This is a genomic window from Methylobacterium sp. NPDC080182 (assembly GCF_050281105.1).
In the GTDB taxonomy this organism is placed as follows: domain Bacteria; phylum Pseudomonadota; class Alphaproteobacteria; order Rhizobiales; family Beijerinckiaceae; genus Methylobacterium.
Window position 1 is genome coordinate 1 of the sequence record NZ_JBNNWO010000028.1, and the last position, 53080, is coordinate 53080.

The window sequence follows — 53080 nt, forward strand, 5'->3', positions numbered from 1 at the left end:
ATACCCGCCTGGGTCATGCTCAAGGTCCTAGGATTACTCCTATGACCTCAGCCTCAACGGGCCAGCTCACAAGGCGCCCTTCGCCGGATGCGTACGAACCGTCCCAATCCACGCTCACCTAATCGAACAAGGCTTCTTGGCGTTCGTGGAGACGTGTGAGGCCGGGCCACTGTTCTATGACCCCAAGCGACACGGCCAGCGATCATCGACTTCACCGGCCGAGCTACAGGGGCACAAGGTCGGCAAGTGGGTTCGCGAGACCGCCAAGCTGGATCCGGGCGTCGATCCGAATCACGGATGGCGACACACGTGGAAGACGCGCGCACTTGGGGCCGGCATCGAGGAACGGTTAAGAGACGCAATCACCGGCCATAGCGTGGCATCAGTGGGCCGGCGATACGAGACACCGACCCTCAAGATGCTGGCCGACGCTATGGGCCGCTTCCCTCGCTACCGTATCGAGCCCATGACAGCGAACAAATGAACGAACCGAAGCCGCCAGCATCATTTAACGATCAAGGGTCGGACCGAAGCCGTGGCGGATCGTACCTGAATGCCTCGAAGGATTGCCGCAGGCTAATCAGGTCGTGTGCTTCCTTGTCCTGACGCTTCCGCTTTATCCCTATCAGCCCCGTGCTTCCTCGACCACCGCGTGTCGATGATCCGGTCAATGCGGCCACCGATCCCGATTAGGAGCAGCAGTAGGATCAGACCGATTGCGACAGGGAGATAGGCGCCAAGCCCACACGCTATCCCAAGCGCGGCCGTTACCCAGATGGCAGCGGCCGTGGTCATACCGTGGACGTGCGATTTTCCCGCGCCCTTGACGATTACACCCGCGCCCAAGAAGCCGATGCCAGTGATGACGCCCTGAATGGCCCGGCTGGCGTTCGCGTCGGTATCGGCAGCCGAGAATCCCGAACCTGCCATCGTTACGAGCGCCGATCCAAGACCGACCAACCCCAAAGTGCGGACACCGACGGGCTTGGCGTGCATCTCCCGATCAAAGCCGACCACCATGCCGGCGACCACAGAAGCCCCGAGACGAAGGCACAGATCAGCCGCGGTCATCATCATCGTCAGCCAACTGCTGATCAGCCCTCAAGCTTCGAGAACGGCGCATCGCTGTCACCGCTCATCAGACGTGGGGATAGTTGGCGGAACGACCAGGGCGCGTCCGGCACAGCTCTGTCGAACCGTAGGACCACGTCGAAGCGGTCAGAGTCCCACTTGGTCGGAACGCCGGAGATGGTCTGAGAGCCCTTGAGAGCCGGGATCAGGTCCGTGACAATCGCCTTATGCTCCCAGAAGACGATCACGACCCCGGTGAGCCTTCGAATCTCATCTGCCAGTTCGTGCTCCTGCGAGACCCCATAGTCCGCTCTGAGGGGCAGTTGCAGGCGTTCGGCCAAGGGCGTCGCGGTCTCAAACGGACGGTGGCTGAACTTAGCCTTCTTGAACACGGGCTCGGGCTTGGCCGCGTAGATGACGTTCGGCCTCGGGTAGTCGGCGCTGCATAGGCCCGATCCGAACAATGCCGCCCATGCTCCGGCCCTTTGCCATCCGCGGATCACAAGAGACTTATCGTCCGCGGTCCCGTCGGCCGTGGTGCCTTCGCCGGGGAAACTACCGCCGGGCTTCTCAGCGTGACGGATAAACATGACGGTCAGTGCGGACATCGGGGTTCGGTTACTCAATGATTGGCGACTTGATGAACGACCAGCGCTTGATAGCGGTTTGGCCGATCGGTTCAAGCATTAGGTCAGCGACCCGACTATATCAAACAAGGCAGACCCTTATATTGCCGTCAAGATAACTACAAAACACTAGATGTTATAAGTGAGCTTCACCGCGTCCATGCATCTCTTACGGGTGATCGCGCTTCTGCCGGGCTTTGAGGACCACTCTTCACGAGAGTGAAATATAGCCCAAATTTTCGAGAAGATAGATAATTCGTCATCAGGCACCCAATCGGCACGACGCCTCCAATCAATAGCCCATCTTTTACATAGCTCAAGGAAAAGTTGCCTGTTAAACAAAACAACCAAAGTATTCAGTACCGCAGCCATGTCTTGTAAGTGACGATATCGAACGACAATACGAACCGCACCACGATATCGTGGTATATCAAGCTTCACAGCATTTTTTCCTGGCAATATGCCGTCGCTATGGACAATCCCATGCCTGAACTGGCAGACTTTATCATATTCTTCGAGCGGGACCTTGAACACTGCGTCGTCGAGGGAAAATCCCAGGTAATCCTTCGCTGCCTTCTTCAGTTCCTGAGCATTTGAGAATGAACTGTTATCGAAGGCGCTTTGACTGTACCGATCTTGACCGTGCCATAGCAGCCCTCCGAGATTGATATTTTTATCGGCGGCGACAGATTTGGATAACGGGCAGAGCTCCATAGATGCGGCTAGCACACTTCTGAAATAACTCTCGGCCGCTGAAACCAATCCAAGACATAAAAGGCGTCCATGGTAGTCACTGGCATCTAAAACACGCTCTGCTCCATCAGCCAAAATCGACTTCATTCTGATAAGGAATGCGTCGATCGGACAAATCAGGGTCTCCTCTACCAAATAATCCGAAAGGTTAGTGAGCCGCGCCCCTGGGGGCAGCTCATTCACAAAATCAGAAATAGCCATCTTATGCCACGTACTCTTCGGCGTAGCTCGCAATCCGGGCGGCTCGGACCGGTCCAATATACCTGATACTGCGCAACTTGCTTCGATCAGTATCGATGAGGATGTCCTTAATCGTTCTAATTCTTGAGTTCTTTTTTATGCGCGTTACAATTCGTCGACTCAACGGCAACACCGAAATGTCTTGGTTCGTAAGCTCCTCGTATAGTGATGCAGTTTTTAATGGGGCGCCGCAGTTCTGACAGAACCGTGCGTGCTCGTTCGCCCTCTCAGCTCCACATTGTTGGCAATGGGGCAAGGTCAGACGGAATAAGGTTGGATATTGCGTCGGACTTACAAGCGAGGCGGGCGAGAGCCTTGGCCAAGCTTGGTGTGTTTGCGCACCAAAAGCTGCAACAAACGAAACAATACTTTTTGCTCTTCTGCCTATTATGGCGTTTTCCGTAATCAGATCGCCAAAATGAACCATATAAATGTCAAAAGTTCCCTTGACGCCCCTACTGTTTTCACCGGCCGGCATGAGCAGCCCAGCATACTGGAAGAAGCTCAGGACTTTGTCCATTTCAGGAGGTATCGGTCGCTTCAGGCCAATGGATAAAGCTTGGTTTTCTTCATCTCTGAACTTATTGTAGTTCTTGAGATAACTCATCATTTGCTGATAGAGATCATTACCAGTGCCGACAAATTCGCGGTAGGCGGGAATTTTGTTCGCTAGCGAGTCGTATACGTTGTGAGCCGATTCGCGACTTTGCTTCGCGATGTCTAACAATCGTCGCCGATCAACATTCGAAGCGTCGGGCTGGGATTCTTGCTCATGGTAAATTGTCCTCAGCATATTGAGGAACGATCGCGGTATGCCAAAAGAGGCGTATGCTAGAAAGGGAATAGCTGACGGAGTGTTGATCAGAGTGCTCGGCAAAACGCCGCGAAATCTTTTTTCAGCTAGATCTGTCATAAACTCTATGTAACCAAGACGATCAGGTCGAATCCAAACGTCAATCTGTTCGGCATCATGTCCAACGTGAAAGGTCGGAGAGTGTGTTGTGATGCCCGGGTATATGGCAGCCTTAGGAGAGATTTCTCTGCTCTTGATCTGACGGAAAAACTCAAAAAAATCTTCCTGTTGGCGTGGAGAAAATGCATGCGCAGCGTCATCCAGCAACAGCACACAACGCGCCATGCCATTGGCTTCGAGAACTTCCACGATATTTTCCGAAAGTTCCTCTATGGAAAACGAAGAGACATCCCTCTTTGTGTCTACGACACCGCTTTCTAGAGATCGAATTGCGGAAAGTACGGACTTTTTCGAAGCAAGAGAGGCTGGGACAACAAAGTCACCGAATTCCTCGATACTTCTCCAAAGTCCTTCATATATTTTGAGATTAAGCCATTGCCGAAACCAAAAGGTTGCGTTTGGCGTATTGACGTAAAGTGGCTCTAGTTTAAGTGATAGCTTAAAGTTAACATATATCGGTATGCTTCTGATTTGACGGTCTCTAATTAGCGAATAGTACGCTTTAAGCATGAGAGTTGTTTTACCACAACCTCTTGGTCCTACTAACAACTTAGCGCCACCAGTCGTCAGTCTTCTAATGATACTTTGCTCATCAGGGTGCTCGGCCGTTAAAGCAAGAAAATCTGTTTCGGCGATGTATTCCGCCTGCTCTATGAAGTCAGCATCAATAGGATACTCACGGAAATAGGCGTCCTCTTCATCAATAGCGATTTCGGAAGGCATATTCTTCACCGATTGGATCAAGGTGCTTATCAACAGCTAGCACGAAGTTGGCACAGCTCAACCGCTTTGTTTTTTGTGGGTAAACCCGAGCGAGACAGCGGCGCGAGACGGTTCGGACCATCAAGTGGCGTCTCATATGGGTTGCTGTCGGGATTGCGAGACGCTAAGGTGGGCGGGTCTAGAACCATCCGAGACAGATACTCCGCCTATGGCTATCTACGGTTACGCTCGCGTGAGTGCATCATCTCAGAGTTTGGTGATTCAGCAAGAGGCGTTGGAAGCCTCAGGTTGTGACGTGATCCGATCCGAGAAGGTGACGGCCACGAAGCTGGAAGGCCGGAGCGAACTGGAAACAATTATACAGTTCGCGAGGGCCGGGGATTCCATAACTGTTACACGGATCGACCGGCTCGCGAGATCGGTGGCGGACCTTGCCTCTATCGTGAAGCGGTTGGAGGCAAAGGGCGTTTCCCTGAGAGTCCTTGAGCAACCGGTCGATACGTCCACGGCAGCCGGACGGTGCTTCCTACAGATGCTTGGGGTGTTCGCCGAGTTTGAGACAGCGATCCGGCGAGAGCGTCAGCTTGAGGGTATCGCGAAGGCCAAGGTCGAGGGCGTCTACAAAGGCAGGAAGCCCACCATCGACGCTGAACGGATCAGGGCACTGGCCGCACAGGGTATGGGTGCCACGGCCATCGCTAAGGAACTGAATGTCGGTAGGGCATCGATCTACCGGCTGCTGCAAAGGTCGGATCAGTCCCCGCGCTCGGAAGGTTCGGGGATCGGAAGGGCTGATTGAGGGGCGGCGTATCCGTATAGCCCTATGCGAGCACAAGGCCCTTCTGAATGTCCGAGACGATCCGCAACCGTGCCCTTGGCGCCTTCATTGGTCTTGCAGTCGGTGATGCCCTCGGGACCACGCTTGAGTTTGAGGCCAGGGATGCCAAGCCACCGGTCTATGACATGGCGGGAGGCGGCCCGTTCGATCTACTTCCGGGACAGTGGACCGACGACACGTCCATGGCACTCTGTTTGGCCGACTCCCTCATAGCCTGCGGTGGCCTGAACGAACGGGATCTCATGGAGCGGTTCTGCCGGTGGTATCAGGCCGGTGAGAACTCCTGCACGGGTGGGTGCTTCGATATCGGCGTGACGACCCGGGAGGCCCTGGAACAGTTCCGACGCACCGGTGACCCATTGGGCGGTCCGACGGATGCCAGGACCGCGGGAAATGGTTCGATCATGCGCCTCGCTCCTGTGGCGCTCCGCTACTGGAACGATGCCGAGTGTCTGAGTGAGGCGAGTCAGCGCCAGAGCTACGCGACGCACGGTGCTGACGAAGCCGTGGACGCCTGCGATGCCCTGGGGTCGGTGCTGGCCTCACTGATTGCCGGAAAACCACTCAGGGACGTTCTCTCGGCATCCTATGGGCCATTCTGTCCTGGGGTTCAGACGGTCATGAACGGTTCGTATCAAGGCAAGGCACGATCCGCGATCCGATCCTCCGGCTACGTAATCCATACCCTTGAAGCGGCCCTTTGGTGCGTCTCCGAGACCACGACGTTCAGGGATGCCGTGCTTCTGGCCGTGAACCTGGGCGACGATGCCGATACGGTAGGAGCGGTGACAGGGCAGATTGCGGGTGCAGCCTACGGTGTTTCGGCTGTCCCTGAGGAATGGTTCAACCGATTGGCCTGGAATGATCGTCTAGTCGAGAATGCACAACAGTTATACGAGGCGAGCCTTAAGGTGTGACGATCTCAAAGTCGATACCGGAATGGTCGTAGGTCGCATCCCACTCCCCACCATCCTGTAAGCGGAAGCCGAAGCACAGGGCATGGTCCAGCCCATCAGACGATTCCATCCAGTCGTAGAATGAGCTCGTGTCGGCAAAGGCCCGGTCGAACCTCATCTGAAACTCCGCATGAGCTGAGATGGTGGGGAGAGGACCATTCTCGAAGCTGACCGACGATAGTTCGATGGCCCTAGCCTGGATGGCGCCCCTAGGGTTCAGAAGGTCATTATCGTAATGCTCAGGCTCCGGTTCGATCCTGGCGTACAGTAAGGGCTCGACGGTGCTTCGAACGAACTGCCACTGATCCCGCGGCCAAGATCCACGCCTTCCCAGATCCTTCCAAAGCTGTTCGCAATGGATGAGACCAGGCGGAAGGATGGGCGTTGGGTCCTCAGTAAGGTCCTGTGAACCGTTTTTGAGCCGGGCTATGATCGTGTAGGCACGCATAGGAAAAACGATGTCAAATCCTGGTAAACTTGCCTATCGAAATCACAAAATTGACCTCCTTCTGAGCGCCGAATACAAAGCCGCCATACAGTTCTCAACGTTGAAATCTCTACCGGATCGGCATCCCAAGGCTATTGGGTGCAGAGCGACATCAGCTTGGTCATGGATGACCCGTCTATCTTCTGCATAGAGCCGTTCACCTGTAGCCGGCGCAGAATCTCGTGCAGCGAGGGGCCTAACGCACCCTGAGTGCAAGGGATGGAATGCCCTTCAAATAGTGGTGGGACGCGGAACCGAAACCGATTTGGGTACTGGTGGTCTGGCCAGATGCGAGTCGTATCATCCCGAAAGAGCTTTGACGTTACCACAAGGCCCGTAATAGACTGGAAGGTACCCACATATTTTGTGGATGAGAGTCGCCCGCCAGATGCCTTGACTCGCGGATCGGCAGTGAAGTTGTGGACCGCCACTACTATGTCGCCGGGTTTTATCTCCGAAATTGACGCCAAACCTCGCGTGATTTTTCGATCGCTCTCAGGAAATCCCCAAGTTCCAGCTTCAATCGCCCGCTTGAAATTACTACTGCCGTAGCCTGTTCTCGGCACGTAGTACAAGAATATCTGAGGCTCCTTGCTGCGGCGTGCCTGTCGATCGATGTCCGAAAGGGTTTCGGCGGCGAGTTCGCGGCCGTGCTTCTCCACCCAATCTAGAAAGTCTGTTCGGTCGATCTCGATCTGCTCAACGAGGAAGCTTGCGTCTGCCCGCAGCACCACTAGGAAGCCATTGTTGTCGATAAGGACCTTGATGTCATGCCCGTGCCGCTCGAAGTTCGTAGTTACCCACTCGATCTCGGCGGGCACCACCGTGCCATCGCCGAGAACGTTCTCTGAAATATCGGGGTATCTTCCAAAGCTCGGGTTACGTCGTGCGCTTACTAAGTTCAGACCATTCTTGAAACTGTACTTATGGCACCGGTCCTCCCAATAGCGAATCAGAATCGTCTCGTCGAACCATTTTGCCATACCCGCTCCGCAGCGCCCTATGTCGAGTTCTAGAAGCCGGTCGGAGGTGCCGTCCAGAGTCTCGGGAATAGTGAACTCGGCAACCCACAGGTTGCCGCAGCCAAGGGCAAGCGCGGGCGCCAAGGCCGATCCAAAGCGACTTCGAGGGCACTTGGATCGTCCGTGGTGCGTAAGGTGTCGTTAGATCATGCGGCCAGATCGTCCGGCCAATCATCCTTCCGAGGGTGGATCGAAAATCCCATAAGAGTTTCATATTGGATACGCGTCTCTCTGATCTAACAGGATCAGAGAGACGCGCAAGGACGAGCGCCTCGAAGATCGTCGTCATATACTTCGGCATGATCTGACACTCCTCATCGAGACAATACTCCACGCTGCCAGCCGACTCGTCCAGTTCATATGATTGGCGTCTGTATCCCTTCGCTTTTTCAACAGCATTTAGGTAATAGCGCCGGTCCGCTTCGTTCGCCGCCCTGAACAGCATCATGCGTAGGATGTACGTAGAATCGCTACTTGAGTGGTATGGCCGCTTATGGAAATATTCCGAGACGAGGCTGTAATCTGGGCTTATCACTGGTTTAATGTCCTTAATGCCTTATATTTTTGCGAAATGAGAGAGGGAGCCACTCAGGCTGGCGGTATTTTTTCTGGCGCCCTCACAATAGAATACTCGTTTGTCTACAAAACTAAGCAGCGTTATCCGTATGCAATCTGCTCCTGTATAGTTTTAGATCATTCATCAAGCGGTCGGCCTGTTTCAGTCTATCTATAGGCGAATGGGCAGTTCTCGCAGCACACCTCAACTGCTCCCACATCAGGTCTAGAGGAAGGTGCAAATCGCGTAGACCCTGATAAAGATCAAACATGGCATGATCGCCTTTGCCGGATAATGAGCCTGTCAAGAACCATTCATTCATTGCTTCTTCGATACCGGTTATCTGATGCTCCGTGAGGGCCCGAAACTCCTCCAGATAACTGTTGTTGTATGTGATGTCCTGTGGTTCCGGTTCCTCAATGGTCGGAAGGGAGGTGAGCCACTGATTCACGTCCAGCGGTGTCCTTCCGGGCCCTGAATGATGATGGAAGAAACTTTGTCCGGATGGTGAGCGGCAGGGAAGATGAAAGAGCGAGTAGGGCCCTCTCTTACTCATATCGATGCCGTGCCTCTTATGGTTGCCCCCTATGCTGAAACGGTCGCTCTCGCTGGCGCTTCCACTCCCGTTTGGCTTCGCCGGTCCCTTGTCTTTCCCTTGATACCCTGCACCCTCGATAGTCTGGATGAGCGCCCCAACGATTGCCATATATTCGGGGATGAACATCGGCCGCGTCGTTGGAATATATGCTCGATAACGGAGTTTTGTCTCTGAGTTGCTATAGGTCGAGTACGTCACTATTTGTAAATCACTGAAAATTTCGGCTAGCTCTGCGGGGTTCAGTTCGCTGTTGTCGAAGTCCAGCATGATACCGGAAGCGAAGACGACATTGAGTTTGCCTCGCTTTCCCTTGCCGACCCATAGCGGATTGTAAAACGCCGGGGACACCAGTGGAACGTCGTCTTTCTTTGAATACGACTTGTTGCTCTGTCTCTTGAGCCAACTGATATAAGAGTTCTCCTTCTTAGCTATGACCTTACCACTGCTCCTTTCAAGTGCCTCAAACCAAGTGGATCTATAATATGCGACGAAATTATCTATATATAAGGCACTATCGTCGCCATCTGACTTATGGAAGAAAGCGACATTCTCTATCATGTCCATGCCGATTCGGTTTACAAACTCGCCGATCTGTCTGGCCTTGTTCTTCTTGACAGTGCGCGACTGGTTCTTCCGATCGTTGTCGTTCTTGAACAATGCTGGCCTTCCACGGTTACCGGCCGGAGGCTGATTGAGCGCCAGCGAAATACATGATGATCCCTCAAAGATGCGTGACAACCACTCTGCATGGGTCCGAGAGGGAACCACCCATATCCGTTCACGACTCATATCACCGTCGCGCATCGAAGTTCGACTGATTGCTTGATAAATATTGTGACAAGCGAATGAGATTACCTGTTTGTCGCGTGAAAACTTATACCTCTCAGCAAGAAACCTACCGGCCACTGGCGAGTAGTTCATTGCTGGAACGATGATGGCGTGGTCAATGTGTCGATACTTGTTCAGTCCGTGCGAGCGACCCGATATCATACAACTGTTATACGACTTCGATAGCAAGCTTGTGTTCTTGATGTCGTTATTCTCCAAACTGATATGTTTTCGATCAGCCGTGATTTCTTTCGCGGCCGATATGAATCCGTCGTACCAATCCATGTTCTTATTGCGAGCCGTCTTGGAGTAGTTTCGCTCAAGTCCCCAATAGATCTTGGTTTGATCGTAACCGGTATGTTTGTTGAACCTGAGACGTGCGGCAAGAGCGATATCTTCCTCCCACTTCACGCCTTCCTGTTCCCAGAGATGATAGTGTAGACTCTCTTGAAATCGTGCAGAGAAGACAGTGGAGCCACCAAAGGCCGAGACAAGGCGGGGATGCAGGACTGATATGCAGTACAGCTTCCGCTTCATCCCCTTACGATGAATGAGCTTGTTGTAATCCGCCTCAATCGTGTAGCAATCAAAATGGATGTTTAAGATCTTCTCCGCTGTACCCTTGATAAGCTCCCTGTAGGCATCCTTGTTCCGGTTTTCTACAATCGCTGTCAGGGCCGTATCATTGGTCGACACCAGACGTGCGTAGGGAGAGCCGTCCGCTACTGACTTGAGATTGTTGGTAAATAGCTGATGACTGTCGTGAATGTTCAGTTCAGTGGGATGAAAGACATCTAGTGTTTCGTCGATGTAGCAATGCCACTCGCTCAGGTCCAAATCAGAGGACAGGTTACAAAGGGTGGCATGGCAGATTGCTAGCACTCGGCCTGCGCCTCGCGATGCATCCAGCAGAGCCCTCTCAACGTCGATTCGGATAGAGCCCTTGCTTTCAATCCGCTCTCGTTTCGAATGGTAGACTTCTAGAGGTATCGCGGGGAACAGGGTATTGAAGCGGCTCTGATATTCGTCACAGGCATCCGTTGACGGGCCGACTATCAGTGACTTGAACCCATTCAGGTATCGTCTTCCGGCTTCCTCAAGTATTACACCAGTCTTGTTACTGGATGTTGGGCCGGACACAAATCGTAATAACATACTTCACTCGGTAGATAAGCGCACAAAATGACGGCCCCGCCTTGATCGGAGCATGATGATTGAGCGACAATGTGGGAAATGGGCCCCGATTGACTTCGGAGCCGTGAACATAGCTGCTGTTGATTTGCAGATTTAGTGATCGTAATCTAATACCAGCAAGTTGTCAACTGCACATTAGGCATTATCTTGTAAGATCTAGATTTTTGTCTTGAATAACTGTTGTTTCTAAGTCAGTCAAAAATCGTGAGACGCTACAGATATGACTGTTATAGGCGCTTGCTTTGTAGAGCCTTGCTGCGGGGATCGTGAGGCAATCTTGGTCTGTCCATCCGGCGTCTGACCCGTGCACCCCAGATCGGACGATAGCCATAGGTTTCCCTTGACGATCACATAGAACTCTTACACAATACGGTCAAAAGGTTGCACTTCTCCAATCGCACTAGCTTCAAACTAATAGTAGGTGTAGGGTCGAGTCCTCTTGGCCGCACCACATTGTTTCGGTTGCCCGGACCTGCGGCAACCCGGATGTGGTGCATGACAGGGCGGTGCGCCGCCGATCACGATACACCATTATCTGAGCCGACGCGCCGGGTCGCGACGCGCGTGCCGTTCGCACGCCGGGCGCAGGCGCCTGCGCCCGGCCAGGGGTTGCGCGAGGACCGCGCGCATCATTCCGCGCCGGGACGTCGCGGGATCGGCGGAGGCCGGCCACCGTCCCGATCAGGGAGCCGACGGAGCACCGGAAGCCCGCAGCAGGGCGGCCTCCCTGTACTCGCGCGGGGTCAGGCCGTGGCGGTCCTTGAACCGGCGGGAGAAGTGCGCCTGGCTGGTGAACCCGCAGCCGTAGGCGAGCATCCCGATCGACAGGTGCAGGCAGGCTGGGTCGGACAGCCGCTTGGCCGCCGCCGCCAGTCGGCGCTCCCAGATCCAGTCGGAAATGTGCTGGCCGCGCTCGTGGAACAGCTCCTGGAGCCGGCGCAGCGAGACCCCCGTGGCGGCCGCGAGCTGGGGCGGGTCCAGTCCCGGATCGTCCAGATGGGCCTCGACATGCGCCTTCGCGCGCTGAACGACGACGCTGCCGTGGACGGGGCGAGGCACATCCTGCGCGAGCCGCTCGGCGAGGCTCGCCACGATCAGGTCGACCGCGATCGCCGACATGCGCTCGGCGGCGTCGGGCGTGAGCTGGTGCCGCACCCGGATCAGGTCGTGGATGAAGCCGGTCGCCAGCGTGGCCGAGGCGAGGTCCGCCCCGACCGACAGGCCGGTGTAGAGCCGTGTCGAGCCGAGCACGCCTTCCAGGCGCTCCCGCGGCAGCTCCAGGAACAGGGCCTGGCTGTCCCTGTGGGTCGTCAGCACGGAGGGGCGATGGTCGAGCACGACCATGTCGCCCGGCCGCTGCACGGCCTCCCGGCCGTCCTGAACGCTCGTCGACAGGCCCGCGAGCTTGAACAGCACCACGACCATCCCGGCCCTGTCGTGGCGCCGGGCCGCGCTGGGCGTCGTCTCGCATCGCAGGGCGCTCTGCGTCAGGCGCGAGAGGTACAGCGCGCCGATCTCCGCGACGTCGAGCCTGCCCCGGAACGGCCCGTCGTCGAGGCGCTCGACCTCGATCGGCACGAGCCGCTCCCCGAGAAGGTCTCGCCAGAGCTTGAAGCCGCTCCGGGGGTGGAGACCCTCCGTCGAAAACACTGTCTGCATAGGCAATATCTGAAGTCGCGGCCGCGCCGTTCGGCCGCGCAGCGATCGTTGAATACCGATCGCTGCGTATCTTTAGATACACTTTCACGCTCGGACGATCCAACAATACCGTCAATTCCGAAACAATTATATCTCGACGGACAGATCAGAGGCGATCCTCGGTCACAACGACGATAAACGCCCGCCCCGACCACATCGGGAAGACGGGATCGACACGTATCGGCAGCCGAGCCGCGTCTTCGGGCGATCCCGAGTGCACGGGGCACGGCACCGTCGGACGAGCGCCCGCTGTTCACCGGCGCGACGGCGGCGCTCAGCCTGAGCGGACCGCAACCCGGCCCTGCATTGACTTCGCAGCCGCACACACGCATATCGGCGATGCAGCGTCAGCGGCCGCCACGGCCCGCTTGAGGGGGCTGCGTGACGGATCGGGCGCCACCCGGCGTGATCCGGCCCCCCTCTTCATAACGTGCATGCACCCGGGCCGCCCCATCACGCGGGCTGCCCCCTGCCAACGGACCGGCTCATACACGGCACAGCTCGCGAGCGACGCGAGGCGCCCGGCCGGCCTGCTGCATCGGATACATCCTTGACCCAATTCACCGATTTCGGCCTCGCCCAGCCCGTGCTGCGGGCGCTCAGCGAGGCCGGCTACGTCGCGCCGACCCCGATCCAGGCCCAGGCGATCCCGCCGGCCATGGCGGGCCGCGACCTCTGCGGCATCGCCCAGACCGGCACCGGCAAGACCGCGGCCTTCGCGCTGCCGATCCTGCACCGCCTCTCGCTCTCGGACCGCCGCGCGCCGCGCCGCGGCTGTCGGGTGCTGGTGCTCTCGCCGACCCGCGAGCTCGCCAACCAGATCGCCGAGTCGTTCACCGATTACGGCCGGCACCTGTCCTACACCACGACGGTGGTGTTCGGCGGCGTCACCATCAGCCGCCAGGAGCGGGCGCTGGCGCCGGGCGTCGACGTCCTCGTCGCCACCCCCGGCCGGCTGATCGACCTCGTCGACCGCCGCTCGCTGACCCTGGAGGGCGTCGAGATCCTCGTCCTCGACGAGGCTGACCAGATGCTCGATCTCGGCTTCATCCACGCCCTCAAGCGCATCGTGAAGATGCTGCCGCAGAAGCGCCAGAGCCTGTTCTTCTCGGCCACCATGCCCAAGAACATCGCGGGCTTGGCGTCCCAGTACCTCACCGATCCGGTCCAGGTCGCGGTGACGCCGGTCGCCACCACGGCCGAGCGGGTCGAGCAGGAGGTGATCTTCGTCCATACCGGCGCCAAGCAGGCGCTGCTGGGGCACATCCTGCGCGATCCGGCGATCGAGCGCGTGCTCGTCTTCACCCGGACCAAGCACGGGGCGGACCGGGTCGTGCGCGGCCTCGACAAGGTCGGCATCGCGGCCGCCGCGATCCACGGCAACAAGAGCCAGCCCCAGCGCGAGCGGGCGCTGGCCGCCTTCAAGGACGGCTCCTGCCGGGTCCTGGTCGCCACCGACATCGCGGCCCGCGGCATCGACGTCGAGGGCGTGAGCCACGTGGTCAACTTCGACCTGCCGAACGTGCCGGAGAGCTACGTCCACCGGATCGGCCGCACGGCCCGCGCCGGCGCCGACGGCCTCGCCATCTCGTTCTGCAACGACGAGGAGAAGGCCTACCTGCGCGACATCGAGCGCGTGACCCGGCAGAAGGTCCCGGTGGCGGGCTTCCCCGAGGGCTTCACCCCGCCGTCCCGCCAGGAGGCCGCCGAGATCGCCCGCGAGGAGGAGCGCCGGCCCGAGCGTCCGCAGCAGCGCCCCGGCGGCGGCCGCCAGGGCCAGCGGCCCCGGCAGCAGCAGGGCCGTCCCCAGCAGGGCCGGCCCGAGGGCGGCCGCGGCTTCGGCGGTCCCGGCCAGGGCGCGCCCCGGCAGGGCCGACCCCAGGACGGCCGCGGCGACAACCGCGGTGACAATCGCGGCCACGCCCCGCAGGGCCGCGACGCCCGCGCGGACCGGCCCGCCCGCCCGCAGGGCGAGCGCCCGAATCAGGGTCGCCCGAGCCGCGAAGCCCGGCCCCAGCGCGCCGATGCCCGTCCGCGCAGCGGCGGTGGCGGCGGCGAGGGTCGCAGCATCGGCTGGCTGGAGCGGGCGCCCCGTTCCTGAGCGAAGATGGCCTGAGTGACGATCGAGCCGCCCGGGACGGATCCGTCCCGGGCGGTTTCGTTTCCGGTGACCGCGCCGGCCGAGCGGCGAAACCGCAACCGGATGACGGCTCAACCCTCCGTGTGAATTCGGCGCGGCGATCGGGAGCGGATCGCCGCGCGCGGAGCCGTTCAGTTCGCCCGTGAGACCTCGACGAGGTTGTCGGAGAACGAGGGCGCGTGGCCCATATCGGTGAAGGCGCCGGACGAGATGCTGTTCACCGTGCCCTCGTTGAGCTGCCGCCAGTAGCCCAGCGTCGCCACCACGATCCCGGCCTTCACGTCGTCGGTGATGCGGGCCACGCCTTTGAAGGCGCCGCGGTCGTTGGCGACCTGGACCCGGTCGCCGTCCCGGATGCCGCGCGCGTCGGCGTCGGCTTGGCTGATCATCACGAACTGCTCGCCCTGGCCCTTCTGTTTGTCCTCCATGTTGGCGTAGCAGGAGTTCAGGAAGTAGTGGCTCTTGGGCGAGACGATGTTGAGCGGGTAGCGCTTGGCGAGTTCGGGATCGTTCGTGTGCGACTCGCGCGGGCCGAGGTAGTCCGGCAGCGGGTCGAGCGCCTCGCCCGGCTGGAAGCCCTCGTACATCTGCCGGAACGGCGGGGCGACGAAGTTCGTGGCGCCCTCCACCTTGAGCATGCACTTGCCGGTCGGTGTCGGGAAGTTGCCCTCCCGGTGCGGCGCCCGGTCGTCCGGCGTGCCCACCTTCAGCCGGGCGAAGCCGTGCTCGCGCATGTACTGGAGGTCGATGCCCTCGCAGGCCGGCGACGACCAGTCGACGTAGTGCTCAAGGCACTCGCTGTCGCTCCACTTGAAGTTCTCCTCCTCGAAGCCGAGCCGGGCGGCCAGCCGGCGGAAGATCTCGTTGTTGGGGATCGCCTCGCCCGGCGCCTCGGCGCACTTGGTGTTGTAGGTCAGGTAGAGGTGCCCCCAGGAGAGGATCATGTCCTCCATCTCGGCGCCCATCGTGGCCGGCAGCAGGATGTCGGCGTAGGAGGCCGTGTCCGAGATGAAGTGCTCGGCCGAGACCATGAACAGGTCCTCGCGCATCAGCCCCTCGACGATCTTGTCGGTCTCGGGCGCCTGCGTCACGGGGTTCGAGTTCCAGCACATCATCGACATGATCGGTGGGTCGAGCTGCATCTCGCCGGTGAGCGCCCGGCCGATCTGAAGGTTCGAGACGACCCGGGTGCCCTCCGGGATCAGGTCCGGGCGGCAGATGACGTCGAACTTGTACGGATGCTCCCAGACGCCGAACTGCGTGATGCCGCCGCCGACATGGCGCCACGCGCCGGTCAGCGCCGGGATGCAGGTCACCGCCCGGATGGTCTGGCCGCCGCCGTAGTGCCGCTCCAGCGCCACGCCGATGCGGATGCCCACCGGCTGCTCGGTTGCCATCTCGCGGGCGAGCTTCCGGATGTCGTCGGCGGAGACGCCGGTGATCGCCGCGGCCCATTCGGGCGTGCGCGTGCTGGCCCGCTCCTTCAGCTCCGCGAAGCCGACCGTGTAGTTGTCGACGTAGTCCTGGTCGACGAGGCCCTGTTCGATGATCGAGTTGATCAGCGCCATGGCGAGCGCGCCGTCGGTGCCGGGCTTCGGCGCGATGTGCCAGTCGGCGGCCTTGGCGGTGCGGGACGCGTAGGCGTCGATCACGACGACCTTGGCGCCCTGCTTCTGGGCGTCCTTCACGATCGCCCAGTGGTGCAGGTTGGTGCTGACCGAGTTGCAGGCCCAGATCACGATGTACTTGGAGTGGATGTAGCTGTCCGGGTCGAGGCCCGCGGTCGGGCCGACGGTGAGGAGCCAGGCCGTGCACGAGCCCTCGCCGCAGAAGGTGCGCTCGGTGACGGTGGCGCCCATGCGGTTGAAGAACGCGTCGCCACCGTTCAGCCCGTGCACGAGGCCCTGGTTGCCGAGGTAGCTGTAGGGCGCGATGGCCTGCGGCCCGTACTGGTCGATGATCGCCTTCCAGCGGGTGACGATGGTGTCCAGCGCCTCGTCCCAGGTGATCCGCTCGAACTGCTTCGAGCCCTTCGGGCCGACCCGCTTCATCGGGTAGAGCAGCCGGTCCGGGTGGTAGTGGCGCTTCTCGTAGTCCTTCAGCTTCACGCAGAGACCGCCGCGGGTCATCGGGTGGTCCGGGTTGCCGCGCACGCTCAGGAGCTCGCCGCCCTTCACCTCGAACAGCATCGAGCACGTGTCGGGGCAATCGTGCGGGCAGCCTCCGTAGAAGACCTCCGAGTAGGCCTCGGGCTGGACGATCTCGTTCATACTCTCTTCCTCACCGGCCGCGGGCGTCCCGTTATTGTTCAGGCGTCCCGGATCCCGATCGGCGAAGCGTACAATGAGAGGAAGAAAAATTCTAACTCGAATCCCGGCGGCCGATCGCGCACGCGCGCCGCTCGGTGTCCCGTCCGCCCCGCGGCGCCCTCACCGCCCCGCCTTCCCTTGCGCGGGCGCGCCCCCATCTGAGGGATGGACGAAGCGGGGGCCTGCGAAATGCGGTTCGAACTCTACCGGGACGCCAAGGGCGAGTGGCGCTGGCGCCTGCGGGCGCGCAACGGCGAGGTGATCGCCGATTCGGGCGAAGGCTATGTCCGCCGCGAGGATTGCGAGCACGGCATCGCGCTGGTGCGTCAGAGCGCCGAGGCGCGCATCGAGGACATGACGACGAAGATCGCCTGACCCCGCGCGTCTCAACCTGCGATCAACCCTGTCCGAAACGTCGCAGCGGTTAAGCTGCAACGCTTCCGCTCGCCCACGCGTTGCAGCGGTTCGGACCGAGCGGAGCCCGTCGCCCTGCGCGGTTCGTCGACCAGGACGAATGACACAAAGGGAGTCGAGACCGTGCTGAGGAAATTCCTGCTCGCGGCCCTGCTGGCGCTGGGCTTCGCGGCCGCGGCGCCGGAGGGCGCGTCCGCCGCGCCCATCGGCCCGGGGCTGGCTCTGCCCGCCGAAGCCGCGCCGGCGGTGGCCGAGAAGGCCCAGTACTACTACCGTCGCCGGTTCTACGGCCCGCGGCCCTACTGGCGCCGCCCGTACTACGGCCGCCGGTTCTACTACGGCCCGCGGCCCTACTACCGTCGTCCCTACTGGCGCCGTCGGTTCTACTACTGATCGGCTCTCCGACCTGACCGGCCCGGCGGCTCCAGCGAGCCGCCGGGCTTTTTCACACCCCGATTCGGGGTGCGCGACCGCGAGCCTTGCTTTATCGTGCCGGTAACGGGACCGCCGACGGCAGATCGGCGCGCCCGAGAGGAAGCCCGATGAACGATATTGCGCAACGCGCCGAGCCCGCGGCGGCGACGCCGGACCTCTGGCAATCCATCCCGCTCGAATGCATCCTGAGCGCGGTCGCCGTTCTGCTGGCGGCGGGGCTCAAGCTCGCCGGCGTGATGTCCTGACGGCGTGCGGGGGGCGGATGGACGGCATGCAGCACGTCGCACTCTCACCGGCCGGAGGCGCGCCGCCCGCTGAGGTCGATCTGCCCAAGGGCGATCTCACGGTGCGCACCATCGCCATGCCGGCCGACACCAACGCCAACGGCGACATCTTCGGCGGCTGGGTGCTGTCGCAGATGGACCAGGCCGGCGGCATCGCGGGCGTCGACCGGGCGCAGGGCCGGGTGGTCACCGTGGCGCTGGAATCGATGACCTTCATCCGGCCGGTCCGGGTCGGCGACGTGCTGTGCGTCTACACCCGGGTGTCGCATGTCGGCCGGACCTCGATGAAGATCGAGGTCGAGGCCTGGGCACGGCGGTTCTGCACCCAGGTCCGCGAGCGGGTCACGCAGGCCACCTTCACCTTCGTGGCCATCGACGAGGACGGCCGGCCGCGGCAGATCCCGCCGGCCGTGCCGTCCCCGTCCGCGACGACTACTTGATCACCCCGCAGGCGACGCGGTCGCCGGCACCGCCGATCGGCTGGGTGTTGTGGTCGTCCTCGTTGGCGTGGATGATCAGCGCCGCGCCGTCCCCGTCCTTCAGGCCGCCCTCGCCGTTCAGCGGCGTCTCGCTGGAGACCTCGGCATTGGCCGAGCCGTCCTGCGCCGCGTAGAGGTTCGGCAGGTCGCCCTCGTCGGGGCCCTCCGCGTTGAGCAGCCCGTGCTTGCTCTGGTCGTGGTTCACGTGCGCCTTGGAGTTCATGAACTTCGGGTCCGAGCAGTCGCCCACGGCGTGGAAATGCATCCCGTGCCAGCCGGGCGGCAGGCCACCGGGCTGGATCGTCACGCGCAGGACCAGGGCATTTGCCCCGTCGCGGATCGCCAGCGTGCCGATCGGGTCGCCCTTCGCGTTCTTGATCGGCGCCGTGTAGGTCTCTGCCGGTTTGGCCGCCTCCTTGGGAGGCTCCTGTGCCAGGGCGCCGCCGGCGGCGGCGGTCCCGAACAGTGCGAGCAGCGGCAGGGTGCGGGTCATGCGGTGGCTCTCCTTTACGGCCCGGTCTAGTTAGGGAGCGCGCCGGCCTTCGACAGGGCGGCGGCCCGAAACCTCCGCCGCAGACCTGCCGGAACCGCACGAAGCCCCGATGACCCGAGACCGGACCAGCCCGGACCGCGCGGCCCCCGCGGACGATCCCGCGGAGAACCCTGCGCCGCGGCGCGCCGACCTGTATCTCGTGGCGCACGGCCATTTCGAGAGCCGGGCCCGGGCCCAGGCGGCGATCCGTGCCGGGCTCGTGCGGGTCGACGGGCGCCCGCTCGCGCGCGCCTCGGACCCGATCGCCCCGGGCGCGCGGGTCGAGGCGGAAGCCGAGCATCCCTACGCGTCCCGCGGCGGCCTCAAGCTCGCCGCCGCCCTGGACGCATTCGGCGTCGATCCGGCCGGCCGCGTCGCCCTCGACGTCGGCGCCTCGACGGGTGGCTTCACCGACGTGCTGCTCGCCCGCGGGGCGCGCCACGTCCACGCCCTCGACGTGGGCCGGGGGCAGCTCCATCCGCGCCTCGCCGGGGACCCGCGCGTGACCAACCGCGAGAGCACCGACATCCGCGACCTCGGCGCGGACGCCCTCGTGCCGCCCCCCGACCTCGCGAGCGTGGACGTGAGCTTCATCGGCCTGCGCCTCGTGCTGCCGGTCCTCCCGAGCCTGCTGAGGCCGGGCTCGGCGGTCGTCGCGCTGATCAAGCCGCAATTCGAGGCCGGCCGAGCCCGGATCGGCCGCGGCGGCCTCGTGCGCGATCCGGCGGTCCACGCCGAGGTCTGCGCGGCCGTCCGCGGGACCCTGGAGGGGCTCGGCGCGTCGATCCTGGGCCTGATCGACTCGCCGGTGCCGGGCGGCGACGGCAATGCCGAGTTCCTGATCGGCGCGAGGTTGCGGTGAGCGAGACAACAGATAGCGAGACGGTCAAGATCCGGGGGCTCGGCGCCCGCGGCGACGGGATCGCCGAGGACGGCACCCCGGTGCCCTACACGCTGCCCGGGGAGCGCGCGGAGATCCGCCGCGAGGCGCGCCGCGCCGCGCTGCTCGGCGTCGCGCAGGCCTCGCCCGACCGGGTGGAGCCGTTCTGTCCCTACTACATGCGCTGCGGCGGCTGCCGCACCCAGCACCTCGCGCGGGAAGCGGAACTCGCCTGGAAGCGCGACCTCGTCGCCCAGGCCCTGTCCCAGGCGCGCCTCGACGTGACGCCCGGGCCGGCCGTCGACGCCCACGGGGCGGGCCGCCGCCGCCTTACCCTGCACGTGCGCGAGATCGGCGGCCGGGCCGAGGCCGGGCTGATGGCGGCGCGCAGCCACGCGCTGGTGCCGATCGACCATTGCCCGATCACCGTGCCGGCGCTCCACCCGGCCCCGGAGGTCGCGCGCCGCCTCGCCGCCCCGCTGGGCCACGGGCGCAAGCCCCTCGACGTCGCCGTGACGGCCACCGACCAGGGCCTGGACGTCGACCTGCGCGGTCACGGACCGGTCAGCGCCGGCGTCGGCGCCGCGCTGGTGCGGATCGCCGGCGAACTCGGCCTCGCTCGGCTCTCCCTGCACGGCGAGCGCCTGATGGAGGCCGAGCCGGTCTCGGTCACGGCGGACGGCCCCGCCGCGGCGACGCGCCTCTACCCGGCCCCCGGCGGCTTCCTGCAGGCGACCGCGGCCGGTCAGGCGACGCTCTGCGACCTGACCCTGGCGGCCCTCGGCCCCCGCATCCGGCGCGTCGCCGACCTGTTCGCGGGCTGCGGGCCGCTGACGCTGGCGATCGCCCGGACGGCCGCGGTCCACGCCGTCGAATCCGATGCCGCGGCCCTCGCGGGCCTCGAGCGGGCCGCGCGCGCCGCCGCGGGCCTGCGCAAGATCAGCAGCGAGCGCCGCGACCTGTTCCGCCGGCCCCTGCTCCCCCCCGAACTCGACGCCTTCGACGCGGTGGTGTTCGACCCGCCCCGGGCCGGCGCGGAGGCCCAGGCCCGCCAGCTTGCCGCCGCCCGCGTGCCCCTGGTGATCGGCATCGCCTGCGACGCCGGAACCTTCGCGCGGGACGCGGCGACGCTGGTCGCCGGCGGGTACCGGCTGGAGACCGTCACGCCGGTCGACCAGTTCCGCCATTCGGGCCATGTCGAGATGGTCGGGGTGTTCCGGCGCGAGACCGCGCGGCGGCGCTAGGCCACGCAACCGGCGGCCACGTTTCCCGTTCTCCCGGCGACGGGAGACCTTCCATGATCCGCGGATTCCTCGGTACCGCGACGCTCGGTGCGCTGAGCCTCGCCCTCATCACCCCGCTCGCGGCGCAGACGCGAGCGCCCGACCAGACCGGCACGGGCGGCGGCCCGGTCTCGACCATCACGGCGCCGAACACCAACAGCCTCGGCGTCACCAAGCCGCCCGGCACGTCCCTCGGCCCCGGCGAGGTGCCGACCCCGGAGCAGCGGCGGCGCGAGCGCGCTCTGACCGACAAGATCGAAGGCAGCATCTGCGACGGCTGCAACTGAGATCGGGTCGGGGTCGGCCAGGGCGGAACCCGATAACCGGCCTCCGACCCGCCGCATCGTGAACGCGCACACGACGCCCCGCGCGCGTCACCCGCCGAGGGGGATCGCGATGTCACGGAAGCGTCAGAAAACAGCGCCACATCCGCGGCACAGCTTGCATCGACCGTCGCGGTGCCGGATGCGGGCTGCGGCCCCGCGCTGTCCCGTGACCGATCCGCATCCGAGACCCGTACGTGATCTTCATCCACCAGCCCGCCGTCGGCGCCGGAGCCACGCTGCTTGAGCGCCGCGTCATCGATCTCCAGGACACGATCCCCGAGGACACGGTCTGGCTCGATCTGATCCGCCCGAGCCGCGAGGAGGAACTGAAGGTCGAGTCGTTCGCGGGCATCGAGGTGCCGACCCGCGAGGAGATGAAGGACATCGAGCCCTCGGAGCTGCTCTACGTCGAGGACGGCGCCCGTTACATGACCGGCCGGGTGCTCTCGAAGGTCAGCGACGCCGAGGAGCCGGGGCTGGCCGGCATCACCTTCATCCTGCGCGGCAACCGGCTGGTGACGGTGCGCCACGAGGAGCCGCAGGCCTTCCGCATGTACACGCAGCGCGCCGGGCGCTCGATGGGCAACGGCGGCGCCTCGACACCCTCGGGCGAATCGATCCTGGCCGGGCTGATCGAGGCGGTGATCGACCGCGCCGCCGACGTGCTGCAGCTCCAGGGCGAGCGCATCGACCGCCTGTCGGGCAAGATCTTCGAAGTGCAGGAGGACCCCTCCGCCCGCAACACCGCGCTGCAGGACACGCTGCGGGCGCTGGGCCGGCACGGCGATCTCATCTCCAAGCAGCGCGAGAGCCTCGTCTCCATGGAGCGGATCCTGCTCTCGCTGTCGGCGACTTACCGGACCAACAAGGCCCCGCGCGACCTGCGAGAGGACGTGCGCTCGACCCTGCGGGATCTTCAGTCCCTCGAGGAGCACGCCACCTTCCTGTCGACGAAGATCCAGTTCCTGCTCGACGCGACCTTGGGGCTCGTCAACCTGGAGCAGAACAACATCATCAAGCTGTTCTCGGTCATGGCGGTGGTCTTCATGCCGCCGACCCTGATCGCGTCGATCTACGGCATGAATTTTAAGTCCATACCGGAACTAGATTTCGCCTTCGGATATCCGATGGCGCTGATCATGATGGTCGTGGCGGCGGTATTTCCCTACTTCTTCTTCCGGTGGAAGAAGTGGCTCTGACAACAAACGCCGGTATAGAGCCGACAGAATCTTAAGACCTCCACGGGAGCATGGTTGGGCCTGAAGGCGCGGCGCGGCCGCGTAGACGGAACCTCCCATGCGCTTCTCCCTCAAGACGATCCTCGCCGGTGCCATCGGCCTGCTCGCCCTCGCCGCCGTGGGCCAGGGGATCGCCAGCGTCGTGAGCCTGTCGGAGATCGAGCGGAACGCCGCGGCCATCTCGCAGCAGGCCCTACCCGTGCAGAACCAGGCCGAGGCCATCGGGACGGCCGTGCGGGACGCGCGCCTGCGCCTCTACCGCCTCGCGGTGGCCTCGCCCGACGCCGCGGCCCTGGACAAGAACCAGACGGCCCTGACCGACGCCCTCGGCGAGCTGTCCGGCCTCCGGCAAGCCTATCAGGACCGCCTGACGAGCCCGCAGGCCCGGGCGATCTACGAGCGCTTCACCAACGCGTGGAACGCCTACCAGAACATCCAGCTGCAGGTGGTCGAGCTGATGATCGCGGGCGACCAGCCGGGCGCCCTCGCACTCGTGCTGGATCCCGCGACGGGGGCGCAGAACGACGCCGCGGTGGCCAGCCTGACCGAGTCGATCGCGGCGGCGCGGGGCCAGACCGAGGCCAACGTCACCCAGACCGTGCAGGCGGCGACGCGGGCCAAGCTGATCGCGCTGCTCGCCACGGTGGTCGGCCTCGCGGTCGCGGCGGCCGCGATGCTGTTCGCCCTGTTCGGGATCGCGCGCCCCATCGAGCGCATGACCGGCGCGATGGGCCGCCTCGCCGAGGGCGACGAGACCGTGCCGGTCCCGCATACGGGGCGCCGCGACGAGATCGGCGCGATGGCGGCGGCCGTGCAGGTCTTCAAGGACAACCTGATCCACACCCGTGCCCTGGAGCGGGAGACCGCCCTGGCGCGGGACGGCGCCGAGGCGCAGCGCCGGCGCGCGGTCCACGCCATGGCCGAGTCCTTCGAGGCCGCGGTCGGCGGCGTGCTGGCCCGGGTGGCGGACGCCGCCCTCGGCCTGCGGGCCGACGCCGAGGCGATGAGCGGCACGGCCACGCACACCGCGGAGCGCTCAGCCACGGTGGCGTGCGCCGCCCAGGAGGCCGCCCAGCATGTCGGCACGGTCGCGGCGGCCGCGGAGGAACTCGGCGCCTCGGTGCAGGAGATCGGCCGCCAGGTCGACGGGTCCGCCGAACTCGCCCGGAGCGCGGTGGTCCAGGCCGGCGACACGGCCGGCCTCGTGCAGGAACTGAGCACCGCCGCGGGCCGGATCGGCGACGTCGTGCGCCTCATCACCGACATCGCCGGCCAGACGAACCTGCTGGCGCTGAACGCCACGATCGAGGCGGCCCGCGCCGGCGATGCGGGGCGCGGTTTCGCGGTGGTCGCCAGCGAGGTGAAGCAGCTCGCCGCCCAGACCGCCCGGGCCACCGAGGAGATCGCCGGTCAGGTCGGCCGTATCCAGGGCGCGACTGGGCAGACCGTGGACGCGATCGACGGGATCACGGCGCGCATCCGCGAGATCGACGGGGTGGCGACCTCGATCGCGGCCGCCGTCGAGCAGCAGGGCGCGGCGACCCGGGAGATCGCCCGGAACGTGGCCGAGGCGGCGTCCGGGACCGGCGCGGTCACCGGGACGATCGACGCGGTGGCGCGGGCGGCCGACGACACGGGCACGGCCGCCACGCGGATGCTGGCCTCGGCGTCGAGTCTCTCGGAGGAGGCCGCCGAGCTGCGCCGGGAGATCGACGCCTTCCTGCACACCGTGCGCGCGGCCTGAGGCTCGGCCTCAGGCTCAGCCGGGGCTCGACAGCTTCATCAGGACGAGCCCGGAGCCGATCAGGCCGGCCGCGAAGATCCGGCTGGCGCTCGCCTGCTCCCCCAGCACGGCGATGCCGACCAGGAAGGCGCCGACCGCGCCGATTCCGGTCCAGATCGTGTAGGCGGTGCCCAGGGGCAGCGTGCGCATGGCCAGCGCTAGGAAGCCGACGCTGCCGGCCATCGACACGGCCATGATGGCGGTCGGCCAGAGGCGCGTGAAGCCCTCCGACTGCTTCATCGCGAAGGCCCAGACGACCTCCAGCACGCCCGCGGTGACGAGATAGATCCAGGCCACGGCGGCCCTCCCGAAAGGGCCGGGCCGTCCCGGACTTGTGCCCCGCGTGGCGGGGGGAGGACGTGGCCTCGCGGCGGGTCAGCTAGCGATGATCGGCCGAGCCCGCAAGCGCAGCGGCCGCGGATCCCTCAGGCCACCGCGGCGAGGTGCTTGACCTCGGCCTTGGCCACCACCTTGCCGACCGGCGGCGCCTTGCAGATCTCCGCCTCGGGCGCCAGGACCGGCGGCTGCACCCAGCGGCCGGCATCGAGGTCGGCGATCCGGCCGTTGATCTCGCGGATGACGTAGCGCGAGAACGGGTAGACGTGGAGGTAGATCACCATGTTGGTGACCACGGCCTCCAGGGCGGCCGGGTTGCGGCGGGCGGTCTCCAGGAACACGCTCCAGAAGTGCTTGGCGAGTTCCGGACGCCGCACGGTCATCCGCCAGCACACCCGCAGCAGCGAGTAGAGATCGTGGGCGATGTGGCCCCAGTTGAGCTTCTGGGCGGCGAATTTCGGCCGCTTCACCCGCCGGGCGACCACCCGGACCCGGTCGAAGAAGTTCGGCGGGTCGTAGATCTCCTGGAGGACGTCGCGGTAGTCGGCCAGCACGTCGCGCTGCGGCCGCAGGGTCACGAAGTTGATGCCCTGCGTGCACTGGTCGCCCTGGTCGGCGGTGGTCGCCGCGTAGTTCTCGTAGAGGCGGCCTTCCTTGCGCAGGCGGCGCGAGAGCTGCGTGTTCGGCAGCGCGAAGAGCAGGCCGACCATGGCGATCGGGATGCCGGTCTGGCCGATGCACAGCGACATCGCCTTGCTGATGCTGTCCTTCTCGGTGTCGAAGCCGACGATGAAGCCGGCCGTGACGAACATGCCGTGCTCGTAGAGCTTGTGAACGCTGTCGGCGATGGACCGCTTGGTGTTCTGCTTCTTCTGGGTCTGGATCAGCGTCGCCTCGTCGGGCGTCTCGATCCCGGTGAACAGGGCGAAGAAGTTCGCGTCCCGCATCATCCCGAGCAGCTCGTCGTCGTCCGCGAGGTTCAGCGAGGCCTCGGTGGAGAACTTGAACGGGTAGCCGTGCGCCTCCTGCCACTGGATCAGGTGCGGCAGGAACAGTTTGATCGCCCTCTTGTTGCCGATCAGGTTGTCGTCGACGAAGTCGACATGGCCGCGGTAGCCGAGGCCGTAGAGCCGGTCGAGCTCGGCCAGCATCTGCGGCGTGGTCTTGGTCCGCGGGGCGCGGCCGTAGAGCTCGATGATGTCGCAGAACTCGCAGGTGAACGGGCAGCCGCGCGAGAACTGGACGCCGATGTAGAGGTAGTGGCTGAAGGTCAGCAGGTCGAAGCGCGGGATCGGGCTCTTGGTGACGTCGGCCTTGAACTTCTCGGCCGTGAGCCGGCCGCGGCGCTCGCCGGCCTCCCAGGCGGCCACGAACTTGTCGAGAATGCCCTCGGCCTCGCCCAGCACCAGGAAGTCGGCCTTGTCGTAGACCTCCGGCGTCGAGGTCGGGGCCGGGCCGCCGACGCAGACCGGGGTTCCGAGCGCCACGCAGCGGTCGATGACCACGAGGCAGTCCGGCTCCTGGGGCAGCATGCCGCCGGTCATCACGAGGTCGGCGGCCTGGATCTGCGCGTCCGTCAGTTCCTCGCAGTTGCGATTGACCAGCGTCACCTGCCAGGCCGGCGGCAGCATCGCGGCCAGCGTGATGAGGCCCAGCGGCGGCGCCGGCGCGCGGGCGCCCTGCAGCTCCATGGCCTCTTTGAAGTTCCACATCGAGTTTTCGTAGAACTTCGGGAACACCATCAGCACGCGCGGGGCCGTGTTCGCTTCCGACATGCCAGTTTCCCTCGTTCACACGCACGGTCCCGGCCCGACCGGAGATCGGGGCGGGTACAGGATCGCTCCCCTGACCTGCGGGCGAATTAAGGCCGTTTTTCGCTCCCGCAGCAATCGGAGCCGCCGATCCCGACAGGACGCGCGTCCGGGCCCCGCGAATCAACCCCGCCGACAGGTCCCGGGGCGAATCCGGCCCGTTTGCCGCGGGGCTGCGCCATTCGGGCGACAGGTCCCGCCAAAACCGTCCCGGCCCGTCCCGGCCCGTCCCGGCCCGTCACGGCCTGTCACGGCCCGACGCGGAACCGCTCCGGCCGCGTCCCGTCGGCGTCGGTGAAGCCGTAGATCCGCGCGAGGTCGCCGGCATGCAGCACGGCGCCCGCCCGGGCGGCGATGTCGGGGTCGGCGGCGAGCGCCGCGAGCGCCCGGCCGGCGTAGAGCGGGCTCTCGGTGGCGTGCTGCTCCTGGCCGAGATCGCGCGCCCGCTCGGTGGCGACGAAGCCCGGCGAGAGGCCGAGAGCGGTGACGCCGTGGGGCGCGAGTTCCCGGGCGAAGGCCAGGGTCAGCCGGTTGGTCGCGGCCTTGGCGGAATCGTAGAACACGTCGCCGAGGTAATCCTCGGTCCCGAAGGAGACGAGCGCCAGCAGCCCGGCCCGCGCCGCCACCATGGCGGGGGCGACCGCCCGGGCGAGCAGAAGGGCCGGCAGCGGCCCGGCCTCGAGGAGGCCGATGTACGGCTCCGCCGAGCGGCGCCAGAACGGCGTGCCCCAGCCGGCCCCGTCCGGGTAGCGCTCGCCGTCGTAGCCCTCGTTGCCGCTCCACACGCTGCAGGCCGCGACGTCGATGCGCCCGAACCGGCGCAGAGCCCAGTGCACCAGCGCGTCGGTGGCGCGCTCGGAGCGGTGGTCGCAGAGGTAGTGGTGACCGCGGCCGCCGGCGGCGTCGACCGCGCGGGCCGTATCCTCGATCGCCTCCGCGCGCATCTCGGTGCGCGGGCCGGTCTCGCTGGAGCGGGCCGTGACGATCACCGTGGCCCCCGCCTCTCCCAGCGCCCGGGCGAGCCCCCGGCCGACGCCCCGCGACGCGCCCGCCACGAGGCAGATCTTCTGGGAGAGGTCGGGCGCGCTCACGCCGAGGCGGGCTTGGCGCGGTTGAGGAAGGCGGCGAGCCGCTCCTGGGATTCGGGCGAGCGCAGCTGCGCGTCGAAGGCTCGGGCCTCCGCCTCCAGGGCCGCCTCGACCTGCGCCTGGTCGCCCCGGATCAGCGCCCGGGAAGCCGTCAGCGCCCCGCGCGGCAGGGCGGCGAGGCGCGCCGCCTGCGCGATGGCCTGCTCGACCAGCATGTCGGCGGGCAGCACCGCGTTGACGAGGCCGAGCGCCTGCGCCTCGTCGGCCTCCAGCGGCCGGGACAGGAGCAGCAGCTCGGTCGCCCGGAGCCGGCCGACCCGCAGGGGCAGCAGGTAGCTCGACGCCGCCTCCGGCACGAGGCCGAGCTCGACGAAGGGCATGCGCAGGCGCGCCGCCGGGCTCGCGTAGACGAGGTCGCAGTGCAGGCAGAGGGTCGCGCCGATGCCGACCGCGATCCCGTCGACCGCCGCCACCATCGGGGTGCGGGTCCGGGCGAGCTGGCGGATGAAGGCCAGCGCCGGCGAGGAACTGAATCCATCACCGGCATGCCCCATGAAATCGGCGAGGTCGTTACCGGCGCTGAACATGCCGGGCTGCCCGGCGAAGACCACGGCGCCGACCGCGTCCGACGCGTCGGCCTCCGTCAGGCCCGCGCGCATCGCGTCGTACATGGCGCCCGTGAGGGCGTTCTTCTTCTCGGGGCGGTTCAGGGTGATCAGGCGGACGCCGCCCGCGAGGTCGTCGATCGTGACGGGTTCGGCCATGATCCGCTCCTCAAACCGCCAGCGCCAGGGCGGCGTCGTCCGTGAAGGCGCCGCCCTCGACCACCGCCTGCTCCAGGCCGGAGGCGGCCACCAGGAGGTTCTCGGCGTAGAACCGGGCGAGGGCGATGCGGGCCGCGTGCGCCGGGTCCGTCTCGCCGGCCTTCCGGGCGGCGCTCGCGGCGAGCGCCGCCCGGGCGAGGCAGGCGGCGCCCAGCGTCAGGCCGAACAGGCGCAGGTACGGCGTCGCGCCGGCGAGCGCCGCCTCGGGGCGGTTCGAGCTCAGCGCGGCGAGCTGGTGGCTCGTCGCCCGGTCGAGGCTGCCGATCCCGTCGCGCAGCCGCGCCGCCATGTGGCCGAAGGCGGGGTCGCCGGCCTTGAGCAGCCCCTCCGCGGCCCGGCGCATCCAGGCGATCTGCGACTGCGCGGTGCCCCCGCCGTTCAGCGGCAGCTTGCGGGCGGTGAGGTCGATGGCCTGGATGCCGTTGGTCCCCTCGTAGATGCCGAGGATGCGGGCGTCGCGCATGAGCTGCGCCGCGCCGGTCTCCTCCACGAAGCCCATGCCGCCGTGGACCTGCACGCCGAGCGAGGTCACCTCGTTGGCGAGGTCCGTCGCGAACGCCTTCGCGACCGGGGTCAGCAGCGAGGCGCGGTCCAGGGCCGCCTGCCCCTCCGGCCCCTTCGACGCGTCGAGGGCCGCGGCGGTGAGGTAGCAGATGGCGCGGGCGGCGGCCGTCGAGGCCTTCATGGTGAGCAGCATGCGCTGCACGTCCGGATGGGCGGCGATCGGGCTGGTCGCCTCGGCGGCGCCCACCGCCTTGCCCTGGCGGCGCTCCTGCGCGTAGGCGAGCGCCCGCTGGGTCGCGGCCTCGGCGATTCCGACGCCCTGCAGGCCGACATTGAGCCGCGCCGCGTTCATCATCGTGAACATGCAGGCCAGCCCCTTGTTCTCCTGGCCGATCAGCCAGCCGGTGGCGCCGCCGCCGTCGCCGAACGCCATCGAGCAGGTCGGCGAGGCGTGGATGCCGAGCTTGTGCTCGATGCCGGAGCAGCGCAGGTCGTTGCGGGTGCCGTCCGGCAGCACCTTCGGCACCAGGAACAGGGAGATGCCCCGCGTGCCGGCGGGCGCGTCGGGCAGCCGGGCCAGGACGAGGTGAACGATGTTGTCGGCGAGGTCGTGCTCGCCGTAGGTGATGTAGATCTTGTTGCCGGTGATCCGGTAGGTGCCGTCGCCCGCCGGCACGGCCCGGGTGCGCAGCAGGGCGAGGTCGGAGCCCGCCTGCGGCTCGGTCAGGTTCATGGTGGCGGGCCACGCGCCCGAGACCAGCTTCTCGAGGTAGCGCGCCTTCAGGTCGTCCGAGCCGTGGGCCGCGAGCGCCTCGATGCCGCCCTGGGTCAGGAGCGGGCAGAGGCCGAAGGCGAGGTTGGCGCCGTTCCACATCTCGGTGCAGGCGGCCTCGATCAGCTTCGGCAGGCCCTGCCCGCCGTGGTCGGCCTCGGCCGAGAGCCCGTTCCAGCCGCCCTCCGTGAAGGTGCGGTAGGCCTCGCGCCAGCCGGGCGGCGTGGTGACCTCCCCGTCCGCGAAGGGAGTGCCGTGCCGGTCGCCGACCCGGTTGAGCGGCGCGATCACGCCGGCTGCGATCCGCCCGGCCTCGGTCAGGATCGCCTCGGCATCGTCGGGATCGACCGCGTCGAGCCCGGCCACGTGCCGCAGCGTGAAGAGCATCTCGGGGACCGGGGCGCGGTAACTCATACGATCCTCCCGTGTGGCGGCCCGCCCGCGCGTTCGATCCGGGGCGGGTTTGACCGCGCCCGCGCACCGGCGCTAGGGCGGGGCGAGGATAGGCGCGCGGGGCTCGCACCGCCATGACCTCGGAGACGGCTTCCCGCATGAACGATCCCGGGTCAACGGTCCCGGCCGCGACCCGGCGGCTCCCCGCCGACGCGGCCGGCCTCGCCGAGGCCGCCGCGCTCCTGCGGGCGGGCTGCCTCGTCGCCTTCCCCACCGAGACCGTCTACGGGCTCGGGGCGGACGCCACCGACCCCGCCGCGGTGACGGGCATCTTCGCCGCCAAGGCGCGGCCGCACTTCAACCCGCTGATCTCGCACCTGCCCGACGCGGCGGCGGCCCTGGCGGAGGGGGTCTTCGACGCGCAGGCACGCCGCCTCGCGGAGACCTTCTGGCCCGGCCCCCTCACCCTGGTGGTCCCGGCGCACGCGGGCACGCGGGTCTGCGACCTCGCCCGCGCCGGCCTGCCGAGCCTCGCCCTGCGGGTTCCGGCGCACCCGCTCGCGCGCGCGCTCCTCGCCGAGGTCGGGCGGCCGGTCGCGGCGCCCTCGGCCAACCGCTCAGGGCGGGTGAGCCCGACCCGGGCCGCCCACGTCCTCGACGATCTCGCCGGCCGCATCGCCGCGGTGCTCGACGGCGGCGACACGCCGGTGGGCGTCGAGTCGACGGTGGTGGCCTGCCTCGGCGGCACGCCGCGGCTGCTGCGGCCCGGCGGCGTCACCCGGGCGGCGCTCCGGGCGGTGCTCGGCATCGATCCGGCGGCGCCCGCGGCGGCGGATGCCGACCGGCCGGCGGGCCCGGGCATGCTCGCCTCGCACTACGCGCCGCGGGCGCGGGTCCGCCTCGACGCGGTGCGGGTCGAGCCCGGCGAGGCGGTCCTGCTGTTCGGATCCCGCCTTCCGGCCGGTCACGAGACCGCGCGGGCCAGTCTCAACCTGAGTCCGGCGGGCGACCCCGCGGAGGCCGCTGCCCGGCTGTTCGGCGCCCTGCGCGACCTCGACGCCTCGGGGGCCGAGACCATCGCGGTGGCGCCCATTCCCGCGGAGGGCCTCGGCGAGGCGATCCGCGACCGCCTCGCCCGGGCGGCCGCGCCCCGCTGACGGCGGAGAATTTTTCGCCGGCAGCGGAACAGAGTTCGGCCTGATCCGTTTACTGATCACGAAGGCCTTCTCAGCCCCCAATGGCCTTTTTCCTTCCAGGCTCGGAGCAATCCGAGCCTTTTTTCTTGGCTTCTCAGTCTCGGGCCAGCTTGGCGGCAATGCCCGCCACGTGGCGGCCCTGGAACCGCGCGCCCTCCAGCTCGACGGCGCTCGGCTGGCGGGAGCCGTCGCCGTCCGCGATCGTGCTGGCGCCGTAGGGCGTGTTGCCCTTCACCGCCTCGACGCCCGCCTGCCCCTGGAAGCTGTAGGGCAGGCCGACCACCACCATGCCGTGATGGAACAGCACCGTGTGGAAGCTCGTCAGCGTCGTCTCCTGGCCGCCGTGCTGCGAGGCCGTGGAGGTGAAGACCGAGCCGACCTTGCCGACCAGCGCGCCCTTCATCCAGAGCCCGCCGGTCTGGTCGATGAACTGCTTCATCTGCGAGGCCATGTTGCCGTAGCGGGTCGGCGTGCCGAAGATGATCGCGTCGTAATCGGCGAGTTCGGCGACCGTCGCGACCGGCGCCGCCTGATCGAGCTTGAAATGGTTCTGCCGGGCGACCTCCTCCGGGACCAGCTCCGGCACGCGCTTCACGACGACCTCGGCCCCCGTCTCGCGGGCGCCCTCGGCGACGGCGTAGGCCATCTGCTCCACGTGACCGTAGGTCGAGTAGTACAGCACCAGAACCTTCGCCATCGGGTGATCTCTCCTGCGTGTCGGACGTCCGGCCGAATCGTCGGCCGGCGGAAGGCCACTCCATCGCGCATTTGCCGCCTTGCAAGAATGCCCCGACGTGCAAGATTGATCTTGCACAGACGCAAGGATCCGCGCGTGGCGCTCGACTGGGACGACTTCCGGTTCGCGAAGACCGTGGCCGATCGGGGCGGCCTGACCGCGGCGGCGACCGAGCTCGGGATCAACCACTCGACGGCGTTCCGGCGCCTCGCCGCCCTGGAGGCGCGGCTCGGCACGCGCCTGTTCGAGCGGCTGCGCACGGGCTATGTGCCGACCGCCGCCGGGCAGGCGATGATCGACGCGGCCGGACGGATCGAAGCGGACGTGACGCGCTTCGCCCGCGTGGTGGCGGGACAGGGCGAGACACCCTCCGGCGAGCTGCGGGTGACCGCGCCGGCCGGCTTCGCCGCCGACCTGCTGATGCCGATGCTGGCGAGCTTCGCCGAGCGCTATCCGGAGATTCGGATCGACCTCATCCTCGCGGAGGCGACGCTCAACCTCTCGCGCCGGGACGCCGACGTGGCGATCCGGATCAGCCGCGAGCCGAGTGAGACCCTGGTCGGCCGCCGCCTCGCCCTCACGGCTTGGGGAGTCTACGGCCGCGCCGACTGCGCCTACGGTGATCTGGCCCGCGAGGCGTGGATCAGTCCGGGGCCGCTGGTGGCGGGCGGCTCGCTCACGCGGTTCGTGGAGGCGCGGGCCCCCTCCGACCGCGTCCGCCTGCGGGTCAACGCGGTGATCGGTCTCGAAGCGGCGGTCGAGGCCGGCCTCGGCATCGGTCCGCTTCCCTGCTTCACGGCCGACCTCAATCCGGCGCTGCGACGGCTGTCAGGGCCGCACCCGGAACTCGGGGCGGACCTCTGGATCCTGACGCATCCGGACTTGCGCCACGCGGCGCGAGTCCGGGCCTTCATGGAGCACGTCGCCGAGGCGCTGCTGCCGCTGCGGGCCCGGTTCGAGGGCCGTTGACCCGCCTCAGCGAATCTCGACGACCTCGACCTCGTGGCCGTTCACCTCGACCACGTCGCCGATCGTCTTGCCCGTGATGGCGCGGGCGAGCGGTGCCACGTACGAGATCGAGCCCTTGTGCGGGTCGGCCTCGTCCTCGCCGACGATCCGGAAGGTCTGCCGGGTCTCCTTGCCGGATTCGTCCTCGCGGACCACCGTGACGGTGGAGCCGAACTGCACGGTGTCGCCGCCCCTGGGCTCCACGAGCTGCGCGGTGTTCTTCCGGGCCGCCCAGTAGCGCAGGTCGCGCCCGATGCGGGAATCCTCCGCCTTGTCGGCGGGGTCCAGCGAGGCGACCTCCTTCTCGAGACGCGCGACCTCGGCCTCGATCTGCGCAAGCCCCTCCGGCGTGACGAAGTTCGTGTGCGGCGAGATCGGCCGGTCCGGCAGATTCTCGAACGCTTCCCCACCCTCGGGCTCTTTGACGAATGCGACGCTCATGAAGACGCCAACACGCGAGGTACGGCAAAGGTTCCCGCGCGACGGCGGTTCGGCCGGCCCGGCGTTTTCGCCGTGGCGCGACACGGGCACCGCTCGCTAGACTCTCCGGCGATTCACCCGGAGCCGTCGATGTCGTCCCTGTCCGCCGCCGAGGCCGTCGCCGCCAACCGCCAGGCCTGGGATGCCTCCGCGCCGCTGCACCGGAGCGACCCGTCTTGGGACCGGCTGACGCAGAACTTCGCGCGGGATCCCGGCTTCTCCTGCTTCGACCCGCCGATGGAGGCGGCCCTGCGGGCGATCGGGCTCGCCGGGACCTCCGTCGCGCAGCTCTGCTGCAACAACGGGCGGGAGACGGTGTCGCTGATGAATCTGGGCGCCCGGTCGGCGACCGGGTTCGACCAGTCGGAGGCGTTCCTCGCCCAGGCCAGGGACCTCGCCGGAATCGCCGGGCGCGACTGCCGCTTCGTCGCGGGCGACGTGCACGCGATCGACGCGGAGCACGACGGTGCCTACGACCTCGCGGTGATCACCATCGGCGTGCTGGGCTGGATGCCCGACCTGCCGCGCTTCCTCGCCGTGGCGGCGCGCCTCCTGCACCCGGGCGGCCGGATCCTCATCCACGAGGAGCACCCCGTCGTGAACATGTTCGAGCCGCGGGCGGAGCAGCCGCTCCTGGTCCGGCACTCCTATTTCCGCACGGCGCCGTTCGTGGGCGAGGACGCCATCGTGTACGGCGACGGGCCGGCCCCGCGGGTCGGACCGCATTACTGGTTCGCCCATCCCGTCGGGATGCTGATCGAGAGCCTGATCGGTGCCGGCCTCGCGATCGAGCGGTTCGGGGAGTTTCCGGACAACATCAGCAGCACGGCCTGCGACGTGCTCGCTGCCGACCGGCTCCTGCCGATGAGCTACCTGCTCCAGGCCCGGAAAGCCGCCTGACGGGCGCCGGACCTACGCCACCGTCACGACGGTCCGGCCTCGGACCTTGCCGGCCAGGATCTCCTCGCCGAGCCGGCCGACCTCCTCCAGGCGGACCGTGCTCGTCATGGCGGCGAGCTTGGCCAGGTCGAGCTCCCGGGCGAGGCGCGCCCAGGCCTCGCGGCGTTTCTTCTGCGGGGTGGTGACGCTGTTGATGCCGAGCAGCGAGACGCCGCGGAGGATGAAGGGCGCCACCGAGGTCGGCAGGTCCATGCCCTGCGCCAGCCCGCAGGCCGCGACGGCGCCGTCCGCCCGGGTCATGGCGAGCACGTTGGCGAGGGTCGTGGAGCCGACGGCGTCGACGCCGGCGGCCCAGCGCTCCTTGCTCAGCGGCTTGCCGGGCTTCGACAGTTCGGCCCGGTCGAGGATCTCGGCGGCCCCGAGCCCCTTCAGGTAATCGGACTCGCCGTCCCGGCCCGTGGAGGCGATCACGTGCCAGCCGGCCCGGGCGAGGAGCGCCACCGCCACCGAGCCGACGCCGCCCGAGGCGCCGGTGACGATGACCGGACCGTGCTCGGGCTTCACGCCGTAGGCGTCGAGCGCCATGCAGCACAGCATCGCCGTGTAGCCGGCGGTGCCGACCGCCATGGCCTGCTCGGCCGTGAGGCCCTGGGGCAGCGGAACCAGCCAGTCGCCCCGGACCCGGGCGCGCTGCGCGTAGGCGCCGAGATGCGTCTCGCCGACGCCCCAGCCGGTGAGCACGACCGCGTCGCCCGGCCGGTACTCCGGGTGGTCCGAGGTCTCGACGATCCCGGAGAAGTCGATGCCCGGGATCATCGGGAAGCGGCGCACCACCGGCGACTTGCCGGTGAGCGCGAGGCCGTCCTTGTAGTTCAGGGTCGAGTGCGTCACCCGCACGGTGACGTCGCCGTCCATCAGGTCGGCGTCGTCGAAGTCCGTGAAGGCGAGGCTCTGGCCGGCCTCGTTCTTCTCGACCACCCAGGCCTTGAACGTCCCCATCGTCACCTCCCGCTTCGCGCGGTGAGGTGTGGCCGGGACGCCCGGAATCAAGACGGGCGCGGTCGTGACCGGCTCAGTATCCCTCGTACCGGCTGCCCGTGTAGAAGCCGAGACCGACGCCGATATCCGAGGAACTGGCCCCGGTGATGCCGAGGGCGTCGGGGATCGAGCCGACGAGCGGGCCGCCATAGGCGGCGGGCCGGTAGCCGTACCCCGCGCCGACCGGCACCCAGCCGGCCCGAGCGGGCGCCACGAGGACGCGGCGGCTGACGCTGGCGTATTCCGGCGGGATCGTCTCGGGGATCGACTGCGCCGGGCGGACCAGCACGGTCCGGGTGCGCACCGCGAAGCGCGGCGGCGTCGTCACCCAGCAGCCGATCAGCTCGCCGCCGGGGCCGCGGCTCGTCTGCCAGTAGCGGCCGCCGGGCGAGACCATCACACGCTCCGAAACCGTGTCGTAGACCGGCGGCGTGGTCCGGTAGACCGTGCGGGGCGGGCGCACCAGCACGTTCTCCTGCACGGTGTCGTAGACCGGCGGCGTGACGACGCGGCGATAGCATTCGGAGCCGTAGCAGCCGCCGGCCTGGGCGGGTGCGGCGAGGAGCACGCCGCCGAGGGCGGCGGCGAGGAGAGCGGTGCGAGCGACCGGCGCGGTCATGGAAGTCCTCTGATACGCATTACTACGAGACGCGGCGCGGACGCGGCGCTCGTCTCGACGTACCAGAGGCCAGACTCGTTGCCCGGCGCGCAAGCATTATCGGGAACGAAGGTAAAATTAACCCTTGGTTTCGACTGCTTAGGCGTCGCCTACCTAGGTAGCATTGTTCGGATCTTGGACAGTCTCTCTTATGAAGTCCGGTCCGGCCCGGTTCAGGTCTGGCCGGCCCGAAGCTGGTAGAAGATGTGCCGGCCGATCACGTCCATCTTCCGCAGGCGGCGGGCCCAGCCCGGGCGCACGTAGTCGGCGTGGTAGTGGGTCGCGGCGCCGACCTCGGCGAGGTAGGTCCGGCCCTCGATCACCGAGCGGGCGATGCGGGTGGCGCTCTCCCAGGCGCCGGCATCGGTGATGCGCAGGGACTTGCCCTCGCAGGCGAAGGAGAACTGGCAGCCCATGTAGTGGTGCCGGTTCTGGTAGACGACACCGCAGACGCTCGCCGGGTAGAGGCCGCTCTTCACGCGGTTGAGCACCACCTGGGCGACGGCGGCCTGGCCGGCCTCGGGCTCGCTCCGGGCCTCGAAATAGACCGCCTCGGAGAGGCAGCGCTGCTCCTTGTCGAGGGCGTTCGGGTCGATCAGGTCGGCGTAGCGCCGGCGCGCGTCCTCGGGCACCGGCTGGGCGCTGTCGGGCCGGTCGGTGCGGATCGCGAAATCGGGGAGCGCGAGGCTCGCTGCGGCGATCTCGACGGGGATGGCGTCGGCGGGCGCCGGCGTCGTGGAGGACAGCGCGATGGCCCGCGGCACCGGCGGGGTCGAGCCGTCGAAGCGCTCGGGGCCGCCATCCTCGGTGAGGTCGGCCGTCCCCGCGCCCGTGGAGGCGGCGGTGCCGCTGCCGGTGGTGAGGCCGAGATCCGGCACGGGGACGAAGGCGGCTTCCGGCTCGGATTCCGGGTTCCAGATCGCGGAGCCCTGCGTCAGCACGCCGGTGACGCTGCCGGTAACGTCGCCGAACACCAGGGCGCCGCCCGCCTCGCGCAGGTTCGCGGCCCGGCGCGCGAAGCTCTCGGCCGGCGGCCGGGCGGGGTCGCCCTTGCCGGCCCGCTGCACGACCGGGAAAACGTGCGCGCCGGTCTTGAAGGTCGCCTGGGGCGGCTCGTCGCCGAGGCGGCGGAGGGTCGTCCCGATCAGCAGGGTGCCGGGCGGCAGCGGCGGGACCGTGTCGGCATCGATCACCCCGAGCCGGCTCGCCCCGATGGCGTTCTCCGTGCCGGCATCGGCGGTGAACGACACCAGCAGGCCCAGACCGACCATCCAGGGCGTCAGGGCCGCCGAGAGCCAGCGCAGGCTCGATTCCCGTCCTCGTCTCGTGCCCACGACGCCAGACCCGCACTCACGCACCCGAACCGGCCCGATCCTCCCCGTTTCCAGGGTGTTTCTGCGGCCGCGCCGAATTTATCGCGCGGTATGGTTGAGCTGCCGTTAAGGCCGGACGGTCGCGCGCGTCTCGATACGGCCTCGGGGTTGCAGTCGACACTGCCCGGCCCGTCATCACGAGCGCAGCGAAGTGACCCAGGGCAGCGGGACGTCTTCCAGCGTGGCGCGACACTGGGTTGCTTCGCTGCGCTCGCAAAGACGGCGTTCGAGTTGGTGAGGGGACACGGCCGGACAAAGGCAGGCCGGAACGAGAAAGGGCGGCCCGAAGGCCGCCCTCTCCCAACTCAGTCCTGCCGACGGCCTCACTCGGCGGCGGCGGGCGGAAGCTCCTCGACCGGCATGGCGCCGCTCTCGGCCTGCTTCTGCTGCAGGATCATCGCGTCGCGGCGGCGGGCGATGGAGCGGATATCCGCCACCATCGAGCCCGTGCCGGCCGGGATCAGCGACCCGACGATGACGTTCTCCTTCAGGCCCTCCAGGGTGTCGACCTTGCCGTTGACCGCCGCCTCGGTGAGGACGCGGGTGGTCTCCTGGAACGAGGCCGCCGAGATGAACGACTTGGTCTGCAGCGACGCCTTGGTGATGCCGAGCAGGACCGGAACGCCCTGGATCGGCTTCTTGCCCTCGGCGAGCAGCTTCTCGTTGAAGTCGGTCAGCTCCGTCCGGTCGATCTGGTCACCCGAGAGGATGTCCGAGTCGCCGCCGTCGGTCACTTCGACCTTCTGCAGCATCTGACGGACGATCACCTCGATGTGCTTGTCGTTGATCGACACGCCCTGCAGCCGGTAGACCTCCTGGATCTCGTTGACGAGGTAGGCCGCGAGTTCCTCCACGCCCTTGATCGCCAGGATGTCGTGCGGGGCCGGGTTTCCGTCGACGATGTAATCGCCGAGCTCGACCACGTCCCCGTCCTGCAGGTGGATGTGCTTGCCCTTCGGGATCAGGTACTCGACCGCCTCCGAGCCGTCATGCGGCGTCAGCGTGAGCCGACGCTTGTTCTTGTAGTCGCGGCCGAACGCGATGGTGCCCGACTTCTCGGCGATGATCGCCGCGTCCTTCGGGCGCCGGGCCTCGAACAGCTCCGCCACCCGCGGCAGACCGCCGGTGATGTCGCGGGTCTTGGCCGAGTCGGTCGAGACGCGGGCGAGAATGTCGCCGGCATTCACCTTCGCGCCGGGATCGAAGCCGATGATGGCGTCGACCGGAAGGAAGTAGCGGGCGTCCGAGCCGCGGGGCAGCTTGAGCGCCTTGCCGTCCCGATCGACCACGACCATCGCGGGCTTGAGGTCGGAGGTCCGGGCCGAGCCGCGCCAGTCGACGACGACGCGCTTGGCGATGCCGGTCGACTCGTCGGTGGTCTCGGTCATGGACTGACCGTCGACCAGGTCCTCGTAGGCCACGATGCCGTCGACCTCGGTGAGGATCGGACGGGTGTAGGGATCCCACTCGGCGATGCGCTGCCCACGCTTGATCTTGTCACCCTCGTCGACTCGGAGCTTGGCGCCGTACTGCAGGCGGTGGACCGCCCGCTCGACCCCGTCCGACCCGACGACCACCACCGCCACGTTGCGGCCGGTGGCGATCAGATCGCCATCGGAGTTCTTGGCGATCGCACGGTTGCGGATCTTGATCGTGCCCTCGAAGCTCGACTCGATGAACGACGAGTCGGCGATCTGGGCCGCACCGCCGATGTGGAAGGTGCGCATCGTGAGCTGCGTGCCCGGCTCGCCGATCGACTGCGCCGCGATGACGCCGACGGCCTCGCCCATGTTGACGGGCGTGCCGCGGGCGAGATCGCGCCCGTAGCAGGTGGCGCAGACGCCGCTCTTGGTCGCGCAGACGAGCACCGAGCGGATCTTCACCTCCTGGATGCCGGCGGCGTTGATCGCCGGAAGGTGCCGCTCCTCGATGGTCTCGCCGGTCTTGACGATCACCGTGCCGTCCGCGGCCACCAGATCCTCGGCCGTGGCGCGGCCCAGGATGCGGGTGGCGAGCGTCGCCACGACCTGGCCGGCATCCACGATGGCGCGCATCTTGATGCCGTTGGTCGTGCCGCAATCGACCTCGCGGATGACGGCGTCCTGGGCCACATCGACGAGGCGGCGGGTCAGGTAGCCGGAATTCGCGGTCTTCAGGGCGGTGTCGGCCAGGCCCTTACGGGCACCGTGCGTGGAGTTGAAGTACTCCAGAACGTCCAGGCCTTCCTTGAAGTTCGAGATGATCGGGGTCTCGATGATCTCGCCCGACGGCTTGGCCATGAGGCCGCGCATCGCCGCGAGCTGCTTCATCTGGGCAGGCGAGCCGCGGGCACCCGAGTGGCTCATCATGTAGATCGAGTTGACCTGCTTGTCGGCCCCGTGCTCGTCCTTCTGGACGGCCGAGATCCGGCCCATCATCTCGGCGGCCAGCTTGTCCGAGCACTTCGCCCAGGCATCCACGACCTTGTTGTACTTCTCACCCTGGGTGATCAGGCCGTCGTTGTACTGCTGCTCGTAATCCTTCACCAGCGCGCGGGTCGTGTCGACGATCGACCACTTGTTCTCCGGCACGACCATGTCGTCCTTGCCGAACGAGATGCCGGCCTTGAACGCGTGGTTGAAGCCGAGCGCCATGATCCGGTCGCAGAAGATCACCGACTCCTTCTGACCGCAGTGGCGGTAGACGGTGTCGATCATCGCCGAGATCTCCTTCTTGGTCATCAGCTTGTTGACGACGTCGAAGGGCACCTTGGCGTGCTTCGGCAGGGCGCCGGAGAGGATCACGCGGCCGGGCGTGGTCTCGTAGGTCTTGGTCAGCGGCTCCCCGTCCGGGCCGATGCCGGTCCAGCGCCACTTGATCTTCGAGTGCAGCGACACGGCCTTGGCGGCGAGAGCGTGCTCCAGCTCGCCCATGTCGCCGTAGACGCCCTGCATCGGGTTCTTGGTGTTGCCCGGCTTGAACTCGCCCGGCGCGCCCTCGGCCACGATCGACAGGTAGTAGAGGCCGAGAACGATGTCCTGCGACGGCACGATGATCGGCTGACCGTTGGCCGGGTGAAGGATGTTGTTGGTCGACATCATCAGGACGCGCGCTTCCAGCTGCGCCTCGAGCGACAGCGGGACGTGCACGGCCATCTGGTCGCCGTCGAAGTCGGCGTTGAACGCGGCGCAGACCAGCGGGTGCAGCTGGATCGCCTTGCCCTCGATCAGCTTCGGCTCGAAGGCCTGGATGCCGAGGCGATGCAGCGTCGGCGCGCGGTTCAGCATCACCGGGTGCTCGCGGATCACCTCATCGAGGATGTCCCAGACCTCCGGCTTCTCCTTCTCGACGAGCTTCTTGGCCTGCTTGACGGTGGCCGAGAAGCCCTTGGCGTCGAGGCGCGCGTAGATGAACGGCTTGAACAGCTCCAGCGCCATCTTCTTGGGCAGGCCGCACTGGTGCAGCTTCAGCTCCGGACCGACCACGATCACCGAGCGGCCCGAGTAGTCGACGCGCTTGCCGAGCAGGTTCTGGCGGAACCGGCCCTGCTTGCCCTTCAGCATGTCGGCGAGCGACTTCAGCGGGCGCTTGTTGGCGCCCGTGATGACGCGGCCGCGGCGGCCGTTGTCGAACAGGGCGTCGACAGCCTCCTGCAGCATCCGCTTCTCGTTGCGGATGATGATGTCGGGCGCGCGCAGCTCGATCAGCCGCTTCAGGCGGTTGTTGCGGTTGATGACGCGGCGGTACAGGTCGTTCAGGTCGGAGGTCGCGAAGCGGCCGCCGTCCAGCGGGACCAGCGGGCGCAGGTCCGGCGGGATCACCGGCACGACCGTGAGGATCATCCATTCCGGCTTGTTGCCGGACATCTGGAAGGCCTCGATGATCTTGAGCCGCTTCAGGAGCTTCTTGGGCTTCAGCTCCGAGGTGGTGACGGCGATCTCCTCGCGCAGATCGTTGGCGATCTTGTCGAGGTCCAGCTCCTGCAGGATGCGCCGGATGGCCTCGGCGCCGATCATAGCGGTGAACGAGTCCTCGCCGTACTCCTCCTGCGCGCGCAGGTACTCCTCCTCCGACAGGAGCTGGCGCTCCTTCAGGGGGGTGAGGCCCGGCTCGATGACGCAGTACGACTCGAAGTACAGGATCCGCTCGAGGTCCTTGAGCGCCATGTCGAGCAGCAGGCCGATGCGCGACGGCAGCGACTTCAGGAACCAGATATGCGCGACGGGGGCGGCCAGCTCGATGTGGCCCATGCGGTCGCGCCGGACACGCGCGAGGGTGACCTCGACGCCGCACTTCTCGCAGATGACGCCCTTGTACTTCATGCGCTTGTACTTGCCGCACAAGCACTCGTAGTCCTTGATCGGCCCGAAGATGCGCGCGCAGAACAGGCCGTCGCGCTCGGGCTTGAAGGTCCGGTAGTTGATGGTCTCGGGCTTCTTGATCTCACCGTACGACCAGGAGAGGATCTTCTCCGGGGACGAGATCGAGATCTTGATCTGATCGAAGCTGACCGGCTGGGCCTGCTGGTTGAAAAGGTTCATGACCTCTTGGTTCATGATCCGCTCCTTGTTGACGCCGGCAGCCCCGCGCCGGGCCACCGCGTCCTGAAAAAGATCCGGCGCCGCGCCCCGCGCGGGCGCTGCTCACCGTCGTCGAACCCCGGAAGGCCCCTCCCCTCCCCGCTCGACCGTGGCGGCGGGAACCGCCGCCACGGGAGGTTTTCTCGCTGGCTTACTCGGCCGCGTCGGCCGGGGGCTCAAGCTGGTCGTTGGCCGCCTTCTTGGAGGACGTCAGCTCGACGTTAAGGCCGAGCGAGCGCATCTCCTTGACGAGCACGTTGAACGACTCGGGGATGCCGGCCTCGAAGGTGTCGTCGCCGCGGACGATCGCCTCGTAGACCTTGGTGCGGCCGGCCACGTCGTCCGACTTCACCGTGAGCATCTCCTGCAGCGTGTAGGCCGCGCCGTAGGCCTCCAGCGCCCAGACCTCCATCTCGCCGAAGCGCTGGCCGCCGAACTGCGCCTTGCCGCCCAGCGGCTGCTGGGTGACGAGCGAGTAGGGGCCGATCGAGCGCGCGTGGATCTTGTCGTCCACGAGATGGTGGAGCTTCAGCATGTAGATGTAGCCCATCGTCACCTTGCGGTCGAAGGGCTCGCCGGTCCGCCCGTCGTAGAGCGTCGACTGCGCCGAGCGGTCGAGACCGGCCATCTCAAGCATCTGCTCGATATCGGCCTCCTTGGCGCCGTTGAAGACCGGCGTGGCCATCGGCACGCCGCGGCGGACGTTGTTGCCGGCCTCGGCCAGCTCCTCGTCCGTCAGGCCGTCGAGCTCGCCCGGGGAGTAGATCGCCTTCATCTCCTCCCGCAGCGGCGCGATGTCCTGCGACTTCAGATAGGCATCCACCGCCTTCGACACCTTGCGACCCAGGCCCGCAGCCGCCCAGCCGAGGTGCGTCTCCAGGATCTGGCCGACGTTCATGCGCGAGGGCACGCCCAGCGGGTTGAGCACGATGTCGGCATGCGTCCCGTCCTCCAGGAACGGCATGTCCTCGATCGGCACGATCCGCGACACGACACCCTTGTTGCCGTGACGGCCGGCCATCTTGTCGCCTGGCTGGATCTTGCGCTTCACCGCCACGAAGACCTTGACCATCTTCATGACGCCGGGGGGCAGCTCGTCACCGCGCTGCAGCTTCTCGACCTTGTCGAGGAAGCGCTGCTCGAGGCGCTTCTTCGACTCGTCGTACTGCTTCTGCATCGCCTCCATCTCGGTCATGAGACGGTCGTCGATGACGGCGAACTGCCACCACTGCGAGCGCGGGTAATCGTTGATCAGCTCGCGCGTGAGCGTGGTGTCCTTGCGGAAGCCCTTCGGGCCGGCCACCGGCGCCTGACCGATCAGCACGTCCGCGAGGCGGGCGTAGGTGTTGCGGTCGAGGATCGCCTGCTCGTCGTCGCGGTCCTTGGCGAGCCGCTCGATCTCCTCGCGCTCGATCGCCTGGGCGCGCTCGTCCTTGTCGACGCCGTGGCGGTTGAACACCCGGACCTCGACGATCGTGCCGGTGACGCCCGGCGGCACCCGCAGCGAGGTGTCGCGCACGTCCGAGGCCTTCTCGCCGAAGATGGCGCGGAGCAGCTTCTCCTCCGGCGTCATCGGACTCTCGCCCTTCGGGGTGATCTTGCCGACGAGGATGTCGCCCGCGTTCACCTCGGCACCGATATAGACGATGCCGGCCTCGTCGAGGTTCTTGAGCGCCTCCTCGGAGACGTTCGGGATGTCGCGGGTGATCTCCTCCGGCCCGAGCTTGGTGTCGCGGGCCATCACCTCGAACTCCTCGATGTGGATCGAGGTGAACACGTCATCCTTCACGATCCGCTCGGAGAGCAGGATCGAGTCCTCGAAGTTGTAGCCGTTCCACGGCATGAACGCGACGAGCACGTTCCGGCCGAGCGCCAGCTCGCCGAACTCGGTCGAGGGACCGTCGGCGATGATCTCGCCCTTCTTCACGAACTCGCCGACGCGGACCAGCGGCTTCTGCGTGATGCAGGTCGACTGGTTGGAGCGCTGGAACTTCTGCAGCCGGTAGATGTCGACGCCCGGCTTGTTGGCGTCGGCCTCCTCGGTGGCGCGGATGACGATACGGGTGGCGTCCACCTGATCGACAATGCCGGCCCGGCGGGCCGCGATGGCGGCGCCGGAATCCCGGGCGACCACCGCCTCCATGCCGGTGCCCACGAACGGGGCGTCGGCGCGGACCAGCGGCACCGCCTGGCGCTGCATGTTCGAGCCCATGAGCGCGCGGTTGGCGTCGTCGTTCTCGAGGAACGGGATCAGCGCCGCGGCCACCGAGACGAGCTGCTTCGGCGACACGTCCATGAGGTCGACGCGCTCAGGACCGACGACGATCACCTCGCCGGCCCGGCGGCAGACCACGAGGTCCTCCGTGAGCTTGCGGTTCTCGTCCATCTGGGCGTTCGCCTGGGCGACGTAGTACTTCGCCTCCTCCATGGCCGAGAGGTAGGCGACCTCGTCGGTGACCACGCCGTCGCGCACGCGCCGGAACGGGGTCTCGATGAAGCCGTACTTGTTCACCCGCGCGAAGGTGGCGAGCGAGTTGATCAGGCCGATGTTCGGGCCTTCCGGCGTCTCGATCGGGCAGATGCGGCCGTAGTGCGTCGGGTGCACGTCGCGCACCTCGAACCCGGCGCGCTCGCGGGTCAGACCGCCCGGGCCCAGCGCGGAGAGGCGGCGCTTGTGCGTCACCTCGGAGAGCGGGTTGGTCTGGTCCATGAACTGCGACAGCTGCGACGAGCCGAAGAACTCGCGCACGGCCGCGGCCGCGGGCTTCGCGTTGATCAGGTCCTGCGGCATGACCGTGTCGATGTCGACCTGGCTCATGCGCTCGCGGATGGCGCGCTCCATGCGCAGGAGGCCCAGGCGGTACTGGTTCTCCATGAGCTCGCCCACCGAGCGGACGCGGCGGTTGCCGAGGTGGTCGATGTCGTCGACCTCGCCCTTGCCGTCGCGCAGCTCCACGAGCGCCTTGACCACCGCCAGCATGTCCTCCTTGCGGAGGGTGCGCACGGTGTCGGCGGCGTCGAGGTCGAGGCGCATGTTCATCTTCACGCGGCCGACCGCCGAGAGGTCGTAGCGCTCGGAGTCGAAGAACAGCGAGTGGAACATCGCCTCGGCGGTCTCGAGGGTCGGCGGCTCGCCCGGGCGCATGACCCGGTAGATGTCGAACAGCGCGCCCTCGCGGTTGGAGTTCTTGTCCACCGCCAGCGTGTTGCGGATGTAGGGGCCGATGTTGACGTGGTCGATGTCGAGCACCGGCAGCTCGGTGATCCCGACCTCCTCCAGGCTCTTCAGGAGCTTGTCGGTGACCTCCTCGCCGGCCTCCGCCCAGATCTCGCCGGTCTGCACGTTGACGAGGTCCTCGGCGACGTACTGGCCGACGAGATCCTCGTCGGTCGCCTTGAGGGACTTGGTACCCTTCTCGGTGATCTGGCGGGCGTTGCGGGCATTCAGCTTCTTGCCGGCCTCGAGCACGACCTCGCCGGAATCGGCGTCGATCAGGTCGACGGTCGCCTTCATGCCCTTCATGCGCTCGGCGTCGAACGGCACGCGCCAGTCGGCGCCGTCCCGGTCGTAGACGACCTTGTTGTAGAAGGTCGACAGGATCTCCTCGCCGTCGAGACCCAGGGCGTAGAGCAGCGACGTCGCCGGCAGCTTGCGCTTCCGGTCGATGCGGACGTGCACGATGTCCTTGGCGTCGAACTCGACGTCGAGCCAGGAGCCCCGGTACGGGATGATGCGGGCGGCGAACAGGAGCTTGCCCGAGGAGTGGGTCTTGCCCTTGTCGTGGTCGAAGAACACGCCCGGCGAGCGGTGCATCTGCGAGACGATGACGCGCTCGGTGCCGTTGACGATGAATGTGCCGTTCTCCGTCATCAGGGGCATGTCGCCCATGTAGACGTCCTGCTCCTTGATGTCCTTGACGGACTTCGCCTGGGTGTCCGGATCGACGTCGAACACGATGAGGCGCAGCGTGACCTTCAGCGGGGCCGCGAAGGTGATGCCGCGCTGGCGGCACTCGTCCACGTCGTATTTCGGGGCCTCGAAGGTGTAGCGCACGAACTCGAGCAGCGCCGTGGAGGCGAAGTCGGAGATCGGGAACACCGACTTGAACACGCTCTGCAGCCCCTCGTCGGCGCGCCCGCCCTCGGGCTCGTCGACCATCAGGAACTGGTCGTAGGACGCCTTCTGAACCTCGATGAGGTTCGGCATCTCGGCAACTTCCTTGATCTTGCCGAAGAACTTCCGAATGCGCTTGCGACCGACCAGCGTGTTGGCCATGTGACCTCGCTCCTACCCGCGTGCCTCGCGCCCGGGGAAGCGTTCCCGAAAGGGACCTCCCGCACCGGGCCGTGACGCGCGCCCCGCCGAGCCGCGCCACCGAACCGAATCTCTTGCCGGTCCCGTTCCAGGACCATCCGCCGAAGCGGCCTAAAGCCCGCGGGCGCTGACCCGCGGGCTCCGGTCACGACAGGCTCGCGCGGAGCCTTCGTGGGGTGATGGGCCGAGACCGGCCCATCGTCGACTTACTTGAGCTCGACCTTGGCGCCGGCCTTCTCGAGCTGGGCCTTGAGCTTCTCGGCCTCGTCCTTGGCGACGCCTTCCTTGATCGGCTTCGGCGCGCCCTCGACCAGGTCCTTGGCCTCCTTGAGGCCGAGGCCGGTGATCGCGCGGACCTCCTTGATGACCTCGATCTTCTTGTCGCCGGCGGAGGCGAGGACGACCGTGAACTCGGTCTGCTCCTCGGCAGCGGCGGCGGCGCCACCGGCGGCCGGGCCGGCGGCCACGGCGACGGCAGCAGCGGCCGAGACGCCCCACTTCTCCTCGAGCATCTTGGCCAGGTCAGCGGCCTCGAGCACGGTCAGCGAGGACAGGTCGTCGACGAGCTTGGCGAGATCAGCCATTTTGAATTCCTCTCAGATATCGGTTTGAACGGATGGATTTTGAAGGGCCTCAGGCGGCCTCGTCCTTGTTGGCATAGGCCCCGAACACGCGGGCGAGCTTCGCCGCCGGCGCGTTGACGACCTGAGCGATCTTGGTCGCGGGCGCCTGCACGAGGCCCACGATCTTGGCGCGCAGTTCGTCGAGGGACGGGAGCGAGGCGAGCGCCTTCACGCCGTCCGGGTTCAGGGCGGTCTTCCCCATCGCGCCGCCGAGGATCACGAGCTTGTCGTTGACCTTGGCGAAATCGACCGCGACCTTCGCGGCAGCGACCGGATCGCCGGAATAGGCGAGCAGGGTCGGGCCCTTCAGGAGCGGCTTGATGGAGGCGACGTCCGTGCCATCGAGTGCGATGCCGGCGAGGCTGTTCTTGGCGACCTTCACGGTGGCGCCGGCCTGCTTCATCTGCGCGCGCAGCTTCTGCATGTCGGCGACCGTGAGGCCCTTGTAGTGGGCCACGACGACGACGGCGCTCTGATTGAACACGCCGTTGAGCGTCGAGACGAGATCAGCTTTAGCTGTCCGGTCCACTGGGCTCTCTCCGGTTGGCGGAACCCGGTCTCGGGTCCGCCGGTTGCACATGCCGCCCGGACGTGGTCTCGGCCTTCAGGAAGACCGGGAACGTCCGAACGACGCTTCGCGGCCCTGTCCCCGCGCGTGCCCCTTCGGGCCGCCTCGGGCGAGTTGGTTCAAACCGACACCCCTCCGCGGCCGGGGCCGAGGCGAGGCGTTTCGAATTCGGTCTTCCCCGTCTGTGCAGGCTGGCGGATTAAGCCGGCGAACCGGCACCTGCAGTCTCGGACAGGACATGGCCGGACAAGGCTCCGCGGGGCTCGTCGCCCCTGGGATCCTTCCGGCCAGTGCCACCCGGTTGCCCGGGCGACATTTCGAGCGGAAACCGGCCGATCGGCCGCTCTCCTTCCGTGAGGATGAAATGCGTGAGGCGCGGTGTATAGAGCCTAGCAAGCCGCCTGCCAAGGGCCGGAGCGCGACTTTTCCGCCGCAGGCAAGGACTTGCGCGGGTACCCTGCCGCTGCTGCATCGCTCGGGGCCCGTCCCGGGATCCCCGGCTAGGCCGCCTCGCGCTCCGGCACCAGCTTGCGCCGCGCGGCCTCCCACCAGCTGCGGTCGCGGGCGGCCTTCGCCTCCGCGGCCTTCGCGGCGTAGAACGAGGCGTTGTGCTCGCCGCGCAGGGCCTCGCGGGTGAAGCGGATCAGGTGGTGGGCCACGAACCCCATGTTGAACACCGCCTCGATCTGCCCGCGCTTCAGCGCGTAGCCGGCCGCGCTCCAGAACGGCCTGCGGTAGTCGGAGAAGATCCCGACGCGGGTGATGATGTTGAAGCCCAGGATGAGGCCGCGGCGCAGGTTGGTGAACGTGAGCTTGCCGGCCGTCGGCGTGGTGATGCGGTTCGGGTAGGTCACCGCGCACTGGTGCTTGAAGCGCTCGAAGATCTTCTCCGGCTCGTAGGCGTGCGCGATCGCCCGGCGCCAGCTGCTCACCACCGAATCGTGGGGGCGCTTGAACAGGACGTTCGACTCGAGGCTGGCGTCGTGGAGGAGCCGGCCCTCGCGCTCCAGCCGGTCCCAGAGCGGGGTCTTGGGCAGGGCCTGGAGCAGGTTGATGGTCAGGACCGGGATCGCCGAGCGGTCGATGAAGTCGATCAGGTTCTGCTCGGATTTGTCGGTGTCCGAATCGAGGCCCAGGATGATGCCGGAGGTCACCTCGAGCCCGTAGGAATTGAGGGTCTCGATCGCCTCGTACATCGGCACGGCGGCGTTGTGGGTCTTGTCGATGCCCTTGAGGGCGTCCGCCTCCGGGGTCTCGATCCCGACGAACACCGTCATGAAGTTGGCCTGCCGCATCAGCTCCAGGATCTCGGGCTGCTTGGCCATGTTCAGCGTCGCCTCGCAGGCGAACTGGAGCGGGTAGTTGTTCCGCTTCTGCCATTCCACGAGGTGCGGCAGCATCTCGCGGGTCGCCTTGCGGTTGCCGATGAAGTTGTCGTCGACGAAGTAGACCACCGCCGGGTGGCCCGGCTGGCTGACGATGGCGTCGAGTTCGGCGCACATCTGCTCCGGGCTCTTCAGGCGCGGCTGGCGGCCGTAGAGCTGCGGGATGTCGCAGAACTCGCAGCGGTAGGGGCAGCCCGAGGAGAATTGCAGGGAGCCGATCAGGTAGCGCTTGAGCGGCGCCGCCTCGTAGGCGGGAGCCGGGAAGTCCGCGAGCGGGAGGCGATCCTTGGTCTCCAGCACCACCTGGGCGGGCGGCGGCGTGAGGTCCGCGTCGAGGCGGGCGACGAGCTGGTCGGTGGCGTCGCCGATCTCGCCGATATGGAGGTAGTCGAAGTCGCCGTACTTCTCAGGCGCGCCCGAGACCGAGGGGCCGCCCAGCACCGTCACCTTCCCGGCCGCGCGGGCGCGGTCGCGGATATCGTGGATCTGCGGCTCCTGGATGTGCATCCCGGAGACGAAGACCGCGTCGGCCCAGGCGAAGTCAGCCGGGCCCGCGCGGCGGATATTCTCATCGATGAACCGGCATTCCCAAGCCTCCGGCATGTAGGCCGCGATCAGCAGCAGCCCCTGCGGCGGCATGAACGCCTTCACCCCGCCCATCAGCGGGTAGGCGTGGGAGAATGTCCCGAAGGACGGCGTGTAGGCGGGAAAGACGCACAGGATGCGTCGCTTGGAGGTGACCGTCAGGGTGCATCGCATGCCGGCCTATCTAGCACAGCCGCGGCCGTTGGCGCCCCCCTCGGCGGTTAAGAATGGCGTGAGGGACGCAGGTTCGGGCCGGCCCATCGCGGCTTGTCTTCCTGTCGCGTCACCGACCGTATTCCGCGCCTGCCTCACGCCCTGGACAGGCCTGCGTCGGAGACAGGTCCGAGACAGGGACGAGCACCGATCCCGCTCCCGCTAACGCAGAGCGCCCGGCCGTTCCCGGCCGGGCGCTCCGCGGCGTCGACGATTCGTCCCGCCTCAGGCGGTCAGGACCGTGTTGGGCTCGACCTTCACGCCCGGGCCCATCGTCGAGGTGACGGCGATGCGCTGGACGTAGGTGCCCTTGGCGCCCGCGGGCTTCGCCTTGGCGACGGCGTCCGCGAAGGCCTTGATGTTCTCGACGAGCTTGTCGGCGTCGAACGAGACCTTGCCGACGCCGGCATGGACGATGCCGGCCTTCTCGACGCGGAACTCGACCGAGCCGCCCTTGGCGCCGGCGACGGCGCCCTTCACGTCCATGGTGACGGTGCCGACCTTCGGGTTCGGCATCAGGCCGCGCGGGCCAAGCACCTTACCGAGACGACCGACCAGCGGCATCATGTCGGGGGTCGCGATGCAGCGATCGAACTCGATCTTGCCGCTCTGCACGATCTCGAGGAGATCCTCGGCGCCGACGATGTCGGCACCCGCGGCCTTGGCGTCGTCCGCCTTGGCGCCGCGGGCGAAGACCGCCACGCGCACCGTCCGGCCGGAGCCGTTCGGCAGGTTGCAGACGCCGCGGACCATCTGGTCGGCGTGGCGGGGATCGACGCCGAGGTTCATCGAGACCTCGACGGTCTCGTCGAACTTCGCGGTCGCCCGCTCCTTGACCAGCTTGATCGCCTCGTCGAGCGCGTAGAGCTTGGTCGCCTCGATGCCCTCGCGGGCGGCGCGGATGCGCTTGCCTTCCTTAGCCATGCTGCCCTCCCTTACGCGACGACTTCGAGGCCCATGGCCCGCGCGGAGCCACGGATCATCGCGACGGCCGACTCGACCGTGTCGCAGTTGAGGTCGGGCATCTTCTTCTCGGCGATCTCACGAAGCTGCGCCTCGGTGATCTTGCCGACGGTCGGGCCCTTGCCCGGGGTCTTGGAGCCGGAGGCCGGCTTCTTGCCGAGCTTCAGGCCGACGGCCTTCTTCAGGAAGAAGGTGACCGGGGGCTGCTTCATCTCGAAGGTGAAGGAGCGGTCCTGATACGCGGTGATGATCACCGGGATCGGGGTGCCCTTCTCCATCTGCGCGGTCTTCGCGTTGAAGGCCTTGCAGAATTCCATGATGTTGAGGCCGCGCTGACCGAGCGCGGGGCCGATCGGCGGCGACGGGTTGGCGGCGCCGGCCGGGACCTGAAGCTTCACGTAGCCCGTGATCTTCTTCGCCATGGGACTGCTCCCAATGAAAATCCGCCCCCGTGCGGCCTGAAGCGCGGCGGGTCGGACGGTTGCAGGTCGCGGTGCGAGCCGTGGATCCCGGAGGCGAAGCCGGGCGGTTCTCCCGCGGATGGTGCCGCGCTCTCAGCGGAACGCGGCGGCTTCGCGGTACCCGCACCCGGTGGGGATGCGGCGACCGGAACGGACGGGCGGCCGGAGGGCCGCCGCGATCGGGGGCTCAGGCCTTCTCGACCTGGGCGTATTCGAGCTCGACCGGCGTGGCGCGGCCGAAGATCGACACGGCCACCTTGAGGCGGGAGCGGGCGTCGTCGATCTCCTCGACGGTGCCGTTGAAGCTGGCGAACGGGCCGTCGGCGACCCGGACGGTCTCGCCGATCTCGAAGGAGATCGAGGGCTTCGGCCGGTCGACGCCCTCGGCGACCTGGCCCTTGATCCGCTCGGCCTCGGCGTCCGGGATCGGCACCGGCTTCGACTTGTCGGCCCCGAGGAAGCCCGTGACCTTCGGGGTGTTCTTGATCAGGTGGTAGACCTCGTCGGTGAGGTCGCACTTCACCAGCACGTAGCCGGGGAAGAACTTGCGCTCGGCGTCGACCTTCCGGCCGCGGCGGACCTCCACGACCTTCTCGGTCGGGACCATCACCTCGTCGAACAGCTCGGTCAGCCCGCGCTGGGCCGCCTGGTCCTTGATGGACTGGGCAACCTTGTTCTCGAAGTTCGAGTAGGCGTGGACGATGTACCAGCGCTTCGACACGGTTCCGTTCAACTCCGACAAGTCCCCGGGGTCACCCCCGATCGGCGGCGAGCCGCCCTCAGACGCCCAGGATTTCTCAGACGCCCAGGATCAGGCCGACCAAGAAGCGCAGGGCCTGATCCACGACCGTGAAGAACAGGCTCGCGGCGACGACCATCACGAACACCATGATGGTCGTGATCGTGGTCTCCCGGCGGGTCGGCCACGTGACCTTGCGGGCCTCGTCGCGCACCTGGGCGAAGAACTCGCCCGGCGTGGCGCGCTTCTGCGGCGCGCGGGCGGGGGTCGCGGGCCGGGCGGGCGGCGGATTCGCGGGACCGCGGGCCGCGCCGCGCACCAGGTCCACCTTCTTGGTCGCTTCGTTCGATGCCATGGCGCCAGTGTCTGTGCGTGTTCGGCCCCGAGGCAGAGACCGCATCCGGGAATGCGAATGTCGGCGCCGAGGACCCGGATGGGCCCGCACCGACGGTCGCTTCAGATCTCGGATTGCGCCCGCTCTAGCGCAACTCCCCCGGCTTGTCGACCGGGCCGCCGCGCGGGATCGGGCTGAATGTCTGGCAGGAGTGGAGGGACTCGAACCCGCAACCTCCGGTTTTGGAGACCGGCGCTCTGACCAGTTGAGCTACACTCCTAGCGCACCGCCCAATGCCCCATCGCGGCGCGGCTTGCAAGGGGTCGCTTGCGGGAAGCGGGCGGGAAGCGGCGCCGACAGGACCCCGCCCGCCCGAAACGACGACGCCGGCCCCCGTCGAGACGGGAGCCGGCGTCGGAGAGGCGGGGCGGCGCGCGGCGCCGCCCCGGATCGATCGTCAGTCGTTGATGGCGGCGACGACGCCGGCGCCGACGGTGCGGCCGCCCTCGCGGATGGCGAAGCGCAGCTTCTCCTCCATGGCCACCGGCACGA

The 53080-nt window shown here is 66.9% G+C and carries 44 protein-coding genes, 1 tRNA gene and 1 pseudogene; 15 read left to right on the forward strand and 31 right to left on the reverse strand.

What is annotated here, in order from left to right; translation table 11 throughout:
• Positions 1 to 576: 576 nt before the first annotated feature.
• The 4 genes from ACQKQD_RS30720 to ACQKQD_RS30735 form a co-directional block, all read right to left on the reverse strand.
• Positions 577 to 1077, reverse strand: coding sequence for an MgtC/SapB family protein (locus ACQKQD_RS30720; protein WP_427510504.1), 501 nt, complete (start codon positions 1075 to 1077; stop codon positions 577 to 579).
• Positions 1078 to 1094: 17 nt separating this feature from the next.
• Positions 1095 to 1679: a histidine phosphatase family protein gene (locus ACQKQD_RS30725; protein WP_427510505.1), complete on the reverse strand. Its 585-nt coding sequence runs from the start codon at positions 1677 to 1679 to the stop codon at positions 1095 to 1097.
• A gap of 147 nt (positions 1680 to 1826) precedes the next feature.
• Positions 1827 to 2651, reverse strand: coding sequence for a hypothetical protein (locus ACQKQD_RS30730; RefSeq protein WP_427510506.1), 825 nt, complete (start codon positions 2649 to 2651; stop codon positions 1827 to 1829).
• Position 2652: 1 nt separating this feature from the next.
• The gene (locus tag ACQKQD_RS30735) at positions 2653 to 4386 is read right to left on the reverse strand and encodes a hypothetical protein (protein ID WP_427510507.1); all 1734 of its coding nucleotides are present in this window, start codon (positions 4384 to 4386) and stop codon (positions 2653 to 2655) included.
• Positions 4387 to 4594: 208 nt separating this feature from the next.
• Between ACQKQD_RS30735 and ACQKQD_RS30740 the strand changes: the two genes are divergently transcribed.
• Positions 4595 to 5185, forward strand: a complete 591-nt coding sequence (locus ACQKQD_RS30740) for a recombinase family protein (RefSeq protein ID WP_427510508.1) — start codon at positions 4595 to 4597, stop codon at positions 5183 to 5185.
• A 47-nt stretch (positions 5186 to 5232) separates the two neighbouring features.
• Positions 5233 to 6141 carry an ADP-ribosylglycohydrolase family protein gene (locus tag ACQKQD_RS30745; RefSeq protein ID WP_427510509.1) on the forward strand — a complete coding sequence of 303 codons (909 nt, stop codon included), beginning with the start codon at positions 5233 to 5235 and terminating at the stop codon, positions 6139 to 6141.
• On the opposite strand, the gene ACQKQD_RS30750 is transcribed toward ACQKQD_RS30745, so the two are convergent.
• From ACQKQD_RS30750 to ACQKQD_RS30765, 4 genes are all read right to left on the reverse strand, one after another.
• Positions 6131 to 6298 carry a hypothetical protein gene (locus ACQKQD_RS30750; RefSeq protein ID WP_427510510.1) on the reverse strand — a complete coding sequence of 56 codons (168 nt, stop codon included), beginning with the start codon at positions 6296 to 6298 and terminating at the stop codon, positions 6131 to 6133. The genes ACQKQD_RS30745 and ACQKQD_RS30750 overlap by 11 nt on opposite strands.
• 461 nt (positions 6299 to 6759) lie before the next feature.
• A complete protein-coding gene (locus ACQKQD_RS30755) occupies positions 6760 to 7773 on the reverse strand; it encodes a hypothetical protein (protein WP_427510511.1) in 1014 nt (337 codons plus the stop codon).
• 563 nt (positions 7774 to 8336) lie between these two features.
• Entirely contained in the window at positions 8337 to 10826 is a 2490-nt protein-coding gene (locus ACQKQD_RS30760) for a hypothetical protein (RefSeq protein WP_427510512.1), read from the reverse strand.
• A 720-nt stretch (positions 10827 to 11546) separates the two neighbouring features.
• On the reverse strand, positions 11547 to 12524 hold the full coding sequence (locus ACQKQD_RS30765) for a helix-turn-helix domain-containing protein (protein WP_020095632.1): 978 nt from the start codon (positions 12522 to 12524) through the stop codon (positions 11547 to 11549).
• A 589-nt stretch (positions 12525 to 13113) separates the two neighbouring features.
• On the opposite strand from ACQKQD_RS30765, the gene ACQKQD_RS30770 reads away from it, so the two are divergent.
• Entirely contained in the window at positions 13114 to 14664 is a 1551-nt protein-coding gene (locus ACQKQD_RS30770) for a DEAD/DEAH box helicase (protein WP_427510513.1), read from the forward strand.
• A 170-nt stretch (positions 14665 to 14834) separates the two neighbouring features.
• Here ACQKQD_RS30770 and ACQKQD_RS30775 read toward each other — a convergent pair whose 3' ends face one another.
• Positions 14835 to 16973: a molybdopterin-containing oxidoreductase family protein gene (locus tag ACQKQD_RS30775; RefSeq protein ID WP_427510514.1), complete on the reverse strand. Its 2139-nt coding sequence runs from the start codon at positions 16971 to 16973 to the stop codon at positions 14835 to 14837.
• 228 nt (positions 16974 to 17201) lie between these two features.
• Between ACQKQD_RS30775 and ACQKQD_RS30780 the strand changes: the two genes are divergently transcribed.
• The 4 genes from ACQKQD_RS30780 to ACQKQD_RS30795 all read left to right on the forward strand — a co-directional run bounded on the left by ACQKQD_RS30780 (position 17202) and on the right by ACQKQD_RS30795 (position 18585).
• Positions 17202 to 17387, forward strand: a complete 186-nt coding sequence (locus ACQKQD_RS30780; protein WP_026605317.1) for a YegP family protein — start codon at positions 17202 to 17204, stop codon at positions 17385 to 17387.
• Positions 17388 to 17549: 162 nt separating this feature from the next.
• Positions 17550 to 17819, forward strand: coding sequence for a hypothetical protein (locus tag ACQKQD_RS30785; protein WP_020095628.1), 270 nt, complete (start codon positions 17550 to 17552; stop codon positions 17817 to 17819).
• Between the two features lie 149 nt (positions 17820 to 17968).
• Positions 17969 to 18106 (forward strand): hypothetical protein, encoded by a 138-nt coding sequence (locus tag ACQKQD_RS30790; protein WP_165923092.1) that lies wholly within the window; start codon positions 17969 to 17971, stop codon positions 18104 to 18106.
• 26 nt (positions 18107 to 18132) lie between these two features.
• Positions 18133 to 18585: an acyl-CoA thioesterase gene (locus ACQKQD_RS30795; RefSeq protein ID WP_020095626.1), complete on the forward strand. Its 453-nt coding sequence runs from the start codon at positions 18133 to 18135 to the stop codon at positions 18583 to 18585.
• Here ACQKQD_RS30795 and ACQKQD_RS30800 read toward each other — a convergent pair.
• Entirely contained in the window at positions 18578 to 19117 is a 540-nt protein-coding gene (locus tag ACQKQD_RS30800; RefSeq protein WP_427510515.1) for a superoxide dismutase family protein, read from the reverse strand. The two genes, ACQKQD_RS30795 and ACQKQD_RS30800, sit on opposite strands and share 8 nt — an antisense overlap.
• A 109-nt stretch (positions 19118 to 19226) precedes the next feature.
• Here ACQKQD_RS30800 and ACQKQD_RS30805 point away from each other — a divergent pair, with 109 nt between their 5' ends.
• The 5 genes from ACQKQD_RS30805 to ACQKQD_RS30825 all read left to right on the forward strand — a co-directional run bounded on the left by ACQKQD_RS30805 (position 19227) and on the right by ACQKQD_RS30825 (position 24627).
• Positions 19227 to 20018 (forward strand): TlyA family RNA methyltransferase, encoded by a 792-nt coding sequence (locus tag ACQKQD_RS30805; protein WP_427510516.1) that lies wholly within the window; start codon positions 19227 to 19229, stop codon positions 20016 to 20018.
• Positions 20015 to 21280, forward strand: a complete 1266-nt coding sequence (locus tag ACQKQD_RS30810; protein ID WP_427510517.1) for a class I SAM-dependent RNA methyltransferase — start codon at positions 20015 to 20017, stop codon at positions 21278 to 21280. The genes ACQKQD_RS30805 and ACQKQD_RS30810 overlap by 4 nt, the downstream gene beginning before the upstream one ends.
• A 53-nt stretch (positions 21281 to 21333) precedes the next feature.
• Positions 21334 to 21606 carry a hypothetical protein gene (locus ACQKQD_RS30815; RefSeq protein WP_091683006.1) on the forward strand — a complete coding sequence of 91 codons (273 nt, stop codon included), beginning with the start codon at positions 21334 to 21336 and terminating at the stop codon, positions 21604 to 21606.
• Positions 21607 to 21839: 233 nt separating this feature from the next.
• A complete protein-coding gene (locus ACQKQD_RS30820) occupies positions 21840 to 22844 on the forward strand; it encodes a magnesium transporter CorA family protein (protein WP_012320756.1) in 1005 nt (334 codons plus the stop codon).
• 97 nt (positions 22845 to 22941) lie between these two features.
• Positions 22942 to 24627, forward strand: a complete 1686-nt coding sequence (locus ACQKQD_RS30825; RefSeq protein WP_427510518.1) for a methyl-accepting chemotaxis protein — start codon at positions 22942 to 22944, stop codon at positions 24625 to 24627.
• 15 nt (positions 24628 to 24642) lie between these two features.
• Here the strand turns inward: ACQKQD_RS30825 and ACQKQD_RS30830 are convergent, their stop codons facing one another.
• From ACQKQD_RS30830 to ACQKQD_RS30850, 5 genes are all read right to left on the reverse strand, one after another.
• Positions 24643 to 24963, reverse strand: a complete 321-nt coding sequence (locus ACQKQD_RS30830) for a DMT family transporter (RefSeq protein ID WP_427510519.1) — start codon at positions 24961 to 24963, stop codon at positions 24643 to 24645.
• Positions 24964 to 25091: 128 nt separating this feature from the next.
• Complete coding sequence (locus ACQKQD_RS30835) at positions 25092 to 26777, reverse strand: B12-binding domain-containing radical SAM protein (protein WP_427510520.1); 1686 nt, start codon at positions 26775 to 26777, stop codon at positions 25092 to 25094.
• 284 nt (positions 26778 to 27061) lie between these two features.
• Positions 27062 to 27868, reverse strand: coding sequence for an SDR family NAD(P)-dependent oxidoreductase (locus ACQKQD_RS30840; RefSeq protein ID WP_427510526.1), 807 nt, complete (start codon positions 27866 to 27868; stop codon positions 27062 to 27064).
• Between the two features lie 32 nt (positions 27869 to 27900).
• Complete coding sequence (locus ACQKQD_RS30845) at positions 27901 to 28665, reverse strand: enoyl-CoA hydratase-related protein (protein ID WP_100253158.1); 765 nt, start codon at positions 28663 to 28665, stop codon at positions 27901 to 27903.
• A 10-nt stretch (positions 28666 to 28675) separates the two neighbouring features.
• Positions 28676 to 30415 (reverse strand): acyl-CoA dehydrogenase, encoded by a 1740-nt coding sequence (locus ACQKQD_RS30850; RefSeq protein WP_100253157.1) that lies wholly within the window; start codon positions 30413 to 30415, stop codon positions 28676 to 28678.
• Between the two features lie 137 nt (positions 30416 to 30552).
• On the opposite strand from ACQKQD_RS30850, the gene ACQKQD_RS30855 reads away from it, so the two are divergent.
• Entirely contained in the window at positions 30553 to 31551 is a 999-nt protein-coding gene (locus tag ACQKQD_RS30855; RefSeq protein WP_427510521.1) for an L-threonylcarbamoyladenylate synthase, read from the forward strand.
• Between the two features lie 133 nt (positions 31552 to 31684).
• Here ACQKQD_RS30855 and wrbA read toward each other — a convergent pair whose 3' ends face one another.
• On the reverse strand, positions 31685 to 32287 hold the full coding sequence (gene wrbA, locus ACQKQD_RS30860) for an NAD(P)H:quinone oxidoreductase (protein WP_012320764.1): 603 nt from the start codon (positions 32285 to 32287) through the stop codon (positions 31685 to 31687).
• Between the two features lie 135 nt (positions 32288 to 32422).
• Here wrbA and ACQKQD_RS30865 point away from each other — a divergent pair, with 135 nt between their 5' ends.
• Entirely contained in the window at positions 32423 to 33295 is an 873-nt protein-coding gene (locus ACQKQD_RS30865) for a LysR family transcriptional regulator (protein WP_427510522.1), read from the forward strand.
• A 6-nt stretch (positions 33296 to 33301) separates the two neighbouring features.
• Here the strand turns inward: ACQKQD_RS30865 and greA are convergent, their stop codons facing one another.
• Complete coding sequence (gene greA / locus ACQKQD_RS30870; protein WP_020096234.1) at positions 33302 to 33775, reverse strand: transcription elongation factor GreA; 474 nt, start codon at positions 33773 to 33775, stop codon at positions 33302 to 33304.
• Between the two features lie 129 nt (positions 33776 to 33904).
• On the opposite strand from greA, the gene ACQKQD_RS30875 reads away from it, so the two are divergent.
• On the forward strand, positions 33905 to 34714 hold the full coding sequence (locus ACQKQD_RS30875) for a class I SAM-dependent methyltransferase (RefSeq protein ID WP_427510523.1): 810 nt from the start codon (positions 33905 to 33907) through the stop codon (positions 34712 to 34714).
• Positions 34715 to 34726: 12 nt separating this feature from the next.
• Here the strand turns inward: ACQKQD_RS30875 and ACQKQD_RS30880 are convergent, their stop codons facing one another.
• The 14 genes and pseudogenes from ACQKQD_RS30880 to ACQKQD_RS30945 form a co-directional block, all read right to left on the reverse strand.
• Positions 34727 to 35713 (reverse strand): MDR family oxidoreductase, encoded by a 987-nt coding sequence (locus ACQKQD_RS30880; RefSeq protein WP_427510524.1) that lies wholly within the window; start codon positions 35711 to 35713, stop codon positions 34727 to 34729.
• Positions 35714 to 35786: 73 nt separating this feature from the next.
• Positions 35787 to 36371: a hypothetical protein gene (locus ACQKQD_RS30885; RefSeq protein ID WP_427510525.1), complete on the reverse strand. Its 585-nt coding sequence runs from the start codon at positions 36369 to 36371 to the stop codon at positions 35787 to 35789.
• A 212-nt stretch (positions 36372 to 36583) separates the two neighbouring features.
• Positions 36584 to 37681 (reverse strand): cell wall hydrolase, encoded by a 1098-nt coding sequence (locus ACQKQD_RS30890; protein ID WP_427510527.1) that lies wholly within the window; start codon positions 37679 to 37681, stop codon positions 36584 to 36586.
• Positions 37682 to 38106: 425 nt separating this feature from the next.
• Positions 38107 to 42318, reverse strand: a complete 4212-nt coding sequence (rpoC, locus tag ACQKQD_RS30895) for a DNA-directed RNA polymerase subunit beta' (RefSeq protein ID WP_026605423.1) — start codon at positions 42316 to 42318, stop codon at positions 38107 to 38109.
• Between the two features lie 175 nt (positions 42319 to 42493).
• A complete protein-coding gene (rpoB, locus tag ACQKQD_RS30900) occupies positions 42494 to 46618 on the reverse strand; it encodes a DNA-directed RNA polymerase subunit beta (RefSeq protein WP_100253151.1) in 4125 nt (1374 codons plus the stop codon).
• A 245-nt stretch (positions 46619 to 46863) separates the two neighbouring features.
• A complete protein-coding gene (rplL, locus tag ACQKQD_RS30905; RefSeq protein WP_020096227.1) occupies positions 46864 to 47241 on the reverse strand; it encodes a 50S ribosomal protein L7/L12 in 378 nt (125 codons plus the stop codon).
• Between the two features lie 49 nt (positions 47242 to 47290).
• Positions 47291 to 47809: a 50S ribosomal protein L10 gene (rplJ, locus tag ACQKQD_RS30910; RefSeq protein WP_026605422.1), complete on the reverse strand. Its 519-nt coding sequence runs from the start codon at positions 47807 to 47809 to the stop codon at positions 47291 to 47293.
• 539 nt (positions 47810 to 48348) lie between these two features.
• Positions 48349 to 49992, reverse strand: coding sequence for a B12-binding domain-containing radical SAM protein (locus ACQKQD_RS30915; protein ID WP_091927686.1), 1644 nt, complete (start codon positions 49990 to 49992; stop codon positions 48349 to 48351).
• A 264-nt stretch (positions 49993 to 50256) separates the two neighbouring features.
• Complete coding sequence (gene rplA, locus ACQKQD_RS30920) at positions 50257 to 50955, reverse strand: 50S ribosomal protein L1 (protein ID WP_020096224.1); 699 nt, start codon at positions 50953 to 50955, stop codon at positions 50257 to 50259.
• Positions 50956 to 50966: 11 nt separating this feature from the next.
• Positions 50967 to 51416, reverse strand: coding sequence for a 50S ribosomal protein L11 (gene rplK / locus ACQKQD_RS30925; RefSeq protein WP_010686899.1), 450 nt, complete (start codon positions 51414 to 51416; stop codon positions 50967 to 50969).
• A gap of 226 nt (positions 51417 to 51642) precedes the next feature.
• Positions 51643 to 52176, reverse strand: a complete 534-nt coding sequence (nusG, locus tag ACQKQD_RS30930) for a transcription termination/antitermination protein NusG (RefSeq protein WP_012320778.1) — start codon at positions 52174 to 52176, stop codon at positions 51643 to 51645.
• Between the two features lie 76 nt (positions 52177 to 52252).
• On the reverse strand, positions 52253 to 52549 hold the full coding sequence (gene secE / locus ACQKQD_RS30935) for a preprotein translocase subunit SecE (RefSeq protein WP_020096222.1): 297 nt from the start codon (positions 52547 to 52549) through the stop codon (positions 52253 to 52255).
• A 182-nt stretch (positions 52550 to 52731) separates the two neighbouring features.
• A tRNA-Trp gene (locus tag ACQKQD_RS30940) sits at positions 52732 to 52808 on the reverse strand.
• A gap of 177 nt (positions 52809 to 52985) precedes the next feature.
• Positions 52986 to 53080, reverse strand: a pseudogene (locus tag ACQKQD_RS30945) (EF-Tu/IF-2/RF-3 family GTPase); the annotation flags it as partial.

What these genes read in the sequence shown, in the direction of transcription:
- ACQKQD_RS30780 (WP_026605317.1), top strand. Translation starts at nt 17,202, where the DNA reads ATGCGGTTCGAACTCTACCGGGACGCCAAGGGCGAGTGGCGCTGGCGC.
- rpoB (WP_100253151.1), bottom strand. Translation starts at nt 46,618, where the DNA reads ATGGCCAACACGCTGGTCGGTCGCAAGCGCATTCGGAAGTTCTTCGGC.
- ACQKQD_RS30815 (WP_091683006.1), top strand. Translation starts at nt 21,334, where the DNA reads ATGATCCGCGGATTCCTCGGTACCGCGACGCTCGGTGCGCTGAGCCTC.
- ACQKQD_RS30855 (WP_427510521.1), top strand. Translation starts at nt 30,553, where the DNA reads ATGAACGATCCCGGGTCAACGGTCCCGGCCGCGACCCGGCGGCTCCCC.
- ACQKQD_RS30875 (WP_427510523.1), top strand. Translation starts at nt 33,905, where the DNA reads ATGTCGTCCCTGTCCGCCGCCGAGGCCGTCGCCGCCAACCGCCAGGCC.
- ACQKQD_RS30740 (WP_427510508.1), top strand. Translation starts at nt 4,595, where the DNA reads ATGGCTATCTACGGTTACGCTCGCGTGAGTGCATCATCTCAGAGTTTG.
- rplA (WP_020096224.1), bottom strand. Translation starts at nt 50,955, where the DNA reads ATGGCTAAGGAAGGCAAGCGCATCCGCGCCGCCCGCGAGGGCATCGAG.
- ACQKQD_RS30915 (WP_091927686.1), bottom strand. Translation starts at nt 49,992, where the DNA reads ATGCGATGCACCCTGACGGTCACCTCCAAGCGACGCATCCTGTGCGTC.
- ACQKQD_RS30800 (WP_427510515.1), bottom strand. Translation starts at nt 19,117, where the DNA reads ATGACCCGCACCCTGCCGCTGCTCGCACTGTTCGGGACCGCCGCCGCC.
- rplL (WP_020096227.1), bottom strand. Translation starts at nt 47,241, where the DNA reads ATGGCTGATCTCGCCAAGCTCGTCGACGACCTGTCCTCGCTGACCGTG.
- secE (WP_020096222.1), bottom strand. Translation starts at nt 52,549, where the DNA reads ATGGCATCGAACGAAGCGACCAAGAAGGTGGACCTGGTGCGCGGCGCG.
- greA (WP_020096234.1), bottom strand. Translation starts at nt 33,775, where the DNA reads ATGAGCGTCGCATTCGTCAAAGAGCCCGAGGGTGGGGAAGCGTTCGAG.
- wrbA (WP_012320764.1), bottom strand. Translation starts at nt 32,287, where the DNA reads ATGGCGAAGGTTCTGGTGCTGTACTACTCGACCTACGGTCACGTGGAG.
- rpoC (WP_026605423.1), bottom strand. Translation starts at nt 42,318, where the DNA reads ATGAACCAAGAGGTCATGAACCTTTTCAACCAGCAGGCCCAGCCGGTC.
- rplK (WP_010686899.1), bottom strand. Translation starts at nt 51,416, where the DNA reads ATGGCGAAGAAGATCACGGGCTACGTGAAGCTTCAGGTCCCGGCCGGC.
- ACQKQD_RS30725 (WP_427510505.1), bottom strand. Translation starts at nt 1,679, where the DNA reads ATGTCCGCACTGACCGTCATGTTTATCCGTCACGCTGAGAAGCCCGGC.
- ACQKQD_RS30775 (WP_427510514.1), bottom strand. Translation starts at nt 16,973, where the DNA reads ATGAACGAGATCGTCCAGCCCGAGGCCTACTCGGAGGTCTTCTACGGA.
- ACQKQD_RS30790 (WP_165923092.1), top strand. Translation starts at nt 17,969, where the DNA reads ATGAACGATATTGCGCAACGCGCCGAGCCCGCGGCGGCGACGCCGGAC.
- ACQKQD_RS30880 (WP_427510524.1), bottom strand. Translation starts at nt 35,713, where the DNA reads ATGGGGACGTTCAAGGCCTGGGTGGTCGAGAAGAACGAGGCCGGCCAG.
- ACQKQD_RS30750 (WP_427510510.1), bottom strand. Translation starts at nt 6,298, where the DNA reads ATGAGGTTCGACCGGGCCTTTGCCGACACGAGCTCATTCTACGACTGG.
- ACQKQD_RS30890 (WP_427510527.1), bottom strand. Translation starts at nt 37,681, where the DNA reads ATGGTCGGTCTGGGCCTGCTGGTGTCGTTCACCGCCGATGCCGGCACG.
- ACQKQD_RS30825 (WP_427510518.1), top strand. Translation starts at nt 22,942, where the DNA reads ATGCGCTTCTCCCTCAAGACGATCCTCGCCGGTGCCATCGGCCTGCTC.
- ACQKQD_RS30735 (WP_427510507.1), bottom strand. Translation starts at nt 4,386, where the DNA reads ATGCCTTCCGAAATCGCTATTGATGAAGAGGACGCCTATTTCCGTGAG.
- ACQKQD_RS30885 (WP_427510525.1), bottom strand. Translation starts at nt 36,371, where the DNA reads ATGACCGCGCCGGTCGCTCGCACCGCTCTCCTCGCCGCCGCCCTCGGC.
- ACQKQD_RS30795 (WP_020095626.1), top strand. Translation starts at nt 18,133, where the DNA reads ATGCAGCACGTCGCACTCTCACCGGCCGGAGGCGCGCCGCCCGCTGAG.
- ACQKQD_RS30765 (WP_020095632.1), bottom strand. Translation starts at nt 12,524, where the DNA reads ATGCAGACAGTGTTTTCGACGGAGGGTCTCCACCCCCGGAGCGGCTTC.
- ACQKQD_RS30835 (WP_427510520.1), bottom strand. Translation starts at nt 26,777, where the DNA reads ATGTCGGAAGCGAACACGGCCCCGCGCGTGCTGATGGTGTTCCCGAAG.
- ACQKQD_RS30845 (WP_100253158.1), bottom strand. Translation starts at nt 28,665, where the DNA reads ATGGCCGAACCCGTCACGATCGACGACCTCGCGGGCGGCGTCCGCCTG.
- ACQKQD_RS30760 (WP_427510512.1), bottom strand. Translation starts at nt 10,826, where the DNA reads ATGTTATTACGATTTGTGTCCGGCCCAACATCCAGTAACAAGACTGGT.
- ACQKQD_RS30805 (WP_427510516.1), top strand. Translation starts at nt 19,227, where the DNA reads ATGACCCGAGACCGGACCAGCCCGGACCGCGCGGCCCCCGCGGACGAT.
- ACQKQD_RS30720 (WP_427510504.1), bottom strand. Translation starts at nt 1,077, where the DNA reads ATGATGATGACCGCGGCTGATCTGTGCCTTCGTCTCGGGGCTTCTGTG.
- ACQKQD_RS30730 (WP_427510506.1), bottom strand. Translation starts at nt 2,651, where the DNA reads ATGGCTATTTCTGATTTTGTGAATGAGCTGCCCCCAGGGGCGCGGCTC.
- ACQKQD_RS30850 (WP_100253157.1), bottom strand. Translation starts at nt 30,415, where the DNA reads ATGAGTTACCGCGCCCCGGTCCCCGAGATGCTCTTCACGCTGCGGCAC.
- ACQKQD_RS30745 (WP_427510509.1), top strand. Translation starts at nt 5,233, where the DNA reads ATGTCCGAGACGATCCGCAACCGTGCCCTTGGCGCCTTCATTGGTCTT.